This is a genomic window from Polyangiaceae bacterium (assembly GCA_020633235.1).
GTDB lineage: Bacteria > Myxococcota_A > Polyangia > Polyangiales > Polyangiaceae > JACKEA01.
This window is the reverse complement of sequence record JACKEA010000005.1, coordinates 57,672-114,236: the sequence shown is the minus strand read 5'-3', so window position 1 is coordinate 114,236 and position 56,565 is coordinate 57,672. Positions and strand designations below refer to the sequence as shown.

The window sequence follows — 56,565 nt, the reverse complement described above, 5'->3', positions numbered from 1 at the left end:
CCACGGTGATGGGCGGCAGAGGCTCCGCCAGCTCGACGCCGTAGCCCACGGACAGCACGTGGCGATCGTTGTCGAAGTAGTTCGACGGCCCCGTTTGTGGGCCCAGGGGGCTCTTGGCGAAGGCGTAGCCCGCGCGGAGCTCGGCGTGCGCGCTGTCGCTCAAGGACCAGCCGTACATCCCGCCGATGCGCGGCACCACGATGTCGTGGAAGCTCACCGGCTGCGCCTTCAGCGCCGCGCAGTCCGGCTGCGTGGGCGGGCACTCCACGGTCGCCTTGCGCCAGCCTTCGAAGGCGGACCAGTGCGACCAGGTCGCGCCGCCCACCACGGTGAAGTCGCCGACCTCCTGGGCGACCTCCGCTTGGAGCTGCATGGGATCGTACTGGGCGACGCCGGAGATGTTCAGATCCGGCACCGTGAGGCTCCCGAGATCGTACACCTGCACCACGACGTCGAAGTCCCCTTCCAGAGCGCCGCGCCAAGTGAGGCCCAAGTCCGTCGTGCCCAGATCCACCGCCACGCCGACGATGGGCGCGTAGGTGGCGATCAGCTGATCGTCCACGGTGGTGCCCACGCGCCCCGAGCTGTCGGTGCGCACGACCACGGTGCCCACCAGCTCGGCCAAGGCCAGAGCGCCGCCGCCGATCTGGATCCCGTGCCCGAGATCGACCCCCAGGCCCATGTTGAAGTTCAGGGTCTGGGCGCGATCCGTGAGCAGCGGGAACTGCAGGCGCTCGGGGTACAGGAGCCGCGCCCGAGCGATGAGATCGTTGGGCGTGAAGGTGCCGAGGCCGAGAGTCAGGCGATCTTCGAGGATGCCCCCGAAGGGCAATGGCAGCACCGCGCCGATGAAGCTCCCGGACACGCCCTCTTCCGAGAGACGACCCGGCGCGTTCGGCCCTTGGGCCCGGAGCGAGAAGCGCACCGCTTGGAACCCCAAGGTGAGCTCACGGTGGTGCATGCGGGCGAGCAGCGCCGGGTTCTCGTAGGTCGCGGAAAAGCCGCGGGCCACGGCAGGCCCCGCGCCGGACATCGCTTGGCTGCGGGGCCCGAAGCCGAACTGCTCGGCGGGCGACGCCTGCGCGGCCGGCGCGATCAAGAGCACGCCGCAGAGCCCGAGCCACCGCCTCATCGCGGCCACGATAACACCCATTTGCGCGGTAGAGTCCCGCCATGCCCCGGCTCCGTCACCTGCTCCTCGCACCGCTCCTGTTGGCGGCGCTCGGGGACGGCGCCACGGCGGGCTCCAGCGGCCCCCGCGCGCTCATCGCCGACGCCACGCTGCTCGGTGGGCGGCTGCGCGTGGGCGCCAAGGTCGGCGACTTCGCCCTGGTGAACGGCAGCGTCACCGCCGTCATCCGCAAGAGCGACGGTTGGTTGGTGGACTTCTGGCCGAACCGCCCGGCGCCGCCCACGGCGCCCCAGCTCAAGCTCGAAGCTGCCATCGACGGCCTATGGCAGCTGCACCCCACCCTCAACAGCGGCGCAGGCCCCGAGAACGTCACTGCCGAGAGCGTGCGCATCGACGGCGACTCGGTGCTCGCCGTCAGCACCCTGGCGCTGGGCGCGGGCACCGTGCGGGTCAGCACGCGCTACCGCCTCGATCAGAACCGCCCCAAGCTCGACATCGAGACCCGCATCGAGCACGTGTCCGGCGGCAAGGTCACCCTCACCCTGGGGGACGCCGTGAAGTGGGGCAACGTCGACTACTTCGTGGAGGGTGAAGGACGCACCAAGCCCACCTTCTCGGGACGCGGGCACTGGGTCGGCCGCCGCGGCGCGGGCGGCGATCTGATCTTGGAGAGCCTGACGGGCTCGGACATGCGCATCCACTACCGGTCGCGCCACGACGGCCTCGCTCCCGAGGTCTTCACCCAGCTCAAGTCCACGACGCTGCTCGTGGGCAGCGAGATCACGCTGCGGCGCACCCTGCGCTATCAACCGATCCCGGAGCCGACGAAGTGGGTGCCCAAGGCCACGTTGATCGTGGACGTGGGCGACGAGATGGGCCGGCCGCTGGCGGCCAAGCTCACGTTCAAGGGCCTTTCGGGCACGCCGGACCCGTTCTTTGGCAACGACGGCGACGAGAACGGCGCTGGGCGCTTCGCCTGGAGCGGCACCGGGCGCTTCGTGCGCACGCTGCCCGTCGGCAAGTACTCGGTGCTGGCCACGGCGGGCATCGAGCGCGACGCAGCGCGCTTCACGGTGAACATCGAGGAAGGCCAGAACGTCTTCGTCAAGGGCAAGCTCAGCCGCGTGATCGCGACCCCCGGGCAAGTGGCGGCCGATCTGCACCTGCACCAGGCGCCCAGCGTGGACGCCGACATCGCGCTGTCCACGCGCATCGTGTCCGTCGCCGCCGAGGGGCTCGAGCTGGCGGTGGCCAGCGACCACTACGCCGTCACCGACTTCGCCCCCACGGTGGCCAAGCTGATGTCCAGCGGTGCGCTGGCGCGTCCCGTGCTCACCGTGGTCGGCAGTGAGATCAGCACCGTGGGCAATCGCTTCGGGCACTTCAACCTGATGCCGATGAAGCGCGGCGACTTCGTGGCCTACGAGGACACGACGCCCAAGAAGCTCTTCGCCGACATGCGCCGCGTGAGCCCCCACGGCATCATCCAGGTGAACCACCCGCGCTGGGACGACATCGGCTACTTCGCCCGCTACAAGCTGGATCCGAAGACCACGCGCGTTCCGTACCAGTACAAGGACGAGTTCGACGAAGACTACGACGCCCTCGAGGTGTTCAACGGCTACGACTCCATGAGCCAGCCGAAGATCCGCATGGTGCTCTTCGACTGGATCCGGCTCTTGGGGCAAGGGCACCGCTACGTGGCCACCGGCAACAGCGACTCCCACAAGCTCTTCTTCGTCGATCCCGGCATGCCGCGAAATCTCATCACCTACGGCAGCTCCGAGAGCGACGCTCAGGATCTCAGCGCCGACCCCAAGGCCGTGCTCGCCGGCGTGAAGGCCGGGCGCGTGGTGGTGACCTCCGGGCCCATCATCCAGCTGGACGTGGACGGCAAAGGACCCGGGCAGAGCGTGCCCGCCGGCAAGCACACCGTGCACGTGGTCGTCAAAGCCGCGCCCTGGATCGACGTCGACGTGGTCGAGGTGCTGCTCGGCCCCAAAGGCAATCGCATCCGCTACCTGCCGGTGCCCTCCAGCAAGGTGCCCGTGCGCCTCGACAAGTCCTTCGACCTCGATTTGCAACCCGGCTCCTTCGTGCTGGTCATCGCCGCGGGAAACACGCCGCTTCCCAACGTCGATAACCCTGCCGTCCGTCCCTTCGGCTTCACCAACCCGGTGTTCGTCGAGTGATTGCCGGCGGAGGTACCACGCGCTAGCGTGCCGCCGTGTTCGGCATTTCGCTGTCGGAAATCACGCTCATCGCGGTGGTCGCGCTCATCGTCGTGGGTCCGCAAAAGCTCCCGGGAATGCTGCGCACCCTCGGCCAGTGGGTCGGGCGCATCCGGCGGCTCACCACCGAGGTGCGCGCCCAGACCGGCATCGACGACATCTTGCGCCAAGAGGGCATCGACGGCGGCATCAGCGAGCTGCGGGGCATGCTGCGGGGGGATCTTCGCAGCGCCATCGGGTCCCGCCGCAGCGAGGCCGCCACCAGCTACGACGACCCCTACCCCGACGCCGCAGAGCTGGATCGCTACCGCGAGTACCCGCTGGAAGGGGCGGACGCCCATGGCGCCCTGCCGGACGATCTGGTGGACAGCGACGACGACGAAGACGCGGACGACGACCGCGTGGCCCAGGGCACGGCGGACGACGAGGACGCGGACGACGGCCGCGTGGCTCAGGGCGAGGACGACGAATGAGCGCGGATCCCGAAGAGCACGTGATGACCTTCTGGGAGCACCTGGACGAGCTCCGCTCCCGGCTCCTGCGCATGCTCGCCGCCTTCGCCATCGGCACTGCCGCGTGCTGGTTCTTCCGCGAGCGACTTTTGTGGGTGCTCACGCATCCGTTCATCACCGCGTGGAACGAGCAGAAGCTCGGCGGCCACGCCGCCCTGCACTTCCCCGCTCCGGCGTCGCTGTTCGTCGCCTACGTCAAGCTCGCGCTGCTGGGCGGCTTCGTGCTCTCGCTGCCCATCATGCTGTACCAGCTGTGGGCCTTCATCGCGCCCGGCCTCTACTCGCGGGAAAAGCGCCTCGCCATCCCCTTCGTGGTCTCCAGCTGCGGCCTGTTCGCCGCCGGCGGCTACTTCGGATGGCGAGTCGCCTTCCCCATCGCCTTCCAGTACCTCTTGGGCTTCAGCGGTCCCGTCGGTCCCGAGGGCTTCGAGGTCACCCCCACGGTGATGATCGGCGACTACATCGAGTTCGTCACCCGCATGCTGCTCGCCTTCGGTGCCGTCTTCGAGCTGCCGGTCCTGGTCTTCTTCCTCAGCGTCGCCGGCCTCGTCACTCACCGCCACCTCATCAAGTTCGCGCGCTACTTCGTGGTGCTCGCGTTCCTGGTGGGCGCCGTGCTCACACCGCCGGACGTCACCAGCCAGTTCCTGCTCGCGGTGCCCCTGTGCGTCCTGTACATCGTGTCCATCGGCATCTCCTGGCTGGTGGATCTCCGGCGCCGAGGCAAGAAGGCCGAGTCCTCCTGAAGATTGGGTGTTGGTCCGCCGCGGAACCGTCCCACCATGCACGTGGAAGTCGACGTCGAGAAAGCCCTCCTGCGCGCGCTCGAGTCGTCCGGCGAGAGCCATTGCCGCCGCTGACGTAGCTAGCGGCGCTTCGCCTTCGTAGTCTTCTTCGCGCTCGACTTCTTCGTAAGTGCTCTCCGGACCCCGTCGTGACAGGCGGGGTTGGTCGTGCTCGCGTCGTCCACGAAAGGACGGTGCCAGATGGCAGGAGATTCACGGGGTCTGAAGAAGGAGCTTTCGCGGCATGAACGCGGCCGCGGCAAGCGATATCCGCCGGAAATGAAGCAACAGGTGGTGGCCTGGGCGCAGCGGTGGCGAGCGCAGGGCGCGTCGTGGGCAGCCATTGCTGACGAGCTCGGGCTCGGGCTCGACACGGTCCGCCGCTGGTGCCTCGCAGCGGCGAAGAGCGCCAGTCCGTCCCGGGCGATGGTTCCGGTTCGCGTGGTGGCTGAGCCGGCTGCCCCGCAGCCGGCGACCTTGGTGTCACTGTCGGGCTGGCGCATCGACGGGCTGACCGTGGCGGAGGCCGCGGAGATGTTGCGGTCGCTCCGATGATCTTGGGCACGAGCCGAGCTGTGCGCGTGTTTGCGTACCCGGAGCCGGTGGATCTCCGCAAGGGGTACGACGGGCTGTACGGCCTCGTGAAGACCGGGCTCGGGCGCGACCCGCTGAGTGGTGACCTGTTCTTGTTCGCCAACAAGCGGCGACACGCTTGCAAGGTGCTCGTGTGGGACGGCACCGGGCTGTGCATCTTCCAGAAGCGACTCGAGCGCGGTCGCTTCGCGAAGCTGTGGAGCGACGACGGGCGCACGGTGGAGCTCACGTCGACCGAGCTGGCGCTCTTCATCGAGGGCTGCGATCTCGTCGGTCGTCGCGTGCTGTCGCCCGGGATCGTGAAGCCGAAAGTTCTTGCGCTCGATCGCACGGCGTGATCTACCGTTGATGTGGACCTGCGGCGCGAGAGCGATGTCGAGCAACTGCGACGAATCGCGCTCGCGCAGCAAGTGCAAATCGAGCAACTTCTCCGCGTACTCAACGCGAAGTGCAAGGAGCTCGAAACGCTCAAGGGCGACCCGAAAGAGCTGCAGCGAACACTCGAGCTACTCGAGACGCTGACGAAGAAAGCGCAGGAGGCTGCGCCTCTGCCCAACGCCCAGCCCAGTCGCGATCGCTCGAAGGACAAGCCACGCAGTGAGTTCGGGCCGAAGCCGCAGCCCGCTCTGCCCTTCGAGCCGATGCTGTTCGAGCTCGACGACGCCGATCGCGTGTGCCCGAGCTGCGGTGGCGAGCTGCGCGCGATGGCCGGGCAATTCGAGGCGTCGGAGATGATCGACGTGATCGAGGTGAGCTACCGGCTCGTCCAGGTCCAGCAGCAGAAGTACGTGTGTCGATGCGGAAGCTGCGTCGAAACCGCGCCGGGACCGGAGCGCGCGACTCCGGGTAGTCGCTACTCGCTCGCATTCGCGATCAAGGTCGCGATCGACAAGTACCTCGACCACATCCCGTTGGCGCGGCAGTCGCGAATCCTACGTCGCCATGGTGTCGACGTGACGACGCAGACGCTGTGGGGCTTGCTCGAAGTGGTTGAGCGGCGGCTCCGGGCAGCGGACGGCGCGCTGTTCCAAGACGCGCTCTTGGAGCCCGTGATCGGACTCGACCAGACGAGCTGGAAGCGACTCGACGACAAGCACAAGAAGCCCTGGCAGATTTGGTGCGTGACGACACCCAGGGCCGTCGTGCATCGGATTCGAAAGGATAAGGGCAAGGAGACCTTCACCGAGCTCGTCGGTGCGTACCGCGGCGTGATCGTGTGCGACGCCGCACAGACACACGAAGCTGGCGCGAGAGAGAGCGAGCACATCCATCTCGCCGGATGCTGGGCGCACGCCTACCGAAAATTCGAGGAGGCGGCACCCGATCATCCCGAGGCGCAACTGGCGATGAAGTGGATCGGCCAGCTCTACGAGATCGACGAGCGCGCCGGCGATGACCTGGCAGCGAAAACCGAGCTGCGTCGCACGGAGTCTCGTGCGGTGCTCGACCAGCTAAAGACGTGGCTCTGGAGCCAGGCCCTGCTCAAGACCCTGAGCATCGGAAAGGCCGCCGCGTACGGGATCGCCAACTGGGAGCGCCTGACGCGCTTCGTGGACGACGCGCGCATCCCGCTCGACAACAACGCAACCGAGCGGGGCATTCGCGGGCCGGTTGTCGGGCGCCGGAACCACTTCGGCTCGAAGTCCGAGCGCGGCACGCAGGTAGCGGCGACCTTCTACTCGTTGATCGAGACCGCCAAGCTCCACGGGGTCAACCCGGCTGAGTATCTGCTCGAGGCGGTCAGAGCCGCCGACCGCGGCGAAGTGCTCCTGCCCTGGCAGATGCCCCGCTGAAGCCAGCGCTCAGGTCAAGATGGGGCGCCAAGAGCACTTACACTTCTTCGCGCTCGACTTCTTCGCGCTCGACTTCTTCGCGCTCGACTTCTTCGCGCTCGACTTCTTCGCGCTCGTCTTCTTCGCCGTCGCCCTTCGCCCGCGCTGCCCCAGGCTCAGTCGCAGCACCGGTCGAAGCTGGGCCCGGAGCTCTGGGTCCTTGCACTCGATGCCCCCTTGCACGATCTCCGCCACCACCAGCGTCGTGCCCAGCTTGAACACGGTGCCGCTGTCCCCCATGTACAGCCAAGCGTCGTACAGCGGCCCGCCCGCCCCGGCGATGCAGCGGTATTCCAAGGTACTCGGGACAATGCGCTCGTCCACCATCGCGTCCCGCGGGCGTTCCAGGATCTCCTTCGCTCGCTCCTTGTGCCCGCCGTAGAGCTGGTTCGCCTTCTCGAGCTGCAGTCGCAGCCGCGGACGGAGCGCCTTCAACGTCACCGGAGACAGCCGCTTGTCCACCCTGAGCTCCGCCGTCGGCGCTGCGCCGAGCTTCAGGATCGACGCGAGCTCCGGATGCTTTTTGACCACTGGGCGCAGGCGCTCGAGGGCTGGCTCGGGGTTGTTCAGCTTCTGCACCCAGCCGAGCGTCGCCCGCGCCAGCTCGGGGTACGGATGGTCCACCAGAAACGCCGTTCCGACGCGCGGCCGTTCTTTCCCGAAGCTGACGCGATCGAGCGCCGCCGCCAGCGCCGCGCCTCGCCGCTCCGGCACAATCGCCCGGAGCGCGCGATCGGTCCACTGCTTCTTGCCGAGACGCAGCAGTCCTTCGTAGCGCTCCGGTAGGCGGCCGCCCTCGATGGCCATGCCGAACAGCATCTGCGCGAGCGCGGCATTCAGGTGATCGCCCTGGGGCCGCTCGCCCATGTGAAACCGGCCCTTGTACAAGCTCAGGGCGAAGTCCACGACGGACGTGTCAGCGCGCTTCTGCGGCTTCAGCGTCTCGAGGGCCGTCCGAGCCATCGCCGCATCCAGACCGATGATGTAGAAATCGAAGGGCGCCAGCGCCATCGTGGCCAAGATCTCCACCCGCTTTGCGAGGGGCAGCGGATCGATCAGCTTCCACATGCCGTCGAGATCCCCCGCCCGCGCGCGCTCGCGCAGGAGCTCGATGCGCGCGACGTTCTTGCCCTTCACCTTCACCGTCTCGAACATTGCCCCGGGCGGCGCCAGGCCCAGCCACTGCTTTCGCAGCCACGTCGCCACGTAGATCGGAAAGCCGCCCACCAGCGCGCCCGGTCGCTCCAAGAGTCGCTCTGCCAGCGCCCGCTGCTCGGCCGTCAACTCGCTCGCAGGGCCGATGGGGCGGAGCGCGTGCTGCCCCGTCGCCCGCTCGAAACCCGCCGCCAGCATCACGGGCTCCCAGTGCCGGGTTCCGTACTTGCCGATGGCCTTCGCCAGCGCCGCTTCCACCGGCTTCGACAGCTTCTTCATGCGGCGAGCAGAGCCCGCCCAAAGCGAAGACTCAACCCGATTGTCCCGCGTCTTGTCATGCCGGTCCGCCGCGGAAACGGCCCGCGCCGGGCGTCGCGCCGAACCAACAAAATCAATCTTCGCGAGCGTAGGGTTCGCCGCGCAGAATCGTCATCGCGCGGTACAGCTGCTCGAACAGCACCACTCGCGCGAGGCGGTGCGGGAGCGTCAAGCTGGAGAGGCTGAGACGCGCGTCGGCGCCGCGGGAGAGCTCCGCGGGGAGCCCTTCGGCGCCGCCGATGAAGAACGCGACGACGCCCTTGCCCTGGCTGCCCCAGCGCTCCACGCGGCGCGCGAGGGTTTCGCTGCCGAGCGCATCGCCGTGCACCTCCAGGGCGACGCGCAGCGAGTCCGCCGGCACAGCCCGCTCGAGGGCGGCGCCGTCCTTCACCTCCAGCTCTTCCACCCGCACGTAGCGGCCGAGGCGCTGCTTGTAGTCGTCGGCGACGGCGCGCAGATGCTTGTCTTTGATCTTGCCGACGGCGACGACGACCAGCTTCACGAAAGCCCGGTGCTCGCGCCCGGCACCGGCACCCGGCGGGCGTCCATCCACAGCCCGTCGAGGTCGTACAGGCTCCGGGCTTGCTCCTCGAACACGTGGACCACGACATCCACGAAGTCGATGAGCACCCAGTTCGCCTGCGGCAGCCCTTCCATGCTGATGGCGCTGATGCCGTTCCTGCTCGCCAGCTCGTCGACCGCCTCCGCGATGGCCGCCACGTGGCGATCGCTGTGGCCCGTCATGAGCACCAAGAAGTCCGCGTAGTCGACCTTGCCGGTCACGTCGACGATCTCGACACCGACGGCCTTCTTGTCGAGGCCCGCTTCGGCGGCGAGCAGCGCGATGCGCCGCGCCTCTTCCGTGGGCTCGGATTTCTTGACGTGCTCCTTGAGCGAAACGCCGCGCGCGCGCACCGTCGAACGAGAAGCGGTCTTGGACTTGGATTTCTTGGCTTTCACCATCATCAGCGCCGGATTTGGCCGCTACCGAGAACGATCCACTTCTCGGTAGTCAGGCTCGTGAGACCCATGGGTCCGTAGGCGTGGAGCTTGGAGGTGGAGATGCCGATTTCGGTCCCCAGCCCGAGCTGACCACCGTCGTTGAAGCGTGTGCTCGCGTTGACCATCACACAGCTGGCGTCCACGTCGTCGAGCCAGCGCTGGGCGCGCTCGTAGCTCTCGGTGCAGATCACCTCCGTGTGGTTGGACCCGTAGCGCTCCACGTGGGCGAGCGCGGCTTCGTAACCGTCCACCACCTTCACCGCCAGGATCTTGGCGAGGAATTCGGTGCCGAAGTCGTCTTCTGCGGCGGCCTTCACCCGAGGCACCACTTGGCGCGTGCGCTCGCAACCGCGGATCTCCACGCCCTCTTGCTCGAGGGCGGCGAGCACCGGAGGCAACAGCCGCGCGGCGTCGTTCTGGTGCACCAGCAAGCACTCGAGGGCGTTGCACACGCCAGGGCGCTGCGCCTTGCCGTTCACCGCGAGGGCCATGGCCATTTCCACGTTGCAGCCTTCGTCCAGGAACAGGTGACAGACCCCGTGGTAGTGCTTCACCACCGGCACGCGGGCGTTCTCCGCGACGAAGCGAATGAGCCCGGGCCCACCGCGGGGGATCGCCAGGTCGATGAAGTCCGTCGCCGAAAGCAGCTCGCGGATCTCGTCACGACTACCGGGCGGTACGATCTGCACGGCGTCGGACGGAAGACCCGCGCTCGCAAGACCCTCGCGCAGGATCTCACCGAGGGCCGCGTTGCTGGCGGCAGCCTCCTTGCCCCCGCGCAGCAGCACCGCGTTGCCGGCCTTCACGCACAACACGGCGGCGTCCACCGTCACGTTGGGCCGGGCCTCGTAGATCATCGCGATGACCCCCAGGGGCACGCGTTGTCGCGCGATCACGATGCCGCTCGGCGCCCGCTGGCTCTCGCTGCGGCTGCCCACCGGATCCGGCAGGGTGGCGACGTGCTCCACGGCCTGGGCCAGGGCCTCGATGCGCTCGGCGCTCAGGGCCAGGCGATCGAGCAGGGCCTCGGACAGGCCCGCCGTGCGGCCCGCCGCCAGATCCTTCTCGTTCTCTCGGGCAACGTGGTCGGCGCGGGCGCGAAGGCGCTCGGCCACGGCCTTCAGGGCCAGGTCCTTGTCGCGGGTCTTCGCACGGGCCAAAGCTCGCGCCGCCGTGCGTGCCTTCTGGCACTGCTCGGCTACGCTCAAGCTCGACGCCCCCTCGGAAAACGAAGCTCTGACAACGGCCCGAGCCTAGCACCTTTCAGCTAGATGGAACACCGGCCTCGGGGGACGCGTCGGGGCCGCCATCCTCCGCCGCCCCCGCGTCCGCGGCGGGCTCCACGTAGTCGTCCACTGCCTCCCCTTCCACTTGGTCCAGGGGATCGACGGGCTTGCCCGCGTCCCAGGGCGGCAGCGTCGGACGCTCATACTCCGGGGGCGGACCCGTGGGACGGCCGTGGTGGGAGCAGGCGCCAGCCACGAGCGCCAGCAGGACCAGACCGCGCTTCACAGCGCCACCCCCGCGTCCTCGTCACCGGCCCCCGGCCCCGGCAGCGTCGGGTGCCCGGGCACCGGCGGCGGCATGTCCTCGTCATCGGGATCCGGCACGTCCGTGCTCACTGGCGCCGCGCTCGGATCCTCACGGCCGGCAGCCTTCGCCCCGGTAGCCCCGGGCGGGGCCATGGGCAGGTTCACGCTGCTCGCCGGCGGCGGCGGATCGCCATGCTTTTCGGAGCACGCCGCGAGCAGCACGCCCACGGCGAAGAGCCACTTCAGATCCATCGTTCCTCGTCCACCGAGGCGAGCGTAGCAGCCAGGTCGAAGGCCGGCTCGTAGCCGAGGATCTCGCGCGCGCGTCGGTCGTCCACCATGCATACATAGCGAATGAACTCGAGCTCGGGGGCAGGAAACGACGTCATACGCCAGCGCCACAGGCGCGCGACGCCCCGCTTCGCCATGCTGTAGGGCACGGGCACCGTCGGCCGCTTCAGCAACTTGAGCGCGCCCGAGAGCGCCACCGGCGGCGGTCCGGCGATGTTGAAGATGCCGCGTACCCCCGGCCGCAACGCCAGCTGCACGGCCCGCACGACGTCGTCCTGGTGCACCACCTGCACCATGGGGTCGAAGCCCATCAAGGTGGGTACCACCTTGAGCCGCAGGTAGTTGCTGGGCGCGTTCCGCACGGTCCCCAAGATGTTCGCGGGCCGCAAGATCACGGTCTCCGTGCGCGGGTTCTTCCAGAAGAACGACTGAGCGAGCATGTCGAGCTCGATCAGATCGCGAATGTCGCTGAAGGTCCCGGCGCCGAGCAGCGGCGCATCCTCGCTCAGGAACTGAGCGTTGTCGGGGCGAGGTCCGTACACGTTGGCGCTGGAGAGCAGCACCAGCTTCGGGATCTGGTGGAGCTGCACGTAGTCGAGGAGCTTCTGGAAGGCGACCACGTTCCAGGTGTGGTGCTCCTCGCTGTTGCCGCGCGGGTCGTGCATCACGCCGAGGTGGATCAGGGCCGAGATGTTCTTGCGACGAAACAGCTCCCGCGCCTTCTTGCGACGGATGTCGATGGGATGGTGCTCGATGTCCTTCGGGCGGTCGTCGAAGGGACGCCGATCCAGACCGATGACCAGCCGCTCGCGGTGCAGCTGCCGCGCCAAGCGCCGGCCCATGCGACCGCACACCCCGGTGACCACCACGGCTCCCGGCTCGCTGCTGCTGGCCGCCCGCCGCTCCGCCTGACGGCGATCTGCTCCGCGCGCCCGGGCCATCAGAAGAACAGACTCTTTCGCTGCTTGAGGCCGCGATTGATCATGCTCTGGATCGTCTGGCGCACGACCCACACCTTCTCGCCCATGACCAGGTCGTCGTCGTCCGGATCGCCCGAGAAGCGCATGGGCTCGCCGAAGGTGATGCGGTACTTCGTAGGCAGCGGCATCTGCCCGCCGGGGATGAACACCTGGGGGATCACCGGAAACACCGGCATGCCGAAGGCGCGGGCGGCCCAGCGCAGGTTGCCGAAGTTCACGTACTGCTCCTCCGCCCCCACCACCGCCACCGGCACGATGGGCGTCTTGGTCTCGATCGCGAGACGCATGAAGCCGAGACCGAACTCCTGCAGCTGATAGCGGCGGGTGAACGGCTTCGAGATGCCGCGGGTGCCCTCCGGAAAGACCAACAGTGGCTCGCCCATCTCGAGCAGGCGCCGCGCGTTCTCCGGCACGCCCACCACCTGGCCTACGCGGCGAAAGAAGGTGGAGACGAAGGGCAACGTCTGCGACCACTTCTCCACCATGGCGCGGATCAACCGCGGCGGATCCGCGTCGAAGAACAACGCTGCGCCGATGATGGCGCCGTCGATGGGGACCTGCCCGGAGTGGTTGGCGATCAGCAGCACCCTGCCCTTGGGCACGTTCTCCACGCCGGTGACCTCGGTGCGGAAGTACACCCGGTGAAAGAACGCGCTCACCATGATGGCGTACTTCGCGGTCTCGGCGTCCAAGCCGAAGGGATCGCCACCGACGGCGGCGTAGTGGGCGGCCAGCTCCTTGACCCGTTCGTCGAAGTCCGGCCCCAAGGTCCGCAACGCCAGCTCGTCCAGCGATCGACGCGTGGCGCCGAACAGGCGCTGCGCCAGGGGCAGCACGTCGCTCACCGCCACGTCGGTGATCCGCGCCAAGGCTTTGGACGAATCCATCCCCGCGACGATAGCCTTTTTTACAGCTGTCCGTCGTCCCCCCGCTTGACGCCGGAGGCCCCGAGAACGACCGTTTGGTCGGTGCTCCGTCCTCCCCCGCTCCGCCCCGGCGATCGCGTTCGGGTGGTGGCGCCGTCCGGCCCCTTCGACCACACCTTGGTGTGGCGCGGTATGGGCTTCTTGTCCGAGCGCTACCGCGTGGAGGTGGATCGCGGCTGCTTCGTGCGTCACGGCTTTTTGGCCGGAACGGACGAGCGCCGGCGTGACGAGCTGAACGCCGCCCTCGCCGATCCCGACCTCTCCGCCATCGTGGCGGCCCGTGGCGGCTATGGCTTCGGGCGCATCGCCGCCAGCATCGATCTCGCCGCGCTGGCGCGTCACCCCAAGTGGCTGGTGGGCTTCAGCGACATCACGGCGCTCCACGTCGAAGCCGCGCGCATCGGTGTGGCATCGATGCACGCCCACAACGCCGCCGGCCTGGGCCGCGGAGACGCCCACGCCCGCGCTGCGTGGATCGCCGCCCTGGAGGCGCCCGAGACGCCCCGCAGCTTCGACGACCTCGAGCTTTGGTACGGCGGCAGCGCCGAGGGGCCGCTCTTCGGGGGCAACCTCACGATGCTGTTCACCTGCGCCGCTGCGGGGCGCTTGTCACCACCGCCCGGTGCGCTGTGGATGCTGGAAGACGTGACCGAGTCGGCCTATCGCCTCGATCGCATGCTGACGGCGCTGATCGACGGCGGCGCCTTCGATCGCGCCGCCGGCGTGATCGTGGGTGAGCTCACGGACTGCGGCCCCGGCATTCACGGCGTGCCGGCCTTGGACGTGCTGCGCGAGCGCTTGGGGACCCTCGGCGTTCCCGTGCTCGCGGGCCTGCCGATGGGGCACGGCCGGCACAACGCGCCGATGCCCCTCGGCCTGGGCGCTCGCATCGAAGGCCGTCGCCTGACGGTGTCTCTCGCCTGAGCGCCGCTCTCTGCATTTTCTTGTCGGTCCGGCGCGGAACCGTGGTTCCGCGCTGCCCCGACAAAAGTAGTCGTGGCTCAGCTGCCTTCTTCGATGAGCTCGTCGTCGTCCACGATGAGCTCGTCTTCGTCGACGTCTTCGGCTTCGTCCACGCGATCATGATCCGTCGTGTCCTCGAACGCTGCGAAGGCCGCATTCGGGTTCACGACCGTGGCATCCAGGTCCTCTGGCGGCTCGAAGTCCGGCATGTCACCGCCGTTGGGGGGCGGCGGCAGCGGCGGCGCCGGGGGCGGCGCGTCGTAAGACGGAGGCGGGGGCGCCGCGCCGTAGGACGGAGGCGGAGGCGGAGGCGGCGCGCCGTAGGACGGGGGCGGAGGCGGAGGCGGCGGCGCGCCATGGGCCGGCGGCGGGGGCGCCTCGACCTCGCCCAGCTCCGTGATCGACGCGCTGATGGTGACTTCGTCGTCCGTGGGGAACTGGATGTCGGGGCGCTCGGGCTTGATGCCGGCGAGCTGCTGCTCCGCCATCAGGGCCGCGGCGGCATCGCTGGTGGCCGGCGGTATGGTCGGACCTTCGTCGTCGTCCTCGTCGAGGGTCTGGTCGAAAGCCGCGGGCTCGGCTTCGGGCTCCGGCTCCGGCTCTGGCTCCGGCTGCGCTTCGGGCTCCGGCTCCGGCTCGGGTTCGGGCGCGGGCGGCGGAGGTTCCGGAGCCTTCGCCGGACGCCCCAGCATGGCGGCCTTGGCGCGTTCCAGTCCCTCCGTGGCTTCCGGATCGCCGCTCTTCATGCGCAGCACCCGGCGCCAAGCATCGGCGGCCTCGCGCGGGTCGTCGAGCTTCTCTTCCCACAGCCGAGCCACCTTGCGCGCCAGCTCCGCTCGCGCGTTGGCGTCCTTCCCGCGCAGGATCTGATCTTCGTACAGCTGCACCATGCCGCGCCAGTCGGCGAGCTCGGTGTAGAGCTGCGCCAAGTCGTCCATCACGCCGCTGTCCGAAGGGGACAGGTCGTGCAAGCGCTTGAGATCGCCTGCCGCCCCGGCCTTGTCGTCGAGCTGATCTCGACGCATCTGCGCGCGGCGCGCCAAGAGCTTGCGCACCAACGGGCCGTCGAACACTTCTTCGAGGGCGCGGTTCAGCACTGTTTCCGCCCGCTTCGGATCGCCGATCTCGTTCGCGAGCTCGTCCAGGGCGTCTAGCGAGGTGTCGTCCACGTGGGTGACCAGCGCGTCGCCCAGCCAGTGGAAGGCCTTGTCGATGTCGTCGAGCTCGCGATGCGCGAGCACGGCGGCACGGCGGAGCAGCGCGCTGCGGGTGCGCCCGCCGTCACGGGAGCCCTGCCCTCCGGCCGCCAGCGCTTCCGCCAACACCGTCATGAGCCGGCTGTCGTCGTGCTCCTTGTCCGCGGCGCGAGCGACGTCTTCCAACTTTTCCAGCGTCTCTTCTTGCACGCCGCCCGAAAGCGCGAGGTCGAAGAACGCGCGAGCACGGTCGAGGGCGTCGTGCTCGGCAGCGATCTGCGCCGCGCGAGCGAGGGCGTTCAGTCGATCTGCCGGCGCCTTGCAGCGCACGACCTGACGCTCGTACAGATCGATCACGTGACCCGGCGCCGGGGCGAGCTTGCTGAGCCTGCCGAGCAACGGTTCCACGTCTTCCGGCGACACACTGGTGAGCGCCTGCTCGCCGTGCTGCATCGCTTCTTGAGGGTCGACCCCGGCGCTGACGAGCACCTCGGCCTGCCGTACCATCTCTTCCGCGCGACTCGGGCCGCTGAGATCCTGCACCAGGAGGTCGTGGGCGACCGCCAAGGCGTCCAGGTTCTTGAGCTTGACGGAGATCTCTTCCAGCTTGTCCGCCAGCTCCCGATCCGCGCCCCGGGTGCGCACCAGCTCTTGGGCCACCTGCGCGGCGTCGGAGTCGCGACCGACCTCCACGAAGCGATCGAAGGCGCCACGCAGCGCTTCGTGGCGCGCGGGGCCGACGGGAGCCTCCAGGTACCACTCCACCAGCTTGGTGGCGACGATGCCCTTCCAGCCGAGCTCGTCTCCGAGCTTCACGTAGTCCTGACGACACGGCTCGTCGCCTTGGTCCGCGACCTCCATCAGCACCGCGAGGGCTTCGTCGCCCTTCTCGAGCTTCTCGTTGAGGATCTCCGCGAGCCGGCGGGTCATGCGGCCGACTTCTTCTTCGTCGCCCTCGACCTCGATCAGCCCGGCCAAGTGCTCCGCGACGCGCTGCCAGTCCTCGAGGCGCTCCGACAGATCACACAGCCGCTGAAGCGCATCGAAGTCTTCCTCGTCGAGCTCACGGATGACGTCGAGGATCTTCACCGCAGCACGAGGATCGTCGAGCTCGCCCTCGTATAGCCCCGCCAGCCGTTGCGCCACGCCCAGCTTCTCTCCCGGCTCTTCGGTGATCAGCAGTAGGCGTTCCAGGGCGTCCGCGGTGCCCTTGGGGTTTTGGCGCTTCTCGTGCAGATCCGCGATGGCGTCCAGGGCGATGCGGTTCTTCGGGTCCTGGTTCTTCAGCAGGCTCTCGTAGCGCTCGATGGCGCCTTCCGCGTCGTCGAGGCCCTCGGCGACGAGGCGCGCTTCTCGCAGCAGCACGTCCACCTTCGCCTCGCCCTCCAAGGTGCCGCCCTTGGCCAAGCGGTGCAGGTACTCCACGGCGTCGCTGTACTCGCTGCGCATCTCCGCGTCTTCCGCGAGCAGCGTGAGGGCTTCGGCGTCGTCACCATCCGAAAGGAGCAGAGTGAGCGTCTCTCGGGCGCCGTCGGGATCCGTGAGCAGCTCTCGCTGGGTGCTCGCGGCGCGCTTGCGCAGCGCCATGCGCTGGGCCTTGTCGGTGAGCTTTTCCGCTCGCCGCAGCAAGAACGCGACCAGATCTTCCGTCCGCTGGCCGAGGGCGTAGCGCTCCTCGAGGGCCGCAGCGTAGTCCTCGTTGGTGGGATCCAGGTCCGTGGACTGCTCCAGGCGCAACACCGCGCTGGCCTCGTCTCCGGCGCGGCCCAGGTAGTCCGCTTCCTTGGCCAAGAGCGCCGCCTGGTCCCGCGGCTTTCCCGCGAGCTGCGCGCGCTGCTGCACCGCCGCCGCGGCTTGGTCCCAGACCTCGGCGGCCACGAAGCAGCGTTCCGCCGACTCCCACAGTCCGGCGTCGTGCCCCAAGGCGCCGGCCTCGGCAAAGGCATCGCCGGCAGCGCTCATCTCGCCAGCCGCCTCGCGAAGCTCGCCGAGCTTCTTGTACAGCTGGGAACGGGCGCCCTCGTCCTCGATGGCGCCGACGTTGTCGGCAATGGTGGACGCCGCGAGATCCGCACGCTCGCCGCGCTCGAAGAGCTTCACCGCGGTGGACAGCGCGGCGTCGTCCCCCAGGGCCAGGCTCGCGATCCGCGCCCAGGCTTCGCCTGCGGCCACGGGATCCTTGCGCTTCTGCTCGTGCAACTTGGCGAGGCTCTTCTCCATGGAGATGCGGGCCTCGGTGTCCGTCTCTTGCTCCGCCTCTTGCTCGAGCAGCGTGGTCAGATCGTCCCAGCGCTGAGCCCGCTCCAAGAGCCGGCGCAGCTGCGTGCGCGGGCCTTCTTCGGTGCGATCCACCGCCAGGAGCTGCTTCCACGCATAGATGGCGCCGTCCAGATCCCGGAGCTGCGTCTCGCACAGCCCTGCGATTTCGCGCAGCCATCCCTTGCGGGCGTCCGGATCCACCCCGGTGGTCTTGGAGGCGTTCAGCAGCACGTCCCGAAGCTCGGCGTACTTGCGCGTCTGCCGCAGGTAGCCCTCGAGGAAGCTCACGGCATCGTTGTTGGCCGGATCGATGGCGACGATCTCTTGGAACTTCGCCGCGGCCTCGTGCTTCTTCGCCTTGCGCACGAGGGCGTCCGCGACGTCGAGCAATGCCCGCACGCGCTCCTGGCTGGACGCGTCCGCCGCGGGCGCCAGGGCGTCGATCATGGAGTCGTCGGCGCTGTCGGACGCCATCGCCTGGCTGACGAGATCGCGCGCCTCTTGAGCTAGAGCACCGTGCGGGTTCGCCTTCAGGTACGCGGCGGCGCGGGGCCCCACCTCGGCCTGCCGACCGAGTTGCTCCGCGTAGTACATGGCGAGCTGGATGGCGCGATCGTGGCCGGGCTCCGCGTCGAGAGCGCACAGCGAGTAGCTGTAGGCGTGCTCGCCCGGGAACTCGTCGGCGAGCTCCGCGAACAGCTGGGCGCACTCCGCGGCTTCGTCCGGGTGGACCTGCTCGCCGGCTCGGACGCGATCGAGGGTGAGGGTCGCGAGCTCCTGCTTCAGCCCGGCGTCCTGCCCACCGTCGATGGCACGGGCCTGGCGCAACGCATCCGCGGCGCCGTGGTTGTCGCCCGCGGATTTCCGCACCTCCGCCTCGTCCCGATACAGCGCGACCTGCCGCTCCGGGTCGTCGACCAGCGCGAGCTCCATCGAGAAGTAGGGGATCGCGTCGTTCCACATCTGCGCGCCCTTGAGCAGCTCGCGCAGGGCGTAGATCGCGTACTGGCTACCGGGGTCGTACTCGATCGCCCGGCGGTAGTTGTCGATCGCCTTCTTGGTCTGGGAGAGCGGCGGCTCGGACCACAGCCGGGCGAGCTCCTCGTGCAGCCCCGCGACGTAGGCGCGCATCTCCGCGTCGCTGTGGGCGAGGGGCGCCAGGGCCTTGGCCCGACGTTCCTGCAGCGCCACCAGCGCCTTGGTATCGCCCTTGTCCCGATACAGCGTCGCCAACCTCTCGGCCGGCGTGGGCTGGGTGGGATCGCGGTCGATAGCGATCATGAGCGCGCGCGCGGCGCGGTGGGCATCGCCCAACGTCTCGGACCAAACCTGGGCAGCTTCCGTCAGCCAGTGGCACGCAAACGCAGGGTCACTCGTGGCCGTACCCACCTTCTCGAGAAGCATCGCGTATGAGCGAGGGTCGCTCTGGCCCGCATGGTGGGCGTACGTGATCGCTTCCTGGTCGTGCGGGTTTTGGACCAGGCGCTGGACAAGCGCCTCCATCTCGCGGGGGTCCATCGCGGGACGGAAGCTATCACGCGCCATATCCGAGCCGCAACGCGGACTTACGTCCTTCTACTCGAAGCGGCCGTAGCGTTCCGAGCCTGGGGTCTTGGCGCCGGGTTTCGCCCCCGGCTTCACGTAACCGCGCCACACCGGTCGATGCTTCTCGGGCTTTTTCGCTCCGGCATCGCTCTGGGCGTTGGCGCTGGTAGCCATCTGTGGCGCGTCGAGATCGATCGTGACGGCGGGCGTGGGAGCCGCGCTGGAGCTATCGGCGATGGCCGCGGGCGACGAGGTGGCCGGTGCCGAGCGGGTCGCGAACGCACGAACCGCCCAAAATCCCAGGACTCCGGCGAGCACGGTGCCGCCGACGGCGAGGCCCAGAGCGACGGGCAAACGCGAGGGTTTGGGGGCGCCGACCAGTGTGGTGGGCGGTCCGACCCAACTGGTCGCGTGGGCGCCGGTCGTCAGCGGCCCCAGTTGATCGAGCGCCGCCTCGAGCTCCACGCTCAGCTGCTCGGCGCTCTGCTGTCGCGCTTCCGGGCGCTTGGTGAGGGCGCGAAACACCACCGCCTCCAAGGCTGGCGGAATCATCGCGTCTGGCGCGATTTCGGAGAACCGCGGTGGTTCGTCCTTGATGTGGCGGGCCATGACCACCACGGCGTCATCGTCCACGAAGGGCGCCCGTCCAGCGAGCATTTGATAGAGGATCACGCCCAGTGAATAGATGTCGCTACGCGCGTCGAGGGCCACGCCTTGGGCCTGCTCCGGCGACATGTAGCGTGGCGTTCCGAACACGGTCCCGGCCTGCGTCTCGAGGGTGTCCACCTGCTGGTCATCGCCTCGCACCAGCTTCGCGATGCCGAAGTCGAGGACCTTGCACACCTCGACGGGCGTGCCCCCTTCCCCGGGCATTTGCATCAGGAACAGGTTGTCGGGCTTGAGGTCGCGATGAACGATGCCCTTGGCGTGAGCCTCTGCCAGGGATTTCAGCGCTTCCCGGGTGACGCGAACCGCGTCCGCCATCGGCAGGCGCCGTACCTTGCGCAAACGCTCGCCGAGAGTTTCCCCGACCAAGAGCTCCATGGCCATGTACCAGGAGCCGTCCTCGCTCTCCCCGAAATCGAACACCGTCACGGTGTGCGGGCTCACCAGCGAGCTGGTGGCCCGGGCCTCGCGTTCGAAACGCACTTTCGTTTCGGCATCGTAGGCGCGCTCGCGCCGGACGATCTTGAGCGCTACGTCGCGACCCACGGCTTCCTGGCGCGCGCGATACACGGCCCCCATGGAGCCAGCCCCCAAACGACCCAGCACCACGAAGCGCCCGCCAACAGTCTCGCCCAGCAGGTTGTCGGCGCCCGCCGCGTCGAGCTCCGCGGCGTCCACATAGGCCAACCCATGCTCGGGGCAGCGCGGCAACTTGCCCGGCCCCACCATCGTGCGATCCGGCGCCGCGTCAGGACTCCGCCGGCAGCGTGGACACACCTTCGCCGGCCGCGGAGGCGGAATCGAGTCTGGGAAGGCGTTGGGACCGGAGCTCATGATGGGGGAGAGCCCCCAATCCCGTTTTATTGAACTACCTGGGAACGCAGAGCAAGAGCGCAGTGCCTTTGGCGTCGAACAGGGGCCGACAAGCGAAGGCCGTGGTGTCCCCGCAATCCGAGTCGCTGCAGCACGCATCCGTGCAAAACGGGGCCAGTTGGCCCACTTGGACGCACTGCGCCGTCTTGCACTCGGTATTTTGGCTGCACGGGGATCCGATGGGCAGCGGACCGCCAGGGATGCCGGTGGATTCGCACACCCGGTAGCCCACGGTGTCGTCCGTGTCGTACACACACTTGAGGCCTTGCGGGCAGTTATCGGTGCGGCAGCACGTCTGCGTGCAGTAGTTGGGGTTGGAGACGACACACGCGCCGGTGGCGCAGGAGTTACCCCCCGAGCACTGCTCTCCCGTGGTGGAGGTCCCATATGGCTGGCCGCACACGAACGCTTGCCGGCTGGCACCCGGGACTTGGCGCAGGGTGCACTCGGGCGCGTTGCTGGGACAGTCCTGCGCTCCACAGCACACGTCGGAGCAGAGGTTTCCATCGCACAGGCCCGAGCGGCACTCGGCACCACCGGCGCAGGAGGTACCGGCGGGCTTTTGACCCACCACGTTCCGCCCCACGACCTGCCCGGGGATACACAGGGACGCGCCGCTGCCGGTCGGGAAGCAAACCGCGTTGCCGGTCCCGCAGTCCTCCGAGGTGCAGCACCCCTTGGTACAGAACAGCGGTCCTTGAAAACCGAGAGCCTTGGGGTCGGCACAAAACTGACCCTCGTTGCAGCCCCCGGCGCTGCAGGGACTGCCGACGGAGTCGCCACAGCCGTTGGCCCCACACGGAGTGCAGGCGCCATACAGACACCGCTGCTCCCCAGGACACGCGGGCGGCCCCACGGCGCCTTCTTGGGTGCAGCGGATGGGGTCCAGCTCTTCGGGAACGACCACACTGCAGCTCACGAAGACGGCGACCAGCAGCGTGGCCAGCAGCGTGCGGATCAAAAGGCGACCCCCGTGCTCAGACGCACCCCGGTCCGGTCCACGGCGATGCGGGTCGGGGGCGAGGCTTCCTTGTCGCGGCCGAAGTAGAGCAGCGCCGTCGCACCGCCGCTCAACGCGGCGATCACGAAGGCGACGTCAGCGGTCACCGCATAGTTGTGGGCACGCTGTGCGCGGTCTTGAAGCTCGAACACGGTGCTGTTCGGACCGGTTGCCTCGTCGCTTCCCGGGCGCGTGCTCACCGCACGCACCGCATACACCACACCTACCACCGTCGCCACGCCGGCAACGCCCGCCGCCCCATAGGTGAATGCGTCCAAGCGGCCCTTCTCGGCCGGCGGAATCACCACCCGCGTGGTGCGCAGCTCGGGTTCCGGGGCGGGCTCGTCGGGTTTCGGGGGCGGCCGTTCCGTGGGCGGTGGCGTCGCCGCCTGCTCCTTGGCCCTGAGCTCGTCCCGCGCGCCCTCCAGACGCTTGATCGTCTTTTCGACCCGCTCGATCTCCTTCGGATCCGTCTCCATCTGGGAGTAGCGCCGAAACTGCTCGATGGCCTGGTCCAGCTCCCCGAGCTTCTCGTGGACCACGGCCAGGTTGTAGACGAGGTCCTTGCCGTTGGGATCGAAGCGCAGGGCCTCCTGCAGCTCGGCGATCGCCTCCCGGTAGGCGCCGTTCTTGTAGGAGGTCAGGGCGGTTTGGAAGTGCTTCTTCGCGCGCTTGATGGCAGCAGGAGAGCCGGGCGCCGGGTCGCCCGCCACGTCGCCCTGCCCCGGCCCCGCTGCCACGGCCGTAGAGCTCACCAGCAAAGCCACCAAAGCCAGCAGGGCGCCCGCTTTTCGCATCGCCCGAAACCTTAGCGTAAGTCTCGCCCGGGTCGCGCGTTCTCCATGCGAACCGTCGCTTTTTGGAGGACCCATGACCACCTCGCCGGCCCTGTTGGGAACCGCTGCCGCCTTGACCATCGTCGCCTTCGCACCGCTCTGCCGGGCCCAGCCCTTCTCCGAGCCGCCGGATGGCCAGCCCACCATCGCCCGCGGGTCGGACGACGGCTACTACGACCATCCCCACTACTACGAGCCCCCGCCGGACGAGTACTTCCCTTCGTCCACGGTGCGCATCCATACGGGACCCGCGTTGCGCATCAGCGACGGCGCTCCCGCCGGCGGACTGTTCGCTGCCCTCGACATCGGCGAGAAGGCGGCGGGCCTCCGGGCCAGCGGCGCCTGGGTGCGGGTCGGAGCGGATCGAGGACTGTCGCAGTATGCGGGGGAGCTGTGGATCGACTTCGGCTACGATCGCCGCCTGCATCCGATCTTGGGCGCTGGCGCGGGCTTGGCGCGGATGGATGTCGAAGACTCCACCACTGGCCAGCTCTCCGCCCAGAACCTCGGCATCGGGATCCTGCGCGGCTCGCTGGAGTACGTGCTGCCGGTACGCGGCACCGACGCCCGAGCGTCCATCGACGTGATGGGTGCCGTGCCGGCCATCCGCTCGGAGTCCGCCAACAGCGTATCGCCGTGGGTGCTGGCTGTGGCCTCGGTGGGTGTCGGGTTCTGAGACGCGGGTTGCGGTGCAGGGGGGTGGCGGTATGTTTCCCTCACCCCATTTGATCGACAGCGAAGCGCCCATCCCGGATCCCCACGCGCCGTCGCCCTTCGAGGACACGACGGCCGGCGGCAAGACCAGCGGCACCGCCATCGCCGCCTTCGCGTCGTCGCTGCTGGGCTTCGTGTGTCTGCCCGCCGTTGGCGGCTTGCTCGGTCTCACTCTGGGCATCGCGGCCCGGGGTGAGATTGCGCGCTCCCAGGGCCGCCGCGGTGGCCGTGGTCTGGCGACGGCAGCGATCGCCCTGGGCGTGCTGAACGTCGTCATCTCCGTGGTGATGTTGGCAGTGCTCATCACGTACATCGCTCGGCCCAGCCCGGTGGCCACGCGATCCACGCCGGCGCCGCCGCCGGTGTACCTGCCCCCGCCCACCCCGTTCCCCACTCCCACGGCCACCAGCGCGCCTCCCACGCCCGTCCGCGGACGGGGCGCTGCCAGCCGCGAGACGGGGGTCGTGGTCACCCACGTGGGCAGCGTCGACCTGGTCGACGTCGGGCGGGATGGAGATTCCCTGATCAGCGTCCTCGAGGCCCAGCGCAAGGAAGCCAAGAAGAGCGGCGAGAAGCTGGTGTTGTGGGTGGTCGCAGACGACTGCAAACCATGCAATGGCGTGGCCGCGGCGCTGCCGGACCCGAACATGCAGCGCGCCCTCGGGAAGCTGCGGATGGTGCGGGTGAACGCCAGGGATTTTGCAGGGGAGCTCAGCTACCTCAACGTCCCCACCGACAAGATCCCGGGCTTCGCCCTGCTCGGCAGCAGCAATCGCCCACTGGACTACGTCCATGGAGGCGAGTGGGACGAAGACGTACCCAAGAACATTGCACCCGTCATGAGCGCTTTCCTGCGGGGCACCTACAAAAAGCGGCGGGATCCCTGGCACGGCGGCCAGCGCGACGACGAAACCCCGTTGTGATCGGAATTTTCCGGGCCCTACGGGACGGCGAGACGCCCATTTGAGGTTTTGCTATCCTCGCGAGCCCATATGTCGAGTGCACAACGCATCGGCACCCCGCTTCCGGTGGGGGCCATCGTTCGCCCCGGAACCTTGCGTGCCCGCCTGGAGGAGGCTCGGTCTCACGGGCGCCCCGCGACACTGCGCGAGGCCATTCACATCATCGTTCCGCTCGCGGTCGAGATCGCCGACCGCCACGACGCGGGGGAAGTGCTCTACGTCCATCCGTCCAGCATCGCGACCGCGGACGACGGCAGCTATCACGTCTCGCCGGAGCTGGCGCTCTTGGCGCCCACGCTACCCCGGGACAAGGCGTGCATGGCTCCGGAGGAACGCGAGGGGAAGCCGGGCAACTCACGCGCCACGGTCTACGCCCTCGGGGCGATCCTGTACGAGCTGGTGACCGGCGAGTACGTCTCGCCTGGCATGCGACGGCCCTCGGAAGTGGTGCCCACCCTTCCCTCCGAGCTGGAGCTGATCCTCAGCAAGGCGTTGGTGGCCGATCCCACCCATCGCCCGGACGACCTTCGCGCCCTGGCCCAGGCCTTCCACCACCTGGCGCCCACTGGGACGATTCCGCCTCCCTCCGCGGACGAGAGTCACCTCGATCACGACGAGAACTTCGAGGTCGACATCTCCCTCTCCATGCTGCCCCCGGCGCCCTCGAGCCCGATGGCCGCAGACCTGGGACCAAGCCCCTACGACGTCGCGGTGAGGGAGGCCCCCGCCTCCCAGCCCAAGGCGGACTCCACCACCGAGCTGGCGGCGCTCAAGGCGCGCCTCGAGCGGGACAAGCGTCCTCGCTACGTGGTCATCAAGGACGGCATGGACCACGGGCCCTTCAGCGCCGTGGAGCTGCTGCAGCAGATCGCAAGCCACACCTTCGTGGACGCCGACGTCCTGCGCGACGCCTTCAGCAAGGACGAGCGCCCGATCAAGGACTGGGAAGAGTTCGCGCCCTTCGCCGAGCACGCGCGGTTGAACCGCGACATCAAGGCCGAGAAGGAAGCGCTCGAGCGCACCGTCGTCCAGGAGCGCAAGAGCACCACCAGCAAGGCGCTGATCGGCACTGCGGTGGTGGGCGCCATCGTGGTCGCCGCCGGCGTATGGTTCCTCACCCAGCGCGGCAGCAAGGACGACGCCATCGCCGTTCACGGCGAAACGGTCACCAACATCGAGACCGACGGCGGCCTGAAGGTGCCCAAGAAGCGCCACGGCGGCGGCAAGGGCGGAGTCGTCGGGGTCAGCAACGGCATCCCCATCCTCGGCGGCGGCATGAGCTGCGAGGGCGCGGTCGCTCGCTACAACGAAGAGATCACCATCGGCGGCCAGAAAGGCCAGGCCGACCTCACCGCCGGCCAGTACGGCGCGGTGTTGAACCGCGGCAGCTACTTCGGGCACTGCGGAGTGCCGGACACCATGGAGATCAACATCTGCGCGGCAGTGCAGAACGGCCGTGCCGTGGGTGTCACCGTGACTACCAATCCGCGCAACGGCGGCATCGCTTCCTGCATCGCAGGTGCCGTGCGCGGACTGTCGTTCCCCTCCAATCCCAAGCTCGACGTCACCCGCACAGCGTTCAAGTAAGACCATGCGAAAACTGGGGGTCCTACCCATCCTCTTGCTGGTCGCAGGCTGCTCCGTGCCCGTCGCCAGCGGGCTGAGCGAGCCGGATGCGAACGAAGTCCTGGTCGCTCTGGAAGGCGGCAACGTCGCCGCCGCCAAGGAGTCGGATCCGACCGTGGAGGGGCGCTTTCGGGTGACCGTCTCCCGCGACGACGCCTCCGCCGCCATCACCATCCTACAGCAGAACAACCTGCCCCCGCCGCAAGCACCGGGCGTGCTCGATACGCTGGGAGAGGGCTCCCTGGTGCCCAGCCGCACCGCCGAGCACGCCAAGCTGGTGGCGGGAACCTCCGGCGACTTGGAGCGCTCCCTCCGTGCCATCGGCGGCGTCCTCGACGCCCGGGTGCACCTGGCGGTCCCCGTCAAAGGTCCGCTGGGCGAAGAAGACACGCCCACGCCCACGGCCAGCGTGCTGGTTCGCCACCGCGGCGCCACGCCTCCGATCAGCGCCGCCGACGTTCAGCGACTGGTGTCGGGAGCGGTGCCGGGGCTCAGCGAGAAGAACGTGTCGGTGGTGATGTCCTCCACCCCCGAGCCGCCGCACCCTGCGGAGCGCGATCTCGCACGCTTCGGCCCCATCACCGTGACCCGCTCCTCCATGACCCCGCTGCGCCTCCTGGTGGGCGCCGCCGCGTTGCTCAACGTCGTGCTCATCGGGCTGCTCGTGGCGCTGTGGGCCCGCATCCGCAAGACCCAGCAGGAGCTTGCGGAGACGCGCCTGTCGGCGGAGGCGGCTCAGCGAGACGCTCGGTGATCCGCCTCGAAGGCATCGAGAAGAGCTTCGATCGCCCCGTCCTCCGCGGCATCGATCTTTTCGTGCCCGCGGGCTGCCTCTACGGGCTCATCGGCCCCGGCGCCAGCGGCAAGAGCGTGATGCTCAAGCTGATGACCGGGCTGATTCGTCCCGACGGCGGCCGCGTGCTGATCGACGACAAGGACATCTTGTCGATGACGGATCTTGAGCTGCAGGAGTTTCGCAAGCGCATCGGCATGCTGTTCCAGAACAACGCCCTGTTCGACTTCATGACCGTCGCAGAGAACATCGCGTTCCCACTGCGGCGGCTGTTCGATCTGCAAGAGCAGGAGATCAAGGAGCGCATCGCCGAGCGCCTCTCCTGCGTGTCGCTCCCCGGCTTCGAGGAGCGCATGCCGTCGGGCCTCTCCGGCGGGCAGAAGAAGCGCGTGGGCGTCGCCCGCGCTACCGTCGCCCAAGCCCCCATCGTGCTCTACGACGAGCCCGCGGCAGGACTCGATCCCGTCACCAGCCAGAAGATCTTCAATCTGCTGCGCGACGAGCAACGCGCGGCGAACGCCACCGTGGTCATGGTCTCGAGCGATCTCGATCGCCTGCTCACGGTCACGGATCGCGTGGGCATGATGTACCGCGGTCGGCTGATCTTCGACGGCACCACGGAAGAAGCGAAGGCGAGCCGCGACCCCTACGTGCATCAGTTCGTCCACGGCATCCCCGAGGGCCCCCTCTGACATCTGGATGTTGGTGCGGCGCGAGCCCCGTCGCGGCTTGACGAAGGGCCCGTCCCGGCCACTCTGGGATCGTTCGCCATGGCCCGCTTTGGAACCCGCGCCTTCCGTCACTCCGGCTCCACCACGGCCATTCGGCGCCTTTCCCACGGCCGCGGAGCTCGCGAGCCGCCGGCTGCTGTGGAGTCACGCACAGCAGGCGCGCCGCGTGCGTTTCAGTGCCGACGGCGAGCGTTTGTACTGCGCCGGCGCAGGTCCCCAGCTGCTCGAGGCGGACAGCGGCAAGCGGATCTGGCAGCGCGACGGCGACGCCTCGGCTCTCGCCGTGTGCCCCGAAGAACGCAGCGTGGCCGTGATGGGCTTCTTCGGCGACGTCGAGGTGCTCGAGGCGGACAGCGGCAAGCTGCGCTTCGGCCTCGATCCGCAGCGCGCCGACGCCGCCCTCGACTTCCTGGACGCCGACACCCTCGCCTGCGCCAGCGTCAGCGCCATCGCCTGCTATGACGCACGGCGCGGCACCGAGCTGACGACGCAGGACGGACACCTCGGCGAGATCCGCCGTGTGGTCGTCGCCGACGACGGCCGGCTCGCCGTCAGCGCCTCCATCGATCACTCCACGCGGCTGTGGGACGTCGAGGGCGCACGTGAGGTCGTGATCGCCGAGCACGACAACACCGTCGACGACGTGGCCATCGCGCCCGACGCCAGCCTCTGGGTCAGCACCTCCGCCGACGACACGGTGCGGGTCTGGCGAGCCTCCGACGGGCGCCAAGAAGCCGTGTTCCGTACCAACCCGATGCTCAGCGACGCGGGCGTCGCCCTGTCACCCCAAGGCGAATCGGTCGCCTACACGACGCGGGGCGCGGTGGTGGTGCTACGGCTCGAAGATCGCCAATCGATCGCCCAAGTCGGCTGCGACGAGCCGCTCCGAGTCGCCTTTCTCGACGACACCACGCTGGTGATCCTCGAGCCGAAGCGGCTCTCGATCGTCGACTACGTGGCTCAGACCGCCCGTGCGACGCGGCCCGGTGACTACTCGAAAGTGCTCGCGCTGGCGCCGGATCGCAGCCTCCTCGCCGTACGAGATAGCGACGCGTTGGTGCTCCTCGACTCCCGGCGCCTGGAGGTCCGCCGCCCGATCCCGGCGTTCCTGGCAGTGGACGCCGCGTTCTCCCGAGCCGGCGTGCTGGCCGTCGCGCCGTTCGACGCCCCCGTGCTGCTGTGGGACCTGGGCGCCGGTCAGAGTCTTGGTCGGCTGCACCTGGAGGGGCGCGCGTCGGCCCTCGCCTTCGTGAACGATCGGAAGCTCTTGGTCGGCTTCCGCGACGGCAGCCTCGAGACGGTCGAGGTGCCCCTCACGGAACGTCAACAGAACGCCGCGCGGCAGCGCGAGCGTTCCGAACGAGAATCCGTCGTGCTCGGCCTGATGCGCGAGCTCGGTCTCCGCACTACATCCGGCTACCGCAACGCCGAGCGGCGCGGGCACTTCGATCCGGACGGCTTGGGTCTCCGGCTGCCCGAGCTCGCACCCCTGGACGTCCACCTGCGGGGCGGCGCGACGGAGACGGAGTTCGCTCTCGAGCTTCGCATCGGCTCCGCCGAGCTGCCGCCGCCGCCGAGCAGCTTCGCCCGGCTGGGCGCCTTCCTGCGGCAGCGCTTGGGGCTCGACGCGCCGCCGCCGGATCCCCGGGATGCGGCGTTTCACGCGCAGCACCCGGGCGTCGAGCTCCGCCGGGTGGACGCTTCGAGCGTGGTGCTGACGCTCCGAAGCCACACCCTACCGACCGCCGAGGCCGTGCTCGCGCTGGCAGCGAGCGGCGCGGAGCTGACGCGCTGATCCGGGCATCGCGCCGGACCAACAAAATCGGGATCCGGCAGCGCTTGTGGAGCTTTGTCGCAAAGATGCACTAATCTCGGCGGCGGATGTCCACCACCCGAGCGCTGACCCCCTTCGCCCTGCTCGGCGAGTTCTTCTTGAGCGCGGCCACCGTGGTGGGCGGCATGGGGGTGATGCTCGGACGCATCATGGTGCGGCTCCTGCGCCTGAACTTCGACAAGAGCGAGCTGCTCCGCAACATGTACAAGATGGGCGTGAAGTCGCTGCCCATCGTGGTGGTCACGGCGCTGTTCACCGGAGGCATCATGGTGATCCAGGCCGCCCCCATCGTGGAGCGCTACAACGCCCAGGGCCTGCTCGGCTGGGGTGCGGGCTTCGGCACACTGCGGGAGATCGGCCCGCTCCTGACGGCCTTGATGATCTCCGGTCGCGTCGGCGCGAACAACACCGCCGAGCTCGGTACCATGGTGGTCACCGAGCAGATTGACGCCCTCCGGGCGCTGGCCATCGATCCCATCAGCTTTTTGATCGTGCCGCGCTTCATCGGCATCGTGACGACGCTGTTCCTGTCCACGGTGTTCGCCGACGCGCTGGCGCTGTTCGGCGCGGCCTACGCGGGCCTCGGCATCTTGGGGGTGGACCCCGCCGTGTTCTACAACGGGCTCACCGCCGGGCTCCTGGATCTGAGCGACGTGAACCACGGCCTGATCAAGAGCGTGGTGTTCGGCATCGTCATCGCGCTGGCGAGCTGCCAGTTCGGCATCTCCACCAGCGGCGGCGCCCCCGGCGTGGGTCGCTCCGTGAACGCCACCGTGGTGGTGAGCGCAGCGGGCATCTTCATCCTGGACTACATCGTGTCCTTCGCGATCGGCTGAGCCATGTCGAACGCGGATACCGCCCCCGCCAGCACCGCCGTCGGCACCGTCGACGAAGACGCCATCGTCCATGAAAAGACGGGCGTCGCTGCGCTCGGCGCCGCGTTCTTGAAGCTCCTCGCCGCGGGTCGCGAGATGTACTCGGTGTTCGTCAAGACGCTGTACTACACCGCCCGCGGGCAGCGTCGGCCCGGCGCCATCGTCAAGGAGATGTACGAGATCGGCAATCGCTCGCTCGTCTTCTTGTGCGTCGTGATGGGCTTCATCGGCATGATCCTCGTGTATCAGGCCGGCGTGCAGACCAAGCGCGTGGTGCCGGATCTCTCCCTGCTCGGCGCCACCTTCCTCGAGATCCTGGTGCGCGACTTGGCGGCCAGCATCTCCGCCCTCATGCTCGCCACCCGCGTGGGCGCCGGCATCGCTGCCGAGATCGGCTCCATGGTGGTCACCGAGCAGGTGGACGCCCTCCGCATGTGCGCTGCGGATCCCGTGGACTACCTGATCAAGCCGCGCTTCGTGGCCAGCATCTTCATGACCACGGTGCTCGTCGTCATCGCCTGCACAGTGGCCTTCTGCACCGGCATGTGGACCGGCTACGCGTTCTTCGACATCAACCCCCGCACCTTCGTGAACATCAGCCTGGTGGACGCCGGTGATCTGACCATCGGCCTCAGCAAGTGCGTCGCCTACGGCGCGGCCATCCCGGTGGTCAGCGGCTACTGCGGCCTGTCCACCTTCGGCGGCTCCGAGGGCGTGGGCTGGGCCACCACCCGCGCCGTCGTGAACTCCTCCCTCACGGTCATCATCCTGAACTTCTTCATCAGCGGCGCCGGGTATTTGATCTTCGGGTGAGCGAACGGCTTCGCCTGAGGCCACGGAAGCGCAGGTATACTCGGCTCGATGCTGCGCTTCGCGGTGGTCGCATCGGTGCTGGGCCTGACGGCCGCGATCTTCTTCGTGGCGGCCAACGAGATCTCGGCCATCGAAACGCCGCAGATCTTGTGGGCGCTCTGCGCCGGCGTGTTCGTGGCCTTCATCCCGGCCGTCCTCGGTCATCCCAAGGCGAGCTACGAAGGCACCACCGTGAGCGTCGACCCACGCCAAACGATCCGCTCGGCTCCGTGGTGGAGCACGGTGCTCGTCGGTCTGGCGATGCTGGCCACGCTGAGCCTGAGTCTGGCGTTGCCGGAATCTGAGTTCGGCTTCGGCAGCCGCGCCGATCTCGTAGGCCGCCCGGACCGCTTCCGCTTCGTAGCGGTGTTCACCAGCGTCTTCTACGCCGCCTCCCTCCACATCGCGCTCTCGGGCCTCAAGCTGCAAAAGGATCTCCTGGACTACCTGCAAAGCCCATAGCCCCACCCCCCCAAGCGCTCTCCCCCACCCCCACCCCAACCCCCGCTCCGGCTACGCGAGCGCAGCGAGCGAGCCCCTCCGGCTACGCGAGCGCTGCGAGCAGGCCGTCTCCCGCCCGCGCGAGCGCTGCGAGCGAGCCGTCTCCCGCTATGCGAGCGCAGCGAGCGAGCAGGCTCCGGCTACGCGAGCGCAGCGAGCGCAGCCTCTCTGGCTATGCGAGCGCAGCGAGCGAGCCCCTCCGGCTATGCGAGCGCAGCGACGAGCCTCTCTGGCTATGCGAGCGCGAGCGAGCACCTCCGGCTATGCGAGCGCAGCGCGAGCCCCCTCTGGCTACGCGAGCGCACCAGCGACCTTTCCTGGCTACGGAGCGCAGCGAGCGAGCGACCTCTCTGGCTACGCGATGGACGGTCTTTGGCACGATCGAGCGAGCACCTCCGGCTACGCGAGCGCAGCGAGCGAGCCCTCTCTGGCTACGCGAGCGCTGCGAGCGAGCCTCTCTGGCTACGCGAGCGCAGCGAGCGAGCCCGCACCGCGACTCCGCCACCCGCCGTTTCCGCGCCTCACCAACAACCTTTCGGAATGGATCGCGAATGGGTAGGGACCCGTTCGCTGGAACCACATGGACGGTCTTTGGCACGATCAGATCACGTTTCTCCACTGAGAGGCGAGGGAGAACCCGGCGAGGCCGGGCGCATGCTTGTTCTCACACTGGAAGGGTCGCGCGGCCTTTCCGGATGGAGCGGTGTAGACCAAATCCCTCAGTGATTCGCCAAGGGCGAATCACTGAGCGGCGCAGCTTGCGGCGGCTTCGCGATCTTCACCGCCGTGGGCGGCGCTTTGCTGCACCACGCGTAGCAGCACTCCTTGAAGCCCACCTGACGACGCATCTGGGTGCCCGCGATGTCGAAGGGCGCCGCCTTGGGCGCAGAGTACACCGCGCCGTCCGGTGGCGTGACCGCCGCAGGGCAACGATCGAAGGGCTGGGCCATGGGCTCGCTGGTGCCGCTCTCCGGCTCGTCCACGCACCACGACTCGTGCATGGTGTGATCCGCGTCGCAGCGCGCTCCCGGCGGAATGTCTTCGCGGGCGGCGATCTTCAGCGGCGCGCACCAGCTGTAGCAGCAGGAGTGCCCCGGCGGCATGCGCCGGCGCGTGTGGGCGGTGTAGTCGGCGTCGAACAGCGCGACGGAAGGCTTTGGCTCCAGCACGCCCACGTGGCTCTCGATGCTGCCCGGGCAAGCCTCGAAAGGCTCTGGCGCCGGCAGCGCATTCTGCCGCGGCAAGAGCTCGTCGCAGTAGTACTCCCGCACTTCGTCCTGCCCGCACACCGGCGGGCTGTTGGACCACAGGCCGCTCTTGCCCGCCGCCGTCTCCGGCTTGCTCTCACCCGAGCCGCAGCCCCCAAGAGCAAAGAGCCCGGCAAGGGAGCAGAGCGCCAAGCGGCAGAGCCAGGGGGCGTGGGTCATGATTCGGGGGTCCAGGGAGGTAGCTGGTCGCAGGCCGACGTGCAAGAAACACAGCAACGGTCATGCCAAGTGCTTCCTTGGCTTCTGGGGGTTGGTTCGCCGCGGCAACCCCGCGGACGGCCGCGTTTGTCGTCGAAATCCGGCTCGCCACCGGCGTTGTCGCCACGGCACACCCTGTGCCACCCCGGACGACCTTTGTCGCCTCGCGTCGGGGCCAGAGGCTATAACACCCTGTCGCCTTCGCTTCGGTCCCGGATGATCTCCTTCAGGAACGTCAAGAAGTCCTTCGGCCCCAAACACGTGCTCAAAGGCGTGAGCTTCGACGTGCAGGACGGCGAGGTCTTCTTCATCATCGGCGCCTCCGGCGTGGGCAAGAGCGTGCTCATCAAGCACCTGATCGGCCTCTTGTACCCCGACGACGGCGAGATCTGGCTGGATGGCGAGGAGGTCAGCCGCTTCGACGAAAAGCGCATGTACGGCGTGCGGAAGAAGTGCGCGATGGTGTTTCAGCACTCCACCCTGTTCGACAGCATGTCGTGCATCGAGAACGTCGCCCTGCCCTTGCGCAAGCACAAGGGCATGAAGCCGAAGGAAGCCGCCACGGAGGCCCGGCGGCTGCTGCAGCACGTGCACATGGCGGAGTTTTCGGACCGTTTTCCGGCGGAGCTCGGCGACGGCATGCGCAAGCGGGTGGCCATCGCTCGCGCCCTCACCCTCGACCCTCGCTATGTGCTGTTCGACGAGCCGACCACCAGCCTGGACCCGGTCAGCGCACGGCGCGTGGACAAGCTCATCCGCGAGCTTTCCGACACCCTGGGGGTCACCAGCATCGTGGTTTCGCACGATCTCGTCAGTATCTTCACGATCGCCGACCGCATCGTCATGCTGTACAACGGTCACGTGAAGATGCTGGGAACCCAGGCGGATTTCCGCGCCTCCCCGGACGGGATCATCCAGCAGTTCATCAATGGCAGAGCCGAGGGGCCGATGGATGCCTGACCTCCGCCATCGCACGCAGAGAGGAAGCGCATGAGCCAGCGTTCCATCGAGGTCAAGGTCGGTGCCCTGATCATCATCGCCCTGGTGCTGCTGGGCGGCTTCGTGGTGGTGATGGGAGGGCTGTCCTTCGAGCCCACCTACACGGTGTTCGTCGACTTCGAGAACCCCGGAGGGCTGCAGTCCGGGGCGCCGGTGAAGATCGCGGGAGTGAAGGTCGGCACTGTCGACGAAGTGCAGTTCCGCGGCGGCGAAATCGACCCGGCGACCAACGAGCCGGTGCCGCCCATCCGCGTGGTGGCCCACATCGAGAAGCGCTACCAGAAGGCGATCTACGCGAACGCCCGCTGGTACGTGACCACGCAGGGCGTGCTGGGCGAGCAGTTCCTGGCGGTGGAGCCCGGCTCCAACGATCGCCCCGTGCTGCAGGACAAGGCGGTGGTGCAGGGCATCAGCCCGCCGCGCCTCGATCTACTGCTGGCGGAGAGCTACGAGCTCTTGCACCGGGCCTACGAGGGCATCACCAAGAACGAGAAGAAGATCACCGAAACCTTCGATGGCCTGCACGACACGCTGAAGGGCACCGGGGACTTCTTCAAGAAGAACGACAAGAAGCTCGACAACATCGTCACCAACGTGGAGTCCCTGAGCGTCGAGGCCAACGACACCATGAAGGCGGCGCGCTCGCGCTACGTCGACAACCCGCAGATCAATCGCATCATCAACAACGTGGAGCACACCACCGTCACGCTGAACAAGAACCTCGATCCCATGCTCACGGATGGGCGCCAGGTGCTAGCGGACACGCGGAAGCTCACGGGCACCCTCGCCTCGGACAAGCAGCTCAAGCGCTACGACAAGATCACCAGCGACGTGAGCGACACCACTGGCCGGGCCCGCCTGGCGGCGGCGGACGCCCAGGCGTTGGTTGCTCACATCAAGCGGGGCAAGGGAACCGTCGGCGCGCTGGTCATGGACGAAGCGGTGTACGACGATCTGCAGGAGATGCTTCGCGACCTGAAGCACAACCCCTGGAAGTTCTTCTGGCGTGAGTGACGTCAGTCGGTCGAGGCGTCCGCGCTGCCGCCGCCGGTAGCGCCGGTTCCGCCGCTGCCGCTCGCGCCGCCGGTGCCACCGGTCGCGCCCGTACCGCCGGTGCCACCCGTGGCGCCGGTCCCGCCCGTACCGCCGGTCGCGCCGGTGCCACCGGTTCCGCCCGTTGCACCGGTTCCGCCCGTTGCACCGGTTCCGCCCGTGCCACCGGTCCCGCCCGTTCCGCCCGTTCCGCCCGTGGCCCCGGTGCCGCCGCTGCCCGCCACGCCGCCAGTGCCGCCGGTTGCGCCAGCGCCAGCGACGCCGCCCGCTCCCGCGGCTCCTGCCGCACCGCCCGCTCCCGACTCCGGTGGCGGTCCTGCAGGGCCGTCTATGGTGTTCACGATCTTGTTGGGATCGCTCTCACACTTGCCGTCAAAGCAGAACAGCCCTTCTTGGCAGTCGTCTGCGCGGAAGCAATCTTCGCCCAGCCCGGCCTGCTCCTGCGGTCCTCCGCACGAAGCCCCAGAGCTCAACAGCCAGAGCAGCGCCCCCGCCGCGCCCACCAGCGAAACACTCTTTTTCGCGCCCATGCGAGACCCTCAAGCTACGCGAAAAACCGATTGGGTCAAGCTGCTGCGACGCAGTGCGCAGGTGGGTGTCAGACACACTGCAGCACTCTGCCCGGGAAAATCCCCTCGGCCCCGCTCTCGAGCCAAAGCATCGCGGGCGCTCCGTGTCCCAGAAAGAGAGTTCGCTGGGCCAGCAGAACCATTTGGATTACATTTTCCGTGCCCAAGCCCGTTGACGACTCATCGTCCGGGTTGATAAGCGCCTTTTCTAACCCAAAACTCGCCCCCCGCCGCCACTCGGAGAACACCATCGATGGCCGAACAGAAGGAAAGCTCGGTTCTTTTCTCGCTCAAGGAGCTGATGAGCCTCGAAGAGGACCGCATCGCTCAAGAAGAGGCGGAGAAAGAAGCCCACGCGCGCGCCGAGATGGAGGCCAAGGCGGCCGCCGAGCGCGCTGCCCGTGAGGCCGAGGAAGCGCGCATGCGCGCCGAGGACGAGGCGCGGCGGATGGAAGAGCAGCGGCGGCGCGAAGAAGAAGCGCGCCTCGCCGCCATCCAACACGCCGAGGTCGAGAAGGCGCGCGCCGAGGCCGAGCACCGCGCACGCTTGGAAGCGATGCAGGCGCAGCAGGCGCACGAGCATCAGCTCGCCACGCTGAAGGGCGACAAGCACAAGAAGCGGCTGCAGATCATCGTCGGCGTGGTCAGCGCCGTGCTCATCATCGGTGGCGTCACCGGCGGCGTCCTGTGGAAGAAGTCGGCAGACGAAGCCGAGAAGCGCGCGGCGGCGTTGGAGGCGCAGCGCAAGGCCACGGAAGAAGAGCTGGCTCGCTTGAAGCGGGACTTCGAGGACGCAGCCAAGAAGGAAGAAGCGCTCAAGAAAAACCTCGCGAGCGCGAAGGACGAAGCCGAGCGCGCCAAGATCGAGGCACAGCTGGCCAAGGCGAAGAAAGAGAAGGAGAGCGCCGGACGCGCCCTCAGTCACTCCACCAGCGGCGGCGGCAGCAAGCCCGCCAGCGGCGGCGGCAGCAAGCCCTGCAACTGCCCCCCCGGCGATCCCCTCTGCTCCTGCCTGTGACCCCGCGACGCCGCCTGGCGTTTGCTCTCGACTACCCCACCCTCGCAGACGCGCGACGGGGTGCGGAGGCGGTGTGCGCCAGCGCCGGTGTGCTGAAGATCGGCCTCGAGCTGTTCGTGCGCGAAGGGCCGGCGGCTCTTCGCATTGGGCGTGAGCTCGACTGCGACGTGTTCCTCGACTTGAAGCTCCACGACATCCCCGAGACGGTGGACCGCGCCGTCGGCAGCGCCATCGAGCACGGCGTGCGTTACCTCACGGTGCATGGCGTGGGCGGTCCCCGCATGTTGGAGCAGGCCGCTCGCCGGGCGGAGGGCAGCGGCATCACGCTCTTGGCCGTCACCGTGCTCACGTCCTTGGACGCAGCGGATCTGCGCGCCGTGGGCGTGAGCGATCCGCCCGCGGAGCAGGCACGACGCGTCGCCCGCCTCGCCTTCGATCACGGCGTGCGAGGCTTCGTGTGCTCCCCCGCCGAGGTGGGCGCCCTGCGGGCCGAGCTCGGGGACAGCGCGGTGCTCGTCACGCCGGGCATTCGTCCGGGCGGCGGCGCCGGGGACGACCAAAAGCGAACCGGGCGCCCGGGCGCCACCATCCGGGCCGGCTCCAGCGTGCTGGTGGTCGGACGTCCCATCCGCGACGCCGCGGATCCCGCCGCCGTCGCCGCAGCGATCGTTCAGGAGATCGCCGACGCCTCGCATGACTGACGACCAACGGCTCATTGCCGGGCTCCAGCCGGTGCGTGAAGCCATCCGGGTCCACGGCCGGCGGCTGTCCCGCGTGGTGGTGGACGGCCGCTCCCTGCCCCGCCTGGACGCCCTGGAGCGCTTCGCCCGAGACCAGCAGGTGCCCGTGGTGGAACGCCGCCCGAAGGCGGAGCTCGACCGCATCGCCGGCGGCACGATGCACCAGGGCGTCCTCGCCTGGGGACCGCCCCTCGGGCTGACCGCCCCCGAGTCCCTGCTCGACGATCCGACCCTGGCCGCCATCGCGCTGGACGGCATTCAGGATCCGCAGAACTTCGGCGCCGTGATCCGAAGCGCCGTGGGCGTGGCGTCGGCTGCGGTGGTGTTCGGCGAGCACAGCGCGGCGCCCCTCACCCCCGCCACCTTCCGCGCTTCGGCCGGCGCGGTGGAGCACGCGCGGCTGTGTCGGCCGCGGAGCTTGTCCGGATTCTTGCGGGACGCCGCGGCTCACGGCGTCACGGTCGTCGGCCTCGACGCCCAAGCCACCGTGTCGCTCTCGGACGTGGACTTGTCCGGACCCACGGTAGTGGTGGTAGGCAATGAGCACTCGGGGATCGGACGCGGCGTCCGTCGCGCCTGCACGGTCCTCGCACGCTTGATCGAAACCGAACGCATCGACTCCTTGAACGCCTCCGTCGCGGCCGCCATCGCCCTCTACGAGCTCAAGAAACAGCGAGTGAAATCGGCGAGTTGAGATCCAAAGCCCAGGTGTCTTCGGAGCTTCTCCAACGACCCTGAACAGACGTCACGCGTGGAGCCCTCGGCGTTCCACTGAATGGAATGGCCTTCGCCCCTCGACCCGCGATCGAAAACCCGATCGATGTCGAGCACTTACGACCCCGTCGATCACAGATGGATTGAAGGGTCGATCTCGGCTTCGAGTGAAACCTCAGGTACTCGAGCTTTCACGCGTAAGTATGCGGCAGAGCACCGCTATCGCGTGATCCAGCTCGGAACGCGTGGTCGTCTCTCCGAGGCTCACGCGAAGTGCCGAGCGCGCCCGCTCGATGCCGTGCATTGCCGTGATCACCGGAGACGGCTCCGCGGTGCCCGCACTGCACGCGCTGCCGCTCGAGATCTCGACGCCCGCGAGGTCGAGAGCGGCGACCAGCTCGTCGCCGCTGCGACCGGGGACGGACAGGTTGCTGACGTGCCCCAGGCGGTGCTCCGTAGCGTTCCGCTGCACCCGGCCGGCGAGGGCCGTCTCCAGCGCGTCGCGCAAGAGCCCGAGCTCGAGGTTCCGCGCCGGACCAACATCCACCCGCTCCAAGGCGGCTCCGAAGCCCGCCACGGCCACGGGGTCGACGGTGCCGGGACGGAGCCCGCGCTCCTGGGCGCCGCCCTGGAGGAGCGGCGTGAGCAGTGCGGGGGAGCCCCGCCACACCAGCGCGCCAACGCCCTTGGGACCCCGGATCTTGTGGGCCGCCAGGGCGATGCTGTCGGCCTGGGCCCACTCGGCGGGGTCGAGCTTGCCCAGGGCCTGGACGGCGTCCACGTGGAGGCGAGCTCCCGCGGCGCGGGTGCGGGCCAGGACCTCCCGGACCGGCTGGATCACACCGGTCTCGTGGTTGACCGCCATCAGCGCCACGGTGGCGCCGGCAGGTAGGCGCTCGAGGGCGCGGGCGACGTCGTCGGCATCGATGCGGCCGCTGGGGGGCACTGGCAGCCACTCCACGGGGCCCGCGAGGGCCTCGGCGGCGCGCACCACCGAGGGGTGCTCGAGGCGGCTCGTGACCAGTGCCGTCGCGGACCGCAAGGCGAGGTTGTTCGCCTCGGTGCCGCCGGAGGTGAACACCACGTCCCGGGCGTGGGCGCCCACGATAGCCGCCAGCCGCTCGCGAACGTCCTCCACGAGTGCCCGCGCCGCACGCCCACGAGCGTGCACGCTCGACGGATTGCCCCACGCGTCTTCGGCGGCGCGGCGCATCGCCGCGATCACGTCTTCGTGGGGCGGCGACGTCGCGTTCCAGTCGAGGTAGACCCGCGTCATGCGCGAGGCGCGCGCTCCGGGATCACGAGATAGAAGGCCGAGCCCGTGAGCCGCTCGCCGGCGATGCGCTCGTCCGCCGGGGACACCACGTGCACGTCGCCGCCGTGGCCCCGTGCGATGCCCCGCACCACGGCCAGGCCGATGCCCGCGCCGCCGTAGGTGCGCGTCGGCGAGCCGTCCACTTGGTAAAAGGGATCGAACACGCGGGCGGCTTTTTCCGCCGGCACGCCCGGGCCGGTGTCCGCCACGCACACCTCGAAGTGCGCGGACGACAGCTTGCGCGCGCGAACGCCCACCACCCCGCCCTCGGGGGTGAACTTCGCGGCGTTGTCGAGCAAGTGCTCGACGGCCTGGGTGATGCGCTCGGCATCCGCGAAGCCCTCGAGCTTGCCCGCTGGCAGCTGCGTCACGAGGCGCAGGTTCGCGAAGCGCTCGGCGCTCTGACGCAAGGCCTTGTCCACTGCCTCCACCAGATCGAAGGGCCGGGGCGCGAACTTCATGCGCCCGGTCTCGAGGCCCGTCACATCCAGCAGATCGTCGATCAGGCCTCGCAGCCGCTGCACGCACTCGTCCACCGCCCGGAGGGCCTTTTGCTGCTGCACCGTGAGCGGGCCGAGCTCGGCGTCGAGTAACAGCCGCACGTAGCCCACGATGGGCGTCATGGGCGTGGCCAGCTCGTGGGAGATGTTGCGGTAAAACTCCTTGCGGCCCTGGTCGAGCTCCAAGAGCCGCTCGTTGGCAGCGCTGAGCTCGGCGATCTTCTCTTCCAGGTGGGTGGCGATACGTTGGCTCTGGAGCCGCAAGTGCTTGCCGGTGCGGTCCGGCGAGACTTCTTCGCGTCGCCCGGCCAAGTACGTACGGATCGTCTCGGCGAAGGAGCGCGCGTCGATGGGCTTCTGTAAGTAGCCGTCGCAACCCACGGCCAAGCTGGTGTCGCGATTGCCCTCGGCGGTGATGGCCACGATGGGCACGCCGTCCAGCTGGGGCTCGTTGCGGAGGCGCAGGGTGACCTCGTAGCCGTCGAGGCCGGGAATGGCGATGTCCACCAGAACCAGATCCGGGTGGTGGATACAGGCGAGCCGGATGCCCTCCAGGCCGTCGACGGCGTCGATCACCTCGAAGCCCGCCGGCGAGAGCAGCTTCCGAACCAGGAGCCGGTTGGCGGGGTCGTCCTCGATGTGGAGGATTTTCGGCATCTTCGCCGCTATCTTTGACTGCTCCCCCACCCCGCCGCAAGCGCCCCTCTGCACAGCGGGCTTGAAACCAAGCCGGGGTGTCTCTACGAAGCTCTCCGATGACGAACGCGAAGGTGGTGGTGCTGACGCTGGCCGCGGGCATTGCGGCGATCGGTTGCGCGGATCTCACGGAGCCCGGCCCCGGCGGAGGACCGGCCCAGCCTCCGGAGAACACGGCTCAGACGGCCGCGGCACAGCGACCCGCTCCGCCGGCCATGCCCGAGCGGCCGGCAGCGGGTGAGCGCATTCATGCATCGCACATCCTGATCGCCTTCAAGGGCGCCCGGCGATCGCAGGCCACGCGCAGCAAGGACGAAGCCAAGAAGCTCGCCGGGCAGCTGCTGGCGCGGGCCAAGGGCGGCGCGGACTTCGCCGATCTCGCCAAGCAGTTCTCCGACGATCCCACCGCCAAGGCGCGGGGCGGTGATCTCGGGACCTTCGAGCGTGGCGCCATGGTCAAGCCCTTCGCCGACGCTGCCTTCGCCCTGAAGCCGGGAGAGGTCAGCGACATCGTGGAGACCGACTTCGGTTTCCACATCATCAAGCGGACGGAGTAGCGTGAGCGCCGGAGTGAAGAAGCGGGTGCTCGTCGCCGACGACGACCCGGCCATTCGCTCGCTCGTGGCCCGCGCCCTGTCCCAAGACTACGAGATCCTGTTGGCCGAAGACGGACCCAGCGCGCTGGCGCGGCTTTCGCAAGATCCACGGCCGGATCTGGCGCTGCTGGACGTGATGATGCCCGGCTTCGATGGCTTCGGCGTGGTGGAGCGCCTACGGCTGGTCCCGGGTCGTAAGGTGCCGGTGATCTTCCTCACGGCCCGCGACGCGCCCCAGGACATCATCCACGGCATCCAGCTGGGTGCCCGCCACTACATCGCGAAGCCCTTCGCCCTCAAGGACCTGCTCGCCAAGGTGCAGAAGGTACTGGGAACGTGAGCAAGAAAAAGCCAAAGCCCATCGAGAGCCTGGGTCCGAAACCCCTGTTTGGCGGCCGCGCCGCCTACGGCCTCGCGTTCCTCAGCGGCTTCCTCTACTTCGTCGCCTTCCCCGGCATCGACGTGTGGCCGCTGAGCTTCGTGGCGTTGGTGCCCCTCATCGTCGCCCTGCGCGGTCAGACGCCTCGGCGTGGTGCCGGCCTCGGCTGGATGGCGGGCTTCACCATGACGATGTTCGGCTTCTACTGGCTGCTCGGCATGCTGAAGACCTTCAGCGGCTTCCCCACGGCGCTGTGCCTGTTGTTCATGGCGATCTTGTGCGGCTACCAAGCGGGCCGCATCGCCCTGCTCGGCTGGCTCACGAACCGCGCGGAGCAGCGCGGCTGGCCCGGAGGCGTGGCCTTCACCCTGGGTTTCGCTGCCAGCGAGCTGGTGTTTCCGCTGCTCTTTCCTTGGACCTACGCCGCCACGGTGCACCAGATCCCAGTGCTGCTTCAGCTCGCCGAGGTGGGCGGGCCGATCGCTGTTTCGTTGGTGCTGGTGGCTCCGAACCTGGCCCTCGCAGAGCTCGTGATCGCGCGCCTCGAGAAGCGTGCCCCGCGCTGGCGCGTGGCCGGTGCGCTCTTGGCAATCCCCGTGCTGGCGCTGATCTACGGGGCCATTCGCATTCCGATGGTGGACGCCGCGGTGGCAGCGGCGCCCAAGGCGCGAGTGGGCATCGTGCAGGCGAACATGAGCCTGATGGCGAAGCGCAAGAACCGCGACGAGGGGCTGCGCCGCCACGTGACCCTGACGCGGGAGCTCGAGAAGGACGGCCCGCTCGATCTGGTCGTGTGGAGCGAGACCAGCGTGATGGCGCCCCAGGACGAAGACCTCGCGCCCATCGCCTATCGCGTGCAGTTCGCCCGTGCCTTGGGCGTACCGGCCATCTTCGGCGCAGTGCTCGTGCGCCGGGTAAACGACGCCCGCCGCTACGTGCTGTTCAACTCCGCCTTGATCACGGACGCCACGGGCACCGTGAAGGGCCGCTACGACAAGCAGTTCCTGTTGGCCTTCGGCGAGTACCTGCCGTTCGGCGAGACGTTCCCCGAGCTCTACGAGATCAGCCAGAATTCCGGGCGATTTTCCCCGGGCACCACGCTGAAGCCGCTGCCCCTGAACGGCCACGAGATCGCGACCTTCATTTGCTACGAGGACATCGACGCGGGCTTCGTGAACTCCATCGTGCGCTCCGGGGATCCGGACCTCTTGGTCAACATCACCAACGACGCCTGGTTCGGCGACACCACGGAGCCCTGGATCCACCTCGCGCTGGCGGAGCTCCGGGCCATCGAGCAGCGCCGCTACCTGGTGCGCTCCACCAACAGCGGCATCAGCGCCTTCGTCGATCCCGTCGGTCGCGTCGTCGCCCACACCAATCCGTTCAAGATGGAAGCGTTGGCCCACGAGATCGCCTGGGTCCACGCCAGCACCCCCTTCGAATGGTGGGGCAACGTCCCTTGGTGGCTGGTGTCCATCGCGAGCTTCGCCCTGGCGTTCAGGAAGCGCGCCCCCATGCCCGAGGCTCCCGCGCCGACGCCCGCCAAGGCCAAGGAGCCGGAGCCGGACGACGCCCCCGCCTCCGAGGCGGCCGCTGACTCTGACGACGAGTCCGAGGCAGACGCGGAGTCGGACGGGCCCCCCAAGTCCTCCTGAGGGCTCCAGCGCCGCGCAAGAGGGGGTTTACCCCCAGGGAGGGGACCAAGATGGTTCCGCGGCGAGCCAACCCCTACCTCCACCTACCTGAGCCCCATCTTGCGTGGGGGGTTGTCCCCGAATAACGTGAGGGGCAGCCTCGTCCAAAAGGCTGGCGGTGCCTCGCGCGGCCGTCCTCGGCATCGAGAATCGGGAATTTGGCGAATCAAAGTGCGTATGCACAAGGTGCACGGGAAGTTGCGCCCGCGAGGCACCAGAGTAATAACCGGATGTGGAGCGCTATCGCTCGATGCTTGAATTCAGGGGCAAAAAGGGAGACCGAATCATGAAGAATGCTTGGTGGAAACTGCTGGCTCTAGGACTCTGTAGCTCGGTGGTGATGGCGGGCTGCGTGATTGGCAGCGGCGGCGACGAGAACACCGGCGGCAGCGGCGGCACGGGCAACAGCAGCGGTAGCGGTGGCAGCACCGGTGGCACGGCTGGCACCGGCGGGACCGCGGGCGCGGGCGCGACGGGCGGTATGGCCGGCGCAGCGGGCAGCGGTGGCACCACGACCACCCCCTACACCTGCGACAACGACAAGAGCGGTCCCAGCACCCCCGCGGCAACGTGCGACGACCTGGACACCACCGATGCGTGTCAGGCCTGCGTGCACACCAACTGCTGCGACCAGTGGAAGAGCTGCCTGGGCGACAACCCGGCGGACGCCTGCTGGGCGGGCGGCCCCAAGGCCACCGACGGCAGCTACCCCGGCGAGGTCATCTGCCTGCAGCAGTGCGTGCTGGACGCGGGCATCGCCGATGACCCCACCATCGCGACCTGTGCGGGTAACTGCACCAGCGACGGCTGCGGCACCATCAGCGACGCGACCAACGACATGGTCACCTGCATGAAGACCAGCTGCTTCACCGAGTGCCTCCAGCCGACGAACTGATCGCCGGCTCCGAGGTGTGAAAGAGCGCCCAGCGGGATGTGCCCGCTGGGCGTTTTTTTTCGGCGTTTTCGACGCTGCTACAGCTTGAGCAGCTTCTTCAGCCGCTTGGCGTCGGCGAACATGTCCACGTTGGTGAACACGTAGGTCGCCACCTGGTCGCCACCCCCCGCGGCGATCTCCGCGAGGCGCTCGATGGCCGGATCCTCATAGCGGGACTTGTGCCCCGCGGGCCCCGGCAAGCGGTAGTAGGCGACGTCCCGCTTGGACAGCCCGTGGGCCAGCGGGTCGCGAGCGGAAATGGTCCCGGTCTCCTCCGCCAGCGCGTCCGCGTCATCTGGATCCCAGGCGGGGCCCGGCTCGAAGACGATGCGCTGGAAGCGCTCGGTGACGTGGGTGAGGAAGTCCTTGAGCGCGGCTCGGTTGGCGCGGGACGAGGGGAAGTCCGGCGGGGCCACGAACACCGCCGTGGTGGCGTCCAGCTCCTTGCCTACCTTGCTGAGCGTATCGAGGGCGGTCTCCACCACCTTGCCTTCGCGAAAGCCCTCCTGCCCCACCTGACGCGGACCGAGCAGCGCGAACTCGAAACCCTGGGGCGCTTCCCGCCGCCAGCGACGCACCGTACCTGGCCCCGGGACCGCGATGTGGGTCTCCTGGACCTCGACGAAGAGGTACTCTTTGAAGTACCGCGTCGCGGGGACGGCAAACCCCGCACATCCTACTGTCACCATGGGCGGGGCGAAACGTAACACAGCGCGGCGCGGGGTCCACCGAGGATCGACGCTACAGCGCCTCCTGAGACGGCTCCGGCTGGCCCAGCACCCGCCGAGCCAGGGCACGGCCCAGCGCGCGGCCCGCAGCCCGCAAGGCCTCGCGCCGGGCCCGGGCGTCCTGAGACGCTCCGCTCGGGCTGGCGTAGCGGGCGACCCTGCGCATATCTCCAGTGTCCAGCGCTGGGTCCGCCCCAGCCTGCTCCTCCACCCAACCCCGCGCCACCACGCCCACCGAGCCGGCTCGGTTCAACGGGATCTCGTCGCCCGGCTCGCCCGGTGCGGGTACCACCTGGATGCCCGTCCCCTCGTCATCCACTCGGGTGATCTCCAACACCAGTCGGGGGTAGCCCGAGCCGCCGCGCAGCGAGCCTGAGCGGGCGAGCTCGGCGCGGGCGCCCGCGAGCGCGGCTTGTACCGCCTCGGCGTTGGGGACTCGACTGGGAGCGAGCACCACAGCCAAACGCTCGGCGGGCTCGCTGCCCGAGTAGACCGGCTGATAGCCGCAGCTGCTCGAGCCGACCAGGATCAGGGCGAGCCCCAAAACATGTTTCACATGAAACATCAAGTTTGTGACCTAAGTGCCCAAAGATACGGAAGTTCAGTACCTGCGTTCCCGTTCAGCCCACGATCAGATTCAGGATGCGTCCGGGGACATAGACGACCTTGCGGATGGCCTTGCCCTCGATGAACTTGGTGACGTTGGGGTCCGCCAGGGCGGCGGTTCGGGCGTCGTCCGCGCTGGCATCCTTCGCCAACGTCACGCGACCCCTCACTTTTCCGTTCACCTGCACCGGGAGCTCGAGGACGTCGTCTTCGCACAGCTTGGGGTCATAGCTGGGCCATGGCACGTCCAAGGTGCTGGGGTCGTGCCCCAGCTGTCGCCACAGCTCCTCCGCCAGATGGGGCGCAAAGGGAGATAGACATAGGACGAGTTTTTCGACCGCATTCCGGGGAGTTGCCTTGTGTCCATTCAGGTGATTGGCCAAGATCATCATCGCGCTGATGGCAGTGTTGAAGCGCAGCGCCTCGATGTCCTCTCCCACCTTCTTGACGGTGCGGTGGACCAGCTTGTCGGTGTCCGGGTCCGACTCCGGCGCGAGCCCGCGCTGGCACAGACCGTGGACCCGATCGAGGAAGCGCCGCACGCCGGATAGGCCGCTCATCTGCCAAGGCTTCACCTGCTCCAGGGGGCCCATGAACATCTCGTACACGCGCAGGCTGTCCGCTCCGTAGTCGCGCACCACGTCGTCGGGGTTCACCACGTTGCCCCGGCTCTTGCTCATCTTCTCGGCGACCGGGAGGAGCTTCACACGGTGCTCGGGGTGAACCGGCTTGCCCTCATCCAAGGCGATGTCGCCCTCGGCCAGCCAACGCTCCTCGACTCGCTCGCCGCTGGGCAGCACGAAGCCCCCCTCCTCGTGGGGCTGCACCTCGGGGTCGTCACCCGGCAGCGCGCGCAGGAGCTTCCCCTCCCCGTCCACCACTGCGTACCAGCGGAAGGCCATGCCCAGCACCAGGCCCTGGTGCACGAGCTTCTGGAACGGCTCCGGGTGCTTCACCACGCCCGCGTCGAACAGCACCTTGTGCCAGAATCGCGCGTACAGCAGGTGCAAGACGGCGTGCTCCGAGCCGCCCACGTAGAGATCCACCGGCATCCACGCGTCGTACGCCTCTTTACTGAATATTTCCGAAGCGTTGTGTGGATCCAGATAGCGCAGATAGTACCAGCACGAGCCCGCCCACTGGGGCATGGTGTTGGTCTCTCGAGCGAACCACTTCCCGTCCTTTTGGAAGAAGCGCCAGTCGACCGCTCGCACCAGTGGGCCCTGAGGATCCCCGGGGCGGTAGTCCTCGAGCTCCGGCAACTTCAGGGGTAGCTCGCTGCGGTCCACCGCGATGGGCGTGGAGTAGTCGATCTCGAACGCGGCACCCTTCCGTGGATCGCCGTCGGTCTTCACGGGGAAGTAGATTGGGATCGGCTCGCCCCAATAGCGCTGGCGGGAGAACACCCAATCGCGGAGCTTGTAGTTCACCTTGCGCCGCCCGATCCCCTGCTCCTCGAGGAACTCGATGATCTTGCGCTTCATGTCCGGGGTGGGCAGTCGATCGAACTGCCCCGAGCGAACGGCGATGCCGTCCTCCACGTAGGCCGCCGTGAGCGTCTGGTGGAGCGTGCCGTCTGGACTCACGACCTCCACGATGTCGAGCTCGAAGCGCTGGGCGAACTCGAAGTCGCGCTCGTCGTGCGCGGGGACGGCCATGATGGCGCCGGTTCCATAGGCGCCCAAGACGTAGTCCGCGGTGTACACCGGGATGCGCGTCCCGTTCAGCGGATTCGTCGCGTAAGCACCGGTAAATACGCCGGTTTTGTCCTTGTTCAGGGCGGTGCGCTCCATGTCGCTCTTGCGCGCCGCCGCCTTGGCGTACACCTCCACTTCGGCGCGGCGATCCGCCGTGGTGATCGTGAGGGTGAGCGGATGGTCCGGCGCGATCACCATGTACGTGGCGCCGAACAAGGTGTCCGGCCGGGTGGTGTACACGGTGAGCTTGTCGTCGTGGTCCACCAGCGGGAAGTCGACCTCGGCGCCCTCGCTCTTGCCGATCCAGTCGCGCTGCTTCTGCTTCGTCTCGGGCCAATCAAGCGGCTCGAGCTCTTCTGCCAAGCGATCGGCGTAGGCGGTGATGCGCAGCTGCCACTGCCGCAGCGGCTCGCGCACCACGGGGTGGTTGCCGCGCTCGCTCTTGCCGTCCACCACTTCTTCGTTGGCCAACACGGTGCCCAGGGCCGGGCACCAATTGACTGGAATCTCAGCCTGAAACGCGAGGCCGCGGTCGAACAGCTCGAGGAAGATCCACTGGGTCCACTTGAAGTAGCCGGGGTCGGTGGTGTTCACCTCCCGGGACCAATCGTAGAAGAAACCGAGGCTCTTCAGCTGCCGCCGGAAGGTCTCGATGTTCTCGTTGGTGGTCACCGCCGGGTGGGTGCCGGTGTTGATGGCGTGCTGCTCCGCCGGCAGCCCAAAGGCGTCCCAGCCCATGGGGTGCAGCACGTCGAAGCCCTTCATCCGCTTGTAGCGGGCCACGATGTCCGTCGCCGTGTAGCCCTCGGGATGTCCCACGTGGAGGCCGCTCCCGGACGGATACGGGAACATGTCGAGCACATAGTACTTGGGTCGCTCGGGGCGACGTGTGACCTCGAAGGTCTTGTGCTCGTCCCAGTACTCCTGCCAGCGCTGCTCGACGGACAAATGGTCGTAGGCCATGGCCCGTCGATGTAGCACGGCTACTTGAACGCGGCGCAGCTGGAAAACAGGGCGGCGGCCGGCGCGTTGGTGTTGATGGCTTGGCACAGCCGGGTGCACACGCCGCTCGACGTCTGGTCCTTGCAGCAGCTGTTGCTGGCGTCGATCAGGGGCTGGGCCCCGGAAATACCCGCACCGCACTGGGCGCTGCCGAAGGCCGTTTCGAAGCAGCCGAGCACCGTGCTGTCCGCGCTGCTCTGGGCGTCCGCCTCGCATTGGGTCACGCAGCCGCCGCACTGGGTGTGGTCGCTGCCGGCGAAGCCCAGCGCGTCGAGCTGCGGGCCGAGCACGGGCTCGATGGTGGCGTTTTCCACCGCGCAGTCGCCCAAGAACTGACAGTAGCTCTGACACGCCGCAGTGGTGCTCGCGGAGGGACACGTGACGGTGGTGCCGGTGGGCTTGGGAGCCGCGTCGAAGCCGCAGCTGAAGCCGCTGCCCTCCGTGCTGGCCGCCTGCCACGGGCTCGTGGTGGCGAGGCCCTTCGGATGGCCGAGCAAGAAGTCGATGAACCACGCGTTGGCGGGCAGCCAGGCGTGGCCGAGGCTCGCCCCCTTGCACCACGCCTGCTCCACCTTGGGCTCGTTCTCGTAGCTCTCGCTGGCGATGGCGGCCTGCTCCACGAAGTTGAACTCCGGCACGCTCACGCCGCCCCCGGCGCTGCCGCTGTAGATGTCGTTGTCGCCGCCCCAGGTCACCACCACGGCCATGTCCGACAGCTCCGCCGCCGGGCTCGGGCCGGTGAGATCGAACACGCTGGAAGCCGGGATCCCCCCGGCCAAGAGCTCGGAACGGCGGCGAAGCACGGCGTTGGTGAAGATGCCGCCAGCGGAGTGGCCCGCAACATAGATGCGCTTTTCGTCCACCTCGAAGTGCACCGAGATGCAGTCGAGCAACTTATCGAAGTAGTCGAGATCCGCGTTCGGGTCGTTCTCGTGGCCGGGCTCGCGCAAGCCGTCCCACACCGGCCACAAGGTGCCGTTGCCCGCGCTGTCGGGCGCGACCACGATGAAGCCGGCGTCCACGAAATCCTGAGCGTGCACGCGATTGAAGATCGTCAGGCCGCTCTCGCCGGTTCCGTTGAACAGCACCAGCGTGGGCCGCGGGCCCGCCTGGCTGGGCAGGCCGAGATAGAAGCTCCGCATCTGCCCCGCGGCTTCGAACCCGGAGCTCTGGCCCGCCGCCGGCGGCGCCTCGAAGCCCGTGGGACAGGCGGAAACGTCCGCCACGCGCCGCAGCGCCGGCACCGCGTCGTAGTACGGATCCCCGCTACTGCCCGCGCTGCCACCGGATCCCGCCGCAGGCGAGGAATCGTCGCTGCCACACCCCACGACCGAAAGCGCAATGAAGAACAGAGCGGTTCGCATGCGCGAACCGTAGCTCACTTCCCCTTGGCGATCTTCCGCGTCAGCCGTGCCCGCCGTCGCTCCAGCGCCTCGGGCGCCTCGCCGGTCCCCTGCTCCACGAGGGCAAGGGCGCGCACTGGCTCCTTCACGTGGTGCTCGTACAGCTTGGCCAGCTCGAGGCGCACTGCGGGCTCGTCCACGTCCGCCGCCAGGGCCTCGAAATCCGCGAGGGCCCGCGCGCGGTCGCCCCGCGCCTTGGCGATCTCGCCACGGACGCGCAGGGCGTCCGGACCCACGCCGCTTCCCACGGCGGCCTCCGCCGCGTCCCGCGCCCGGTCCAGATCCCGGGCCCGGCGAAAGGTCCGCGCGAGGTCCACCAGATCCTCCCGGTGCAGCGTGGTCATCGGCTCACCGTACAGGCCCACCAACGCCGCCATCGTCACGACGTCCCAAGCGTTGTGCTCCACCACCGCCGCGAGCGCCGATTCGTCCCCGCTCCGCAGATAGTGACCGTAGCGCGCCGCGACCTCGCCGCCATCGATGTCCGGACCTCGGACGAAGCCGAGCACTTCGCTTTCCAGCGTGGTGAGCTTGCACGCGGACAGCCGTCGCCGGTGCAGGCGCCGGGCCACGTGCAGCAGATCCAGGTGCGGCCGCGACGGCAAGGGCGAGAGCTTGTTCATCACCCGGCGCGTGGCCAAGAGCGGCAGGTCGAAGCTCTTGCCATTGTAGGTGACCACCGCGCTCGCCGCCGAGAGCCGCTCCTCCACCCGCGCCAGCAGCGCGCGCTCCTCTCCCGGCCGGCGCAGCAAGAGCTGCTCGAGCACCGGGCGATCGTCCGCGTCGAACCACAAGAGGCCGACCAAGAACGCCAGCACCCCCGCGCCGCCCCCGAGGCCAGTGGTCTCGGTGTCCAGGTACAGCGCGCGCTTGGGGTCGACGCCCGCGAGACCAGGGTCGAGGGCCAACAGCGCCAAGAGCTCGTCGGACGCCGCCGTCGCTGCGTCCACCGGCATGCGCCCCACGTGGCGGGACGGAGCGAGCCGCTCGATGCGCTCGTACAGTGCGCCGTGCTCCGTCTCGACCCGCGCGAAGGGCAAGCTCGAGAGCGCCGGATCCGCCGGCGGCCGCGGCGGCGCCACGGGGCGTCCGAGGATGGCGGCCATCTTGTCCCGCAGCTCATCGAGGGTCGCTTCCCGGGCCTCCGGGGGTCGCGGCACGGGACTCCCCAGCCGTCCAAGCTTGTCCCGTAGATCCACGGAACGGTTGTACAGCCTCCGCTGACGACGAGCAATGCAGCCCCAGGGTGTTGGCGCGGCGCGAGCCCCGTCGTGGCCGCGCCGGACCAACAAAACCCGGTAGGCTGCCGGCGATGACTCATGTGTTCGGCCTCACCGGCGGCATTGGCAGCGGAAAGAGCACCGTCGCGACGCACCTGCGGGCGCGGGGCGTACCGGTGATCGACGCCGACGTGCTGGCTCGGGAGGTGGTGGCGAAGGGCAGCGAGGGCCTCGCGGAGATCGTGGCGACCTTCGGCGCCGAGGTGCTCGCGGAGGACGGCGAGCTCGACCGACCGAAGCTCGCGGCGCGCGTGTTCGGCGACGAGGACGCACGCCGGAAGCTCAACGCGATCACCCATCCCCGCGTGCGGGATCTGGCCCTGGCGCGGGTGGCGGAGCACGGCGCCGCGGGGGAGCCCCTGGTCTGCTACGAGGTGCCGCTCTTGGTAGAGACGGGGCTCGCCGACGCGCTGCGACCGCTGGTCGTGGTGAGTGTCTCGGAGGCGACGCAGATCGCGCGCACCATGGCGCGGGACGGCATGACGGAGGCCGAAGCCAGGGCACGCATCGCAGCGCAGATGCCCCTCGCCGAGAAGGTGAAGCTCGCCGACTACGTGATCGACAACAGCGGCGCGCGGGAGGAGACCCTGCGGCAGATGGATGCAGCGCTCAGCGCCATCTGCAAGAAGCTCGGCGTGGACGTGTCGCGCTATCGCTGAGCGTCACGCGCCCAGCACAAAGCCCGCGACGGCGAGGAGCCCACCCAGTCCCGACACCGCGATCAGCCCCAGGGCCACCAGGAAGGACTTGCGGCTCAGGGCGCCGAGCCCGCCGACGAAGCCGACCAGCCCCGCCAAGCCGGTGAGTGCGGTGGGGGCGGCCATCATCTCCCAACCGGCGCTGTGTCCGCGGAAGCCGGCGATGAGAAACGTGATCATGCCGAGCCCCAGCGCCACCACCGCGGCGAGGATGCTGAGGACGGGGGGCTTGGCCTTGGCAGGGGCGTAGGGCTGAGGCGGATAGTGTTGGGCCTGCATGCGCCCTTCTACGCCGCTCGCGGCCAGATCTACCGCTTGGCTTCTCGCATTCGGGCGGCGTGCAGCGTGCTCTCGAGCAGCATGGCGATGGTCATCGGACCCACGCCACCGGGAACCGGCGTGATGGCAGCGGCAACGGGCTCCACCGAGGCGAAGTCCACGTCGCCGCAGAGCTTGCCGTTTTCGTCGCGATTCATGCCCACGTCGATGACATAGGCGCCGGGCTTCACCCACTGCCGGGTCACCATCTTGGCGCGCCCCACGGCGGAGACGATCACGTCCGCCTCCCGACACACGCCAGCGAGATCCTTGGTGCGCGAGTGCGCGATGGTCACCGTGGCGTGCTCCGCCAGGAGCAGCGCCGCCATCGGCTTGCCCACGATGTTGCTGCGACCGATGACGAGGGCGCGCGCGCCTCGCAAGTCCGCACCCGCTTCCCGCAGCAGGCGAATACAGCCGCGGGGCGTGCAGGGCACGAGCCCCGGGGTGCCCGCCCACAGCGCGCCCACGCTCACCGGATGAAAGCCGTCGACGTCCTTGGCGGGATCGATGGCTTCGATCACCGCGTGCGGCCGCACGGCGTCGGGCACCGGCAGCTGCACCAGGATGCCGTCCACGTTCGGATCGTCGTTGAGGCGCTTCACCAAGGAGAGCAGATCGCCTTCGCCGATCGTCGCCGGCAAGCGATGCACGACGCCCTCGATGCCCACTTCCTTGGAGGCGCGCTCCTTGTTGCGCACGTACACCGCCGACGCCGAGTCGTCCCCCGCCAGCACCACGTGGAGCCCCGGCGCGCGCCCATGGGCCGCACGGAACGCCTCCACCCCGTCGGCCACCTCGCGCCGCACCTGAGCCGCAATCGCCTTGCCATCGATGAGCTTCGCCACGACGCGCGCTTACCAGCTCCCCGGCGGGCGATCCAGGCAACGCCCCATCCCCTGGATTTGCCGCTGGATGTTGCTGCGGCGCGAGCCCCGTCGGGCCGCGCCCGGACGCTGCCGCCAAGTTACATCATTCGCACCATTAATTGCACAAATGCAACATTCAAGTCCCTGAGCGACACGCGAGGCCCGTCGAGCCCCCAGCTTTTCACGACTTCCGTCATGGACCGATGCTTGCGTAGGGCCGGCGCATGGCGACCTCCAAGCTGTTCGGCCTCCTCGCACTGTCCGCCGCCCTGTCCGTGGGCTGCGCCGTCCAAACGGATCCGGGCAGCGAGCCCGGCGCGGGCACGGTCGCCAGCGGCAGCCAGGCGATCGTCGAGGGCAGCGCCGACGCCCTGGGCGTCGTTGCCCTCTTGAACGACGCGGCCACGGATCTGTACGTCCTCGACGAGCTCGTCCCGCTCGACAAGCGCGCGGCGGAGAACCTCATTGCCCACAGGAACGGCGCGGACGGCCTCTTCGGCACCGCCGACGACGACCTGTTCGACGACGTCGCCGAGGTGGACGGCGTGCCCTGGGTCGGCCCCGCGGCGATGGCGAGCTTGCTCGCCTACGCCCAGAGCGGCGGCTACGTCCCGAGCGGCTCCGAGCTGCTCGGCACCTGGGACAACGTGGCCTTCAGCGTCGACGAAGCGAACGCCACTCTCGCCTTCGTCAATGGCGCCAGCCACGAGACGCTGGACATCGACGTGGGGCTCGACAAGCGCGCCGCCGATTCCATCGTCGCCGCCGGAAACATCGAGAGCATCTTGCAGCTCTCAGAGCTCTACTACGTGGGTCACTCGGCGCTCTTGGCGCTGCGCGAGTATCCGAAGACCCTGGGCGGCACCACGCCCAACGGCATGGAGTGCGATGCCCACTCGGAGTGCCAGAGCGGGCTCTGCGCCGGCCTCACCCTGCCCTATCTGAGCCACGGCTTCTGCATGGAGTCCTGGGCGGCGAACACCTTCGAGAGCACCACGCCGCTTTCCATCAGCGACGACGGTGCGGCCGTCGAGAGTACGCTGCCGGTGAGCGGCCTCGCCACGGTGCCGATGGACGTGGTCGTGGATCTCGACATCGACCATCCCCGCAAGCAGGACCTCGTCGTGGTGCTGCACCAGCCCGGCGGCGCGGAAGCCACCCTCTGGAATCACCAGGCGAATCCGCCCAGCCATATCGTGGCCCCCAGCGGCATCGAGGGCGACAACATGGTGAACGGCGACTGGGTGCTCGAAATCCGGGATACCGTCAGCGGCGAGAGCGGCACCCTGAAGAGCTGGAAGATGTGGCTCAGCTCGAACTGGGACTGAGCTACTGCGCGATGGCGATGTCCGCGAGAGTGATGGCGTCACTCTGCATGGCGATGTCCAGCGAGCCGCTCACCGTGCCCGTATCGAAGCTCACCTTCTGCTTGGTGCGGTTCGACTGCGCCGGCGCGTTCACCAGCACGGCGTAGCCCAAGCTCCCGGTGCCGGTCTGCACGTCACTCCAGCTGCCGCCGGTGTCGTAGCTCACGGTCTCGCCGACGTGGGACACCGTCACGCCTTCGATGGGCTCGCCGGTGGTGGCGTCGACGAAGCGCAGCACCACGTGGGCGCGGCCCACCTCTCGCGCCACGGGGAAGCTCAAGAGCCCGTAAATCAAATCGATGGTGGACGCCGGGATCAGGTACAGCGTCACGTCGGCGTCGGCTTCGCTGCTCAGCGGCTGCAGCGTGGGCAGGTACTCGCCCACCACCGCGGGCGTCACCGTGACCCACAGCTCCGGGGTCGGCATCACGCCGGTGAGGGTGAAGCTCCCGCCTTGATACGTGGCCGTCGCGGTGCCGCCGTCCGCGGCGTCGGCGGACACGGTGGCGACGTCGCCGTAGTTGACGCCGGACTGGAAGTCCTCGGAGGTGAGCGCCGCGACGTTTCCCGTCAGGGTCGTCCCCTCGCCCGCCACGCCGCCGTCGGACGACGTGCTGCCGCCGGTCCCGCCGTCCTTGGTGCCGCCGCCGCCGAGCGGCGGCAGGTCGTGGCAGTTCGGGTTCTCCGGCGGACAGGTGGTGTCCAGGGCGGGCGGGTGCTCGTCGGCCTTCTGGCACGCGACGAGCAGCGAGGCCGCGACGAGGACGGACGGGATCAGGCGCCGCATTCCCACGATCCTACGACTCCCCGCGCCGTCGGGCCAACGAAGCCCGAGGTTCCGCGGCGGACCGACAATGATCAGGCGACCTTGGCCAGGCGCACGCGGTGCACGGCGACCACGATGGCGACCAGGATCACGCCGATGAGCTGCGACGTGGACAGGCCCAGGAGCCCGCCCCGGTCGTCGTTGCGCCAGAACTCGAGGACGAAGCGCACGGCGGCGTAGAGCGCCACGAAGGCGAGGAATATCTGGCCGTCGTAGCGCTTCCGGGAGTGCAGGAACAGGATCAGGAAGGCGGCGATGGCGAAGGAGCCGGCGGACTCGTAGATCTGCGTGGGGTGCACCGGCAAGGAGGGATCGAACGGCGAGTCGAGGAGCCCGACCTTGAACTGCGTCTCGCTCGCGGGGCTGTGGGACGGGAACGACAGCGCCCAGGGCATCTTGGACGGCAGACCAAAGCAGCAGCCGGCGAGCAGGCAGCCCATGCGCCCGAAGCCGAGGCCGATGGGAATGACGAGGCCGGCCATGTCCGCCGCCTTCCAGAACGGAAAGCGGTCGCGCTTGAGCAGCCACCACCCGGCGAAGCTCGCGCCGATGAAGCCGCCGTAATACGTGAGGCCGCCGGCCCAGAACTTCGCCCACGCCCAGCAGTCCACCTCCGTGGGGTGGCACACGCCCTTGGCGGCGTCCCACACGCCGTTGTAGCGGTCCGTGATGCACTCGGCTTGGGTGATCTTCCAGTCCACCTTGGCGGGATCGGTGCACAGGTGCACGTAGTCCCAGAAGTAGCCGTCGGCGATCACGTGCAGCAGGCGAGCGCCGACCACGCCGGCGAGCAACATGGCGAGACCGAGATCCACCACCACGTCGGGGTCCTGCCCCACCCGCTTGGCCCAGATGGCGCCGGCGGCAGTGGCGAAGATGAACCCCGTCAGCAGCAGGACGAAGTAGCTGGGAAACGGTATCGAGAAGAAGCTGAACAGCCGGCCCTGCATCGGCCTCAGCTCACTGGAGCGGACGAGCTCTCGGGCGACGGCGGCACGCTCTCCACCTTGGGCTCCGGTTCCTTCACCACCGGCGGCGGCTTCGCCGGCTTGCGGCGCGAGGTCATCATGTCCACCGCCATCAGCGCGACGCCGATGCAGATGAACACGTCCGCCACGTTGAACGTGGGCCAGTGGTCGGTGATGGTCCAGCCCTTGGCCCAACGCGCGATGAAGTGATTCATCGACTCCACCCAGTTGGCGCGATAGTCGATGAAGTCGATCACGCTGGAACGCGTGATGCGATCCGACAGGTTACCGAGCGCGCCGCCGAGCACCAACGGCAGCCCCCACTTGAGCGAGCGCTGTCCGGGGGAAAGCCGACTGTAGAGCGACACGATGAAGGCGATGGCGAGGGCGCTGACCGCCAGGAAGAACGGCTTGCGCACCGACTCGCTGGCGTCGTGCAAAAGCCCCCAGGCGCCGCCCTTGTTGTAGGCGAGGGTGAAGGTGAGATGATCCTTCACCAACACGATGGACGGATCCACGAGGGTGCGCTTGGACAGCACGATCTCCGCCCACGCCTTGGTGCCGATGTCGAGCACCAGGCTCACTGAAGCCGCGATGCCGAAGAACAGGTAGCT

The 56,565-nt window shown here is 68.6% G+C and carries 54 protein-coding genes (2 of these 54 running past the window's edge); 27 read left to right on the top strand and 27 right to left on the bottom strand.

The genetic code is table 11. From position 1 onward, the window contains the following. A protein-coding gene (locus tag H6717_26325) for an outer membrane protein transport protein (protein MCB9580575.1) crosses the window boundary here: on the bottom strand, window positions 1–1,132 show its 5' portion. Its footprint begins 143 nt before the window's first position; 1,132 of the gene's 1,275 nt are visible here — the first part of the coding sequence; the start codon lies at window positions 1,130–1,132; its stop codon lies off the left edge, out of view. Between the two features lie 41 nt (window positions 1,133–1,173). On the opposite strand from H6717_26325, the gene H6717_26320 reads away from it, so the two are divergent. The 6 genes from H6717_26320 (at window position 1,174) to H6717_26295 (ending at window position 7,047) form a co-directional block, all read left to right on the top strand. Then, the gene (locus H6717_26320; GenBank protein MCB9580574.1) at window positions 1,174–3,324 is read left to right on the top strand and encodes a CehA/McbA family metallohydrolase; all 2,151 of its coding nucleotides are present in this window, start codon (window positions 1,174–1,176) and stop codon (window positions 3,322–3,324) included. 35 nt (window positions 3,325–3,359) lie between these two features. Next, a complete protein-coding gene (gene tatB / locus H6717_26315; GenBank protein ID MCB9580573.1) occupies window positions 3,360–3,836 on the top strand; it encodes a twin-arginine translocase subunit TatB in 477 nt (158 codons plus the stop codon). Then, complete coding sequence (gene tatC, locus H6717_26310; protein ID MCB9580572.1) at window positions 3,833–4,621, top strand: twin-arginine translocase subunit TatC; 789 nt, start codon at window positions 3,833–3,835, stop codon at window positions 4,619–4,621. Before tatB ends, tatC begins: the two co-directional genes overlap by 4 nt. Window positions 4,622–4,861: 240 nt before the next feature. Then, a complete protein-coding gene (locus H6717_26305; protein MCB9580571.1) occupies window positions 4,862–5,215 on the top strand; it encodes a hypothetical protein in 354 nt (117 codons plus the stop codon). Next, window positions 5,212–5,592: an IS66 family insertion sequence element accessory protein TnpB gene (gene tnpB / locus H6717_26300; protein ID MCB9580570.1), complete on the top strand. Its 381-nt coding sequence runs from the start codon at window positions 5,212–5,214 to the stop codon at window positions 5,590–5,592. Before H6717_26305 ends, tnpB begins: the two co-directional genes overlap by 4 nt. 12 nt (window positions 5,593–5,604) lie before the next feature. Beyond that, window positions 5,605–7,047 (top strand): IS66 family transposase, encoded by a 1,443-nt coding sequence (locus tag H6717_26295; GenBank protein MCB9580569.1) that lies wholly within the window; start codon window positions 5,605–5,607, stop codon window positions 7,045–7,047. Between the two features lie 9 nt (window positions 7,048–7,056). On the opposite strand, the gene H6717_26290 is transcribed toward H6717_26295, so the two are convergent. From H6717_26290 to H6717_26255, 8 genes are all read right to left on the bottom strand, one after another. Next, complete coding sequence (locus tag H6717_26290; GenBank protein MCB9580568.1) at window positions 7,057–8,520, bottom strand: hypothetical protein; 1,464 nt, start codon at window positions 8,518–8,520, stop codon at window positions 7,057–7,059. Window positions 8,521–8,632: 112 nt separating this feature from the next. Then, on the bottom strand, window positions 8,633–9,061 hold the full coding sequence (locus tag H6717_26285) for a 23S rRNA (pseudouridine(1915)-N(3))-methyltransferase RlmH (protein ID MCB9580567.1): 429 nt from the start codon (window positions 9,059–9,061) through the stop codon (window positions 8,633–8,635). Next, complete coding sequence (rsfS, locus tag H6717_26280) at window positions 9,058–9,525, bottom strand: ribosome silencing factor (GenBank protein ID MCB9580566.1); 468 nt, start codon at window positions 9,523–9,525, stop codon at window positions 9,058–9,060. The genes H6717_26285 and rsfS overlap by 4 nt, the downstream gene beginning before the upstream one ends. Next, a complete protein-coding gene (locus tag H6717_26275) occupies window positions 9,525–10,769 on the bottom strand; it encodes a glutamate-5-semialdehyde dehydrogenase (protein ID MCB9580565.1) in 1,245 nt (414 codons plus the stop codon). Before H6717_26275 ends, rsfS begins: the two co-directional genes overlap by 1 nt. Window positions 10,770–10,824: 55 nt before the next feature. Beyond that, a complete protein-coding gene (locus tag H6717_26270; protein MCB9580564.1) occupies window positions 10,825–11,073 on the bottom strand; it encodes a hypothetical protein in 249 nt (82 codons plus the stop codon). Further along, window positions 11,070–11,345, bottom strand: a complete 276-nt coding sequence (locus H6717_26265) for a hypothetical protein (GenBank protein ID MCB9580563.1) — start codon at window positions 11,343–11,345, stop codon at window positions 11,070–11,072. The genes H6717_26270 and H6717_26265 overlap by 4 nt, the downstream gene beginning before the upstream one ends. Continuing rightward, window positions 11,336–12,325: an NAD-dependent epimerase/dehydratase family protein gene (locus tag H6717_26260; GenBank protein MCB9580562.1), complete on the bottom strand. Its 990-nt coding sequence runs from the start codon at window positions 12,323–12,325 to the stop codon at window positions 11,336–11,338. Before H6717_26260 ends, H6717_26265 begins: the two co-directional genes overlap by 10 nt. Further along, window positions 12,325–13,251 carry an acyltransferase family protein gene (locus H6717_26255; GenBank protein ID MCB9580561.1) on the bottom strand — a complete coding sequence of 309 codons (927 nt, stop codon included), beginning with the start codon at window positions 13,249–13,251 and terminating at the stop codon, window positions 12,325–12,327. The genes H6717_26260 and H6717_26255 overlap by 1 nt, the downstream gene beginning before the upstream one ends. A gap of 45 nt (window positions 13,252–13,296) precedes the next feature. Here H6717_26255 and H6717_26250 point away from each other — a divergent pair, with 45 nt between their 5' ends. Then, window positions 13,297–14,214 carry an LD-carboxypeptidase gene (locus H6717_26250; protein MCB9580560.1) on the top strand — a complete coding sequence of 306 codons (918 nt, stop codon included), beginning with the start codon at window positions 13,297–13,299 and terminating at the stop codon, window positions 14,212–14,214. Window positions 14,215–14,291: 77 nt separating this feature from the next. Here H6717_26250 and H6717_26245 read toward each other — a convergent pair whose 3' ends face one another. The 4 genes from H6717_26245 to H6717_26230 all read right to left on the bottom strand — a co-directional run bounded on the left by H6717_26245 (window position 14,292) and on the right by H6717_26230 (window position 22,589). Further along, a complete protein-coding gene (locus tag H6717_26245; protein MCB9580559.1) occupies window positions 14,292–19,112 on the bottom strand; it encodes a hypothetical protein in 4,821 nt (1,606 codons plus the stop codon). A 171-nt stretch (window positions 19,113–19,283) separates the two neighbouring features. Next, window positions 19,284–20,648, bottom strand: coding sequence for a serine/threonine protein kinase (locus tag H6717_26240; GenBank protein ID MCB9580558.1), 1,365 nt, complete (start codon window positions 20,646–20,648; stop codon window positions 19,284–19,286). 139 nt (window positions 20,649–20,787) lie between these two features. Continuing rightward, on the bottom strand, window positions 20,788–21,753 hold the full coding sequence (locus H6717_26235) for a hypothetical protein (protein MCB9580557.1): 966 nt from the start codon (window positions 21,751–21,753) through the stop codon (window positions 20,788–20,790). After that, entirely contained in the window at window positions 21,750–22,589 is an 840-nt protein-coding gene (locus H6717_26230; protein MCB9580556.1) for a tetratricopeptide repeat protein, read from the bottom strand. The genes H6717_26235 and H6717_26230 overlap by 4 nt, the downstream gene beginning before the upstream one ends. 73 nt (window positions 22,590–22,662) lie before the next feature. Here H6717_26230 and H6717_26225 point away from each other — a divergent pair, with 73 nt between their 5' ends. The 9 genes from H6717_26225 to H6717_26185 all read left to right on the top strand — a co-directional run bounded on the left by H6717_26225 (window position 22,663) and on the right by H6717_26185 (window position 31,477). After that, window positions 22,663–23,304, top strand: a complete 642-nt coding sequence (locus H6717_26225) for a hypothetical protein (protein ID MCB9580555.1) — start codon at window positions 22,663–22,665, stop codon at window positions 23,302–23,304. Between the two features lie 139 nt (window positions 23,305–23,443). After that, window positions 23,444–24,265, top strand: a complete 822-nt coding sequence (locus H6717_26220; GenBank protein MCB9580554.1) for a DUF4190 domain-containing protein — start codon at window positions 23,444–23,446, stop codon at window positions 24,263–24,265. Window positions 24,266–24,334: 69 nt separating this feature from the next. Then, window positions 24,335–25,891 (top strand): hypothetical protein, encoded by a 1,557-nt coding sequence (locus H6717_26215; GenBank protein MCB9580553.1) that lies wholly within the window; start codon window positions 24,335–24,337, stop codon window positions 25,889–25,891. A 4-nt stretch (window positions 25,892–25,895) separates the two neighbouring features. Next, entirely contained in the window at window positions 25,896–26,684 is a 789-nt protein-coding gene (locus tag H6717_26210; protein ID MCB9580552.1) for a hypothetical protein, read from the top strand. Then, a complete protein-coding gene (locus tag H6717_26205) occupies window positions 26,681–27,415 on the top strand; it encodes an ATP-binding cassette domain-containing protein (protein ID MCB9580551.1) in 735 nt (244 codons plus the stop codon). The genes H6717_26210 and H6717_26205 overlap by 4 nt, the downstream gene beginning before the upstream one ends. 205 nt (window positions 27,416–27,620) lie before the next feature. After that, window positions 27,621–29,249 carry a hypothetical protein gene (locus tag H6717_26200; GenBank protein MCB9580550.1) on the top strand — a complete coding sequence of 543 codons (1,629 nt, stop codon included), beginning with the start codon at window positions 27,621–27,623 and terminating at the stop codon, window positions 29,247–29,249. An 86-nt stretch (window positions 29,250–29,335) separates the two neighbouring features. After that, window positions 29,336–30,124, top strand: coding sequence for an ABC transporter permease (locus H6717_26195; protein MCB9580549.1), 789 nt, complete (start codon window positions 29,336–29,338; stop codon window positions 30,122–30,124). Between the two features lie 3 nt (window positions 30,125–30,127). Beyond that, on the top strand, window positions 30,128–30,976 hold the full coding sequence (locus tag H6717_26190) for an ABC transporter permease (protein ID MCB9580548.1): 849 nt from the start codon (window positions 30,128–30,130) through the stop codon (window positions 30,974–30,976). Between the two features lie 48 nt (window positions 30,977–31,024). Beyond that, window positions 31,025–31,477: a hypothetical protein gene (locus tag H6717_26185; GenBank protein MCB9580547.1), complete on the top strand. Its 453-nt coding sequence runs from the start codon at window positions 31,025–31,027 to the stop codon at window positions 31,475–31,477. A 758-nt stretch (window positions 31,478–32,235) separates the two neighbouring features. Here H6717_26185 and H6717_26180 read toward each other — a convergent pair. Then, window positions 32,236–32,943, bottom strand: coding sequence for a hypothetical protein (locus H6717_26180; protein MCB9580546.1), 708 nt, complete (start codon window positions 32,941–32,943; stop codon window positions 32,236–32,238). A 255-nt stretch (window positions 32,944–33,198) separates the two neighbouring features. Between H6717_26180 and H6717_26175 the strand changes: the two genes are divergently transcribed. Together H6717_26175 and H6717_26170 are read left to right on the top strand one after the other, a co-directional pair. Then, complete coding sequence (locus H6717_26175) at window positions 33,199–33,942, top strand: ATP-binding cassette domain-containing protein (protein MCB9580545.1); 744 nt, start codon at window positions 33,199–33,201, stop codon at window positions 33,940–33,942. 30 nt (window positions 33,943–33,972) lie between these two features. Beyond that, window positions 33,973–34,995 (top strand): MCE family protein, encoded by a 1,023-nt coding sequence (locus H6717_26170; protein MCB9580544.1) that lies wholly within the window; start codon window positions 33,973–33,975, stop codon window positions 34,993–34,995. 2 nt (window positions 34,996–34,997) lie between these two features. Here H6717_26170 and H6717_26165 read toward each other — a convergent pair whose 3' ends face one another. Next, window positions 34,998–35,564, bottom strand: a complete 567-nt coding sequence (locus H6717_26165) for a hypothetical protein (protein ID MCB9580543.1) — start codon at window positions 35,562–35,564, stop codon at window positions 34,998–35,000. A gap of 292 nt (window positions 35,565–35,856) precedes the next feature. Here H6717_26165 and H6717_26160 point away from each other — a divergent pair, with 292 nt between their 5' ends. Genes H6717_26160 through H6717_26150 form a run of 3 tightly spaced genes read left to right on the top strand, consistent with a single transcriptional unit; the run spans window position 35,857 to window position 38,055 of the window. After that, window positions 35,857–36,621 (top strand): hypothetical protein, encoded by a 765-nt coding sequence (locus H6717_26160; protein ID MCB9580542.1) that lies wholly within the window; start codon window positions 35,857–35,859, stop codon window positions 36,619–36,621. Beyond that, the gene (gene pyrF, locus H6717_26155) at window positions 36,618–37,322 is read left to right on the top strand and encodes an orotidine-5'-phosphate decarboxylase (GenBank protein ID MCB9580541.1); all 705 of its coding nucleotides are present in this window, start codon (window positions 36,618–36,620) and stop codon (window positions 37,320–37,322) included. The genes H6717_26160 and pyrF overlap by 4 nt, the downstream gene beginning before the upstream one ends. Next, window positions 37,315–38,055 (top strand): RNA methyltransferase, encoded by a 741-nt coding sequence (locus H6717_26150; GenBank protein MCB9580540.1) that lies wholly within the window; start codon window positions 37,315–37,317, stop codon window positions 38,053–38,055. The genes pyrF and H6717_26150 overlap by 8 nt, the downstream gene beginning before the upstream one ends. 195 nt (window positions 38,056–38,250) lie before the next feature. On the opposite strand, the gene H6717_26145 is transcribed toward H6717_26150, so the two are convergent. Both H6717_26145 and H6717_26140 read right to left on the bottom strand, forming a co-directional pair. Next, a complete protein-coding gene (locus H6717_26145; GenBank protein MCB9580539.1) occupies window positions 38,251–39,351 on the bottom strand; it encodes a cysteine desulfurase in 1,101 nt (366 codons plus the stop codon). Further along, window positions 39,348–40,547, bottom strand: a complete 1,200-nt coding sequence (locus H6717_26140) for a hybrid sensor histidine kinase/response regulator (GenBank protein MCB9580538.1) — start codon at window positions 40,545–40,547, stop codon at window positions 39,348–39,350. Before H6717_26140 ends, H6717_26145 begins: the two co-directional genes overlap by 4 nt. A 254-nt stretch (window positions 40,548–40,801) precedes the next feature. On the opposite strand from H6717_26140, the gene H6717_26135 reads away from it, so the two are divergent. The 4 genes from H6717_26135 (at window position 40,802) to H6717_26120 (ending at window position 44,150) form a co-directional block, all read left to right on the top strand. Continuing rightward, window positions 40,802–41,143 (top strand): peptidyl-prolyl cis-trans isomerase, encoded by a 342-nt coding sequence (locus H6717_26135; GenBank protein ID MCB9580537.1) that lies wholly within the window; start codon window positions 40,802–40,804, stop codon window positions 41,141–41,143. Window positions 41,144–41,168: 25 nt separating this feature from the next. Beyond that, entirely contained in the window at window positions 41,169–41,522 is a 354-nt protein-coding gene (locus H6717_26130) for a response regulator (GenBank protein ID MCB9580536.1), read from the top strand. After that, entirely contained in the window at window positions 41,519–43,216 is a 1,698-nt protein-coding gene (lnt, locus tag H6717_26125; protein ID MCB9580535.1) for an apolipoprotein N-acyltransferase, read from the top strand. The genes H6717_26130 and lnt overlap by 4 nt, the downstream gene beginning before the upstream one ends. 325 nt (window positions 43,217–43,541) lie before the next feature. Further along, window positions 43,542–44,150 carry a hypothetical protein gene (locus H6717_26120; GenBank protein MCB9580534.1) on the top strand — a complete coding sequence of 203 codons (609 nt, stop codon included), beginning with the start codon at window positions 43,542–43,544 and terminating at the stop codon, window positions 44,148–44,150. 77 nt (window positions 44,151–44,227) lie between these two features. Here the strand turns inward: H6717_26120 and H6717_26115 are convergent, their stop codons facing one another. The 5 genes from H6717_26115 to H6717_26095 form a co-directional block, all read right to left on the bottom strand. After that, window positions 44,228–44,878 (bottom strand): DUF72 domain-containing protein, encoded by a 651-nt coding sequence (locus H6717_26115; protein ID MCB9580533.1) that lies wholly within the window; start codon window positions 44,876–44,878, stop codon window positions 44,228–44,230. A 52-nt stretch (window positions 44,879–44,930) separates the two neighbouring features. Next, window positions 44,931–45,473, bottom strand: a complete 543-nt coding sequence (locus tag H6717_26110) for a hypothetical protein (protein MCB9580532.1) — start codon at window positions 45,471–45,473, stop codon at window positions 44,931–44,933. Between the two features lie 64 nt (window positions 45,474–45,537). After that, the gene (locus H6717_26105) at window positions 45,538–48,183 is read right to left on the bottom strand and encodes a leucine--tRNA ligase (protein MCB9580531.1); all 2,646 of its coding nucleotides are present in this window, start codon (window positions 48,181–48,183) and stop codon (window positions 45,538–45,540) included. A 20-nt stretch (window positions 48,184–48,203) separates the two neighbouring features. After that, window positions 48,204–49,586, bottom strand: a complete 1,383-nt coding sequence (locus tag H6717_26100) for a prolyl oligopeptidase family serine peptidase (GenBank protein ID MCB9580530.1) — start codon at window positions 49,584–49,586, stop codon at window positions 48,204–48,206. A gap of 14 nt (window positions 49,587–49,600) precedes the next feature. Then, a complete protein-coding gene (locus tag H6717_26095; GenBank protein ID MCB9580529.1) occupies window positions 49,601–50,785 on the bottom strand; it encodes a ribonuclease H-like domain-containing protein in 1,185 nt (394 codons plus the stop codon). 152 nt (window positions 50,786–50,937) lie between these two features. Between H6717_26095 and H6717_26090 the strand changes: the two genes are divergently transcribed. Further along, the gene (locus H6717_26090) at window positions 50,938–51,564 is read left to right on the top strand and encodes a dephospho-CoA kinase (GenBank protein MCB9580528.1); all 627 of its coding nucleotides are present in this window, start codon (window positions 50,938–50,940) and stop codon (window positions 51,562–51,564) included. 3 nt (window positions 51,565–51,567) lie between these two features. Here the strand turns inward: H6717_26090 and H6717_26085 are convergent, their stop codons facing one another. Both H6717_26085 and folD read right to left on the bottom strand, forming a co-directional pair. Then, window positions 51,568–51,882 (bottom strand): hypothetical protein, encoded by a 315-nt coding sequence (locus H6717_26085; protein MCB9580527.1) that lies wholly within the window; start codon window positions 51,880–51,882, stop codon window positions 51,568–51,570. A gap of 29 nt (window positions 51,883–51,911) precedes the next feature. Beyond that, the gene (folD, locus tag H6717_26080; protein ID MCB9580526.1) at window positions 51,912–52,769 is read right to left on the bottom strand and encodes a bifunctional methylenetetrahydrofolate dehydrogenase/methenyltetrahydrofolate cyclohydrolase FolD; all 858 of its coding nucleotides are present in this window, start codon (window positions 52,767–52,769) and stop codon (window positions 51,912–51,914) included. Window positions 52,770–53,014: 245 nt separating this feature from the next. On the opposite strand from folD, the gene H6717_26075 reads away from it, so the two are divergent. After that, window positions 53,015–54,118, top strand: coding sequence for a proprotein convertase P-domain-containing protein (locus tag H6717_26075; GenBank protein MCB9580525.1), 1,104 nt, complete (start codon window positions 53,015–53,017; stop codon window positions 54,116–54,118). A gap of 1 nt (window position 54,119) precedes the next feature. Here H6717_26075 and H6717_26070 read toward each other — a convergent pair whose 3' ends face one another. The 3 genes from H6717_26070 to lspA all read right to left on the bottom strand — a co-directional run. Next, a complete protein-coding gene (locus H6717_26070; protein MCB9580524.1) occupies window positions 54,120–54,944 on the bottom strand; it encodes a hypothetical protein in 825 nt (274 codons plus the stop codon). A 71-nt stretch (window positions 54,945–55,015) separates the two neighbouring features. Further along, window positions 55,016–55,933: a prolipoprotein diacylglyceryl transferase gene (locus H6717_26065; GenBank protein MCB9580523.1), complete on the bottom strand. Its 918-nt coding sequence runs from the start codon at window positions 55,931–55,933 to the stop codon at window positions 55,016–55,018. Window positions 55,934–55,938: 5 nt separating this feature from the next. Then, a protein-coding gene (lspA, locus tag H6717_26060) for a signal peptidase II (GenBank protein MCB9580522.1) crosses the window boundary here: on the bottom strand, window positions 55,939–56,565 show its 3' portion. 174 nt of this gene lie beyond the right edge of the window; only the last 627 of its 801 coding nucleotides appear in the window; its start codon lies off the right edge, out of view; its stop codon occupies window positions 55,939–55,941.

Coding starts and splice junctions, on each gene's coding strand:
- H6717_26305 (MCB9580571.1), top strand. CDS start 4,862: ATGGCAGGAGATTCACGGGGTCTGAAGAAGGAGCTTTCGCGGCATGAA.
- H6717_26265 (MCB9580563.1), bottom strand. CDS start 11,345: ATGGATCTGAAGTGGCTCTTCGCCGTGGGCGTGCTGCTCGCGGCGTGC.
- H6717_26185 (MCB9580547.1), top strand. CDS start 31,025: ATGCTGCGCTTCGCGGTGGTCGCATCGGTGCTGGGCCTGACGGCCGCG.
- H6717_26065 (MCB9580523.1), bottom strand. CDS start 55,933: ATGCAGGGCCGGCTGTTCAGCTTCTTCTCGATACCGTTTCCCAGCTAC.
- H6717_26165 (MCB9580543.1), bottom strand. CDS start 35,564: ATGGGCGCGAAAAAGAGTGTTTCGCTGGTGGGCGCGGCGGGGGCGCTG.
- tatC (MCB9580572.1), top strand. CDS start 3,833: ATGAGCGCGGATCCCGAAGAGCACGTGATGACCTTCTGGGAGCACCTG.
- H6717_26240 (MCB9580558.1), bottom strand. CDS start 20,648: ATGGTGGGGCCGGGCAAGTTGCCGCGCTGCCCCGAGCATGGGTTGGCC.
- H6717_26140 (MCB9580538.1), bottom strand. CDS start 40,547: ATGCCGAAAATCCTCCACATCGAGGACGACCCCGCCAACCGGCTCCTG.
- H6717_26225 (MCB9580555.1), top strand. CDS start 22,663: ATGACCACCTCGCCGGCCCTGTTGGGAACCGCTGCCGCCTTGACCATC.
- H6717_26245 (MCB9580559.1), bottom strand. CDS start 19,112: ATGCTTCTCGAGAAGGTGGGTACGGCCACGAGTGACCCTGCGTTTGCG.
- H6717_26090 (MCB9580528.1), top strand. CDS start 50,938: ATGACTCATGTGTTCGGCCTCACCGGCGGCATTGGCAGCGGAAAGAGC.
- H6717_26145 (MCB9580539.1), bottom strand. CDS start 39,351: ATGACGCGGGTCTACCTCGACTGGAACGCGACGTCGCCGCCCCACGAA.
- H6717_26175 (MCB9580545.1), top strand. CDS start 33,199: ATGATCTCCTTCAGGAACGTCAAGAAGTCCTTCGGCCCCAAACACGTG.
- H6717_26290 (MCB9580568.1), bottom strand. CDS start 8,520: ATGAAGAAGCTGTCGAAGCCGGTGGAAGCGGCGCTGGCGAAGGCCATC.
- H6717_26160 (MCB9580542.1), top strand. CDS start 35,857: ATGGCCGAACAGAAGGAAAGCTCGGTTCTTTTCTCGCTCAAGGAGCTG.
- H6717_26195 (MCB9580549.1), top strand. CDS start 29,336: ATGTCCACCACCCGAGCGCTGACCCCCTTCGCCCTGCTCGGCGAGTTC.
- H6717_26230 (MCB9580556.1), bottom strand. CDS start 22,589: ATGCGAAAAGCGGGCGCCCTGCTGGCTTTGGTGGCTTTGCTGGTGAGC.
- H6717_26180 (MCB9580546.1), bottom strand. CDS start 32,943: ATGACCCACGCCCCCTGGCTCTGCCGCTTGGCGCTCTGCTCCCTTGCC.
- H6717_26085 (MCB9580527.1), bottom strand. CDS start 51,882: ATGCAGGCCCAACACTATCCGCCTCAGCCCTACGCCCCTGCCAAGGCC.
- H6717_26215 (MCB9580553.1), top strand. CDS start 24,335: ATGTCGAGTGCACAACGCATCGGCACCCCGCTTCCGGTGGGGGCCATC.
- H6717_26255 (MCB9580561.1), bottom strand. CDS start 13,251: ATGGATTCGTCCAAAGCCTTGGCGCGGATCACCGACGTGGCGGTGAGC.
- H6717_26070 (MCB9580524.1), bottom strand. CDS start 54,944: ATGCGGCGCCTGATCCCGTCCGTCCTCGTCGCGGCCTCGCTGCTCGTC.
- H6717_26170 (MCB9580544.1), top strand. CDS start 33,973: ATGAGCCAGCGTTCCATCGAGGTCAAGGTCGGTGCCCTGATCATCATC.
- H6717_26105 (MCB9580531.1), bottom strand. CDS start 48,183: ATGGCCTACGACCATTTGTCCGTCGAGCAGCGCTGGCAGGAGTACTGG.
- H6717_26075 (MCB9580525.1), top strand. CDS start 53,015: ATGGCGACCTCCAAGCTGTTCGGCCTCCTCGCACTGTCCGCCGCCCTG.
- H6717_26135 (MCB9580537.1), top strand. CDS start 40,802: ATGCCCGAGCGGCCGGCAGCGGGTGAGCGCATTCATGCATCGCACATC.
- H6717_26210 (MCB9580552.1), top strand. CDS start 25,896: ATGCGAAAACTGGGGGTCCTACCCATCCTCTTGCTGGTCGCAGGCTGC.
- tnpB (MCB9580570.1), top strand. CDS start 5,212: ATGATCTTGGGCACGAGCCGAGCTGTGCGCGTGTTTGCGTACCCGGAG.
- H6717_26260 (MCB9580562.1), bottom strand. CDS start 12,325: ATGGCCCGGGCGCGCGGAGCAGATCGCCGTCAGGCGGAGCGGCGGGCG.
- H6717_26100 (MCB9580530.1), bottom strand. CDS start 49,586: ATGCGAACCGCTCTGTTCTTCATTGCGCTTTCGGTCGTGGGGTGTGGC.
- H6717_26120 (MCB9580534.1), top strand. CDS start 43,542: ATGAAGAATGCTTGGTGGAAACTGCTGGCTCTAGGACTCTGTAGCTCG.
- rsfS (MCB9580566.1), bottom strand. CDS start 9,525: ATGATGGTGAAAGCCAAGAAATCCAAGTCCAAGACCGCTTCTCGTTCG.
- H6717_26115 (MCB9580533.1), bottom strand. CDS start 44,878: ATGGTGACAGTAGGATGTGCGGGGTTTGCCGTCCCCGCGACGCGGTAC.
- H6717_26150 (MCB9580540.1), top strand. CDS start 37,315: ATGACTGACGACCAACGGCTCATTGCCGGGCTCCAGCCGGTGCGTGAA.
- H6717_26190 (MCB9580548.1), top strand. CDS start 30,128: ATGTCGAACGCGGATACCGCCCCCGCCAGCACCGCCGTCGGCACCGTC.
- H6717_26320 (MCB9580574.1), top strand. CDS start 1,174: ATGCCCCGGCTCCGTCACCTGCTCCTCGCACCGCTCCTGTTGGCGGCG.